The 57,671-nt window shown below is 71.6% G+C and carries 45 protein-coding genes and 1 tRNA gene (2 of these 46 cut by a window edge); 22 read left to right on the plus strand and 24 right to left on the minus strand.

The genetic code is table 11. The annotated features are described in order from the left end of the window. The 5 genes from ASF35_RS09475 to ASF35_RS09495 form a co-directional block, all read left to right on the plus strand. Positions 1–666, plus strand: the 3' portion of a protein-coding gene (locus tag ASF35_RS09475) for a VIT1/CCC1 transporter family protein (protein WP_055965853.1). Its footprint begins 57 nt before the window's first position; 666 of the gene's 723 nt are visible here — the last part of the coding sequence; its start codon lies beyond the left edge, outside the window; its stop codon occupies positions 664–666. 267 nt (positions 667–933) lie between these two features. Continuing rightward, positions 934–5,439 (plus strand): glutamate synthase large subunit, encoded by a 4,506-nt coding sequence (gene gltB, locus ASF35_RS09480; protein WP_055966503.1) that lies wholly within the window; start codon positions 934–936, stop codon positions 5,437–5,439. After that, positions 5,432–6,913 carry a glutamate synthase subunit beta gene (locus tag ASF35_RS09485; protein ID WP_055965855.1) on the plus strand — a complete coding sequence of 494 codons (1,482 nt, stop codon included), beginning with the start codon at positions 5,432–5,434 and terminating at the stop codon, positions 6,911–6,913. The genes gltB and ASF35_RS09485 overlap by 8 nt, the downstream gene beginning before the upstream one ends. Positions 6,914–7,064: 151 nt before the next feature. After that, positions 7,065–8,522, plus strand: coding sequence for a pyruvate kinase (pyk, locus tag ASF35_RS09490; RefSeq protein WP_055965857.1), 1,458 nt, complete (start codon positions 7,065–7,067; stop codon positions 8,520–8,522). A 58-nt stretch (positions 8,523–8,580) separates the two neighbouring features. After that, positions 8,581–8,847, plus strand: coding sequence for a DUF3072 domain-containing protein (locus ASF35_RS09495; protein ID WP_055965859.1), 267 nt, complete (start codon positions 8,581–8,583; stop codon positions 8,845–8,847). Between the two features lie 49 nt (positions 8,848–8,896). On the opposite strand, the gene ASF35_RS09500 is transcribed toward ASF35_RS09495, so the two are convergent. Further along, positions 8,897–8,979 (minus strand) — tRNA-Leu (locus tag ASF35_RS09500). Positions 8,980–9,008: 29 nt separating this feature from the next. Between ASF35_RS09500 and ASF35_RS09505 the strand changes: the two genes are divergently transcribed. Further along, positions 9,009–9,677 (plus strand): ANTAR domain-containing response regulator, encoded by a 669-nt coding sequence (locus ASF35_RS09505; RefSeq protein ID WP_055965862.1) that lies wholly within the window; start codon positions 9,009–9,011, stop codon positions 9,675–9,677. 130 nt (positions 9,678–9,807) lie between these two features. Next, entirely contained in the window at positions 9,808–11,073 is a 1,266-nt protein-coding gene (locus ASF35_RS09510; protein WP_055965865.1) for an ABC transporter substrate-binding protein, read from the plus strand. A 518-nt stretch (positions 11,074–11,591) separates the two neighbouring features. Here the strand turns inward: ASF35_RS09510 and ASF35_RS09515 are convergent. From ASF35_RS09515 to ASF35_RS09535, 5 genes are all read right to left on the minus strand, one after another. Next, a complete protein-coding gene (locus tag ASF35_RS09515; protein ID WP_055965867.1) occupies positions 11,592–12,416 on the minus strand; it encodes an ABC transporter ATP-binding protein in 825 nt (274 codons plus the stop codon). Position 12,417: 1 nt separating this feature from the next. After that, positions 12,418–13,320, minus strand: a complete 903-nt coding sequence (locus tag ASF35_RS09520) for an ABC transporter ATP-binding protein (protein ID WP_055965869.1) — start codon at positions 13,318–13,320, stop codon at positions 12,418–12,420. Beyond that, positions 13,310–14,305, minus strand: coding sequence for a branched-chain amino acid ABC transporter permease (locus tag ASF35_RS09525; RefSeq protein ID WP_055965870.1), 996 nt, complete (start codon positions 14,303–14,305; stop codon positions 13,310–13,312). Before ASF35_RS09525 ends, ASF35_RS09520 begins: the two co-directional genes overlap by 11 nt. 10 nt (positions 14,306–14,315) lie before the next feature. Beyond that, the gene (locus ASF35_RS09530) at positions 14,316–15,659 is read right to left on the minus strand and encodes a branched-chain amino acid ABC transporter permease (RefSeq protein WP_055965872.1); all 1,344 of its coding nucleotides are present in this window, start codon (positions 15,657–15,659) and stop codon (positions 14,316–14,318) included. Positions 15,660–15,780: 121 nt separating this feature from the next. Then, on the minus strand, positions 15,781–16,596 hold the full coding sequence (locus ASF35_RS09535; protein WP_055965874.1) for a DUF554 domain-containing protein: 816 nt from the start codon (positions 16,594–16,596) through the stop codon (positions 15,781–15,783). A gap of 102 nt (positions 16,597–16,698) precedes the next feature. On the opposite strand from ASF35_RS09535, the gene ASF35_RS09540 reads away from it, so the two are divergent. Both ASF35_RS09540 and polA read left to right on the plus strand, forming a co-directional pair. Next, a complete protein-coding gene (locus ASF35_RS09540; protein ID WP_082481990.1) occupies positions 16,699–17,310 on the plus strand; it encodes a GNAT family N-acetyltransferase in 612 nt (203 codons plus the stop codon). Positions 17,311–18,241: 931 nt separating this feature from the next. Beyond that, positions 18,242–20,905 carry a DNA polymerase I gene (polA, locus tag ASF35_RS09545; RefSeq protein WP_055965877.1) on the plus strand — a complete coding sequence of 888 codons (2,664 nt, stop codon included), beginning with the start codon at positions 18,242–18,244 and terminating at the stop codon, positions 20,903–20,905. 33 nt (positions 20,906–20,938) lie between these two features. Here polA and ASF35_RS09550 read toward each other — a convergent pair whose 3' ends face one another. Continuing rightward, complete coding sequence (locus tag ASF35_RS09550) at positions 20,939–22,141, minus strand: hypothetical protein (RefSeq protein WP_055965879.1); 1,203 nt, start codon at positions 22,139–22,141, stop codon at positions 20,939–20,941. Positions 22,142–22,236: 95 nt separating this feature from the next. Here ASF35_RS09550 and ASF35_RS09555 point away from each other — a divergent pair, with 95 nt between their 5' ends. After that, complete coding sequence (locus ASF35_RS09555; protein WP_055965881.1) at positions 22,237–23,964, plus strand: hypothetical protein; 1,728 nt, start codon at positions 22,237–22,239, stop codon at positions 23,962–23,964. Here the strand turns inward: ASF35_RS09555 and ASF35_RS09560 are convergent. Genes ASF35_RS09560 through ASF35_RS09570 form a run of 3 tightly spaced genes read right to left on the minus strand, consistent with a single transcriptional unit; the run spans position 23,914 to position 26,898 of the window. Continuing rightward, the gene (locus ASF35_RS09560; RefSeq protein WP_055965883.1) at positions 23,914–24,666 is read right to left on the minus strand and encodes a decaprenylphospho-beta-D-erythro-pentofuranosid-2-ulose 2-reductase; all 753 of its coding nucleotides are present in this window, start codon (positions 24,664–24,666) and stop codon (positions 23,914–23,916) included. The two genes, ASF35_RS09555 and ASF35_RS09560, sit on opposite strands and share 51 nt — an antisense overlap. A gap of 7 nt (positions 24,667–24,673) precedes the next feature. After that, positions 24,674–26,023, minus strand: a complete 1,350-nt coding sequence (locus ASF35_RS09565; protein WP_235493023.1) for an FAD-binding oxidoreductase — start codon at positions 26,021–26,023, stop codon at positions 24,674–24,676. Further along, positions 26,020–26,898: a decaprenyl-phosphate phosphoribosyltransferase gene (locus tag ASF35_RS09570; protein WP_055965885.1), complete on the minus strand. Its 879-nt coding sequence runs from the start codon at positions 26,896–26,898 to the stop codon at positions 26,020–26,022. The genes ASF35_RS09565 and ASF35_RS09570 overlap by 4 nt, the downstream gene beginning before the upstream one ends. 87 nt (positions 26,899–26,985) lie before the next feature. Here ASF35_RS09570 and ASF35_RS18025 point away from each other — a divergent pair, with 87 nt between their 5' ends. Then, positions 26,986–27,132: a hypothetical protein gene (locus ASF35_RS18025; RefSeq protein ID WP_156364839.1), complete on the plus strand. Its 147-nt coding sequence runs from the start codon at positions 26,986–26,988 to the stop codon at positions 27,130–27,132. A gap of 84 nt (positions 27,133–27,216) precedes the next feature. Here ASF35_RS18025 and ASF35_RS09575 read toward each other — a convergent pair whose 3' ends face one another. Further along, entirely contained in the window at positions 27,217–28,302 is a 1,086-nt protein-coding gene (locus ASF35_RS09575; protein ID WP_055965886.1) for a glycosyltransferase family 4 protein, read from the minus strand. A 141-nt stretch (positions 28,303–28,443) separates the two neighbouring features. Between ASF35_RS09575 and ASF35_RS09580 the strand changes: the two genes are divergently transcribed. Next, positions 28,444–29,175 carry a class I SAM-dependent methyltransferase gene (locus ASF35_RS09580; RefSeq protein WP_235493025.1) on the plus strand — a complete coding sequence of 244 codons (732 nt, stop codon included), beginning with the start codon at positions 28,444–28,446 and terminating at the stop codon, positions 29,173–29,175. Further along, a complete protein-coding gene (locus ASF35_RS09585; protein WP_162239304.1) occupies positions 29,172–33,182 on the plus strand; it encodes an alpha-(1->3)-arabinofuranosyltransferase family protein in 4,011 nt (1,336 codons plus the stop codon). The genes ASF35_RS09580 and ASF35_RS09585 overlap by 4 nt, the downstream gene beginning before the upstream one ends. Here the strand turns inward: ASF35_RS09585 and ASF35_RS17715 are convergent. From ASF35_RS17715 to ASF35_RS09610, 4 genes are read right to left on the minus strand one after another with little or no spacing between them, the layout of a single operon-like run. Continuing rightward, a complete protein-coding gene (locus tag ASF35_RS17715) occupies positions 33,083–34,252 on the minus strand; it encodes an acyltransferase (RefSeq protein ID WP_255353830.1) in 1,170 nt (389 codons plus the stop codon). The genes ASF35_RS09585 and ASF35_RS17715 overlap by 100 nt on opposite strands. Beyond that, positions 34,245–36,071, minus strand: coding sequence for a hypothetical protein (locus ASF35_RS09600; RefSeq protein WP_055965895.1), 1,827 nt, complete (start codon positions 36,069–36,071; stop codon positions 34,245–34,247). Before ASF35_RS09600 ends, ASF35_RS17715 begins: the two co-directional genes overlap by 8 nt. Continuing rightward, positions 36,068–38,050 (minus strand): hypothetical protein, encoded by a 1,983-nt coding sequence (locus tag ASF35_RS09605; protein WP_055965896.1) that lies wholly within the window; start codon positions 38,048–38,050, stop codon positions 36,068–36,070. The genes ASF35_RS09600 and ASF35_RS09605 overlap by 4 nt, the downstream gene beginning before the upstream one ends. Continuing rightward, complete coding sequence (locus ASF35_RS09610) at positions 38,047–39,813, minus strand: hypothetical protein (RefSeq protein WP_156367994.1); 1,767 nt, start codon at positions 39,811–39,813, stop codon at positions 38,047–38,049. The genes ASF35_RS09605 and ASF35_RS09610 overlap by 4 nt, the downstream gene beginning before the upstream one ends. A gap of 133 nt (positions 39,814–39,946) precedes the next feature. On the opposite strand from ASF35_RS09610, the gene ASF35_RS09615 reads away from it, so the two are divergent. The 3 genes from ASF35_RS09615 (at position 39,947) to rpsA (ending at position 43,973) form a co-directional block, all read left to right on the plus strand. Further along, complete coding sequence (locus tag ASF35_RS09615) at positions 39,947–40,939, plus strand: DUF3068 domain-containing protein (protein WP_055965900.1); 993 nt, start codon at positions 39,947–39,949, stop codon at positions 40,937–40,939. A 113-nt stretch (positions 40,940–41,052) separates the two neighbouring features. Beyond that, positions 41,053–42,318: a M18 family aminopeptidase gene (locus ASF35_RS09620; RefSeq protein ID WP_055965902.1), complete on the plus strand. Its 1,266-nt coding sequence runs from the start codon at positions 41,053–41,055 to the stop codon at positions 42,316–42,318. Positions 42,319–42,527: 209 nt separating this feature from the next. Further along, positions 42,528–43,973: a 30S ribosomal protein S1 gene (gene rpsA, locus ASF35_RS09625; protein WP_055965904.1), complete on the plus strand. Its 1,446-nt coding sequence runs from the start codon at positions 42,528–42,530 to the stop codon at positions 43,971–43,973. A 92-nt stretch (positions 43,974–44,065) separates the two neighbouring features. Here rpsA and ASF35_RS18030 read toward each other — a convergent pair whose 3' ends face one another. Next, positions 44,066–44,215: a hypothetical protein gene (locus ASF35_RS18030; protein ID WP_156364841.1), complete on the minus strand. Its 150-nt coding sequence runs from the start codon at positions 44,213–44,215 to the stop codon at positions 44,066–44,068. Between the two features lie 93 nt (positions 44,216–44,308). Between ASF35_RS18030 and ASF35_RS09630 the strand changes: the two genes are divergently transcribed. Continuing rightward, positions 44,309–45,262, plus strand: a complete 954-nt coding sequence (locus ASF35_RS09630) for a GlxA family transcriptional regulator (protein WP_055965906.1) — start codon at positions 44,309–44,311, stop codon at positions 45,260–45,262. Positions 45,263–45,284: 22 nt separating this feature from the next. On the opposite strand, the gene ASF35_RS09635 is transcribed toward ASF35_RS09630, so the two are convergent. Next, entirely contained in the window at positions 45,285–46,592 is a 1,308-nt protein-coding gene (locus ASF35_RS09635; RefSeq protein ID WP_082495463.1) for a class I adenylate-forming enzyme family protein, read from the minus strand. A 288-nt stretch (positions 46,593–46,880) separates the two neighbouring features. Between ASF35_RS09635 and ASF35_RS09640 the strand changes: the two genes are divergently transcribed. Both ASF35_RS09640 and coaE read left to right on the plus strand, forming a co-directional pair. After that, a complete protein-coding gene (locus ASF35_RS09640) occupies positions 46,881–47,642 on the plus strand; it encodes an SH3 domain-containing protein (protein ID WP_055965908.1) in 762 nt (253 codons plus the stop codon). Between the two features lie 17 nt (positions 47,643–47,659). After that, positions 47,660–48,250, plus strand: coding sequence for a dephospho-CoA kinase (gene coaE / locus ASF35_RS09645; RefSeq protein WP_055965909.1), 591 nt, complete (start codon positions 47,660–47,662; stop codon positions 48,248–48,250). A 117-nt stretch (positions 48,251–48,367) separates the two neighbouring features. Here the strand turns inward: coaE and ASF35_RS09650 are convergent, their stop codons facing one another. Continuing rightward, on the minus strand, positions 48,368–49,312 hold the full coding sequence (locus ASF35_RS09650; protein ID WP_055965911.1) for an RNA polymerase sigma factor RpoD/SigA: 945 nt from the start codon (positions 49,310–49,312) through the stop codon (positions 48,368–48,370). A gap of 198 nt (positions 49,313–49,510) precedes the next feature. Here ASF35_RS09650 and ASF35_RS09655 point away from each other — a divergent pair, with 198 nt between their 5' ends. Then, positions 49,511–50,014, plus strand: a complete 504-nt coding sequence (locus ASF35_RS09655) for a hypothetical protein (RefSeq protein WP_055965913.1) — start codon at positions 49,511–49,513, stop codon at positions 50,012–50,014. A gap of 12 nt (positions 50,015–50,026) precedes the next feature. Here ASF35_RS09655 and ASF35_RS09660 read toward each other — a convergent pair whose 3' ends face one another. Continuing rightward, complete coding sequence (locus ASF35_RS09660) at positions 50,027–51,325, minus strand: geranylgeranyl reductase family protein (RefSeq protein ID WP_304438622.1); 1,299 nt, start codon at positions 51,323–51,325, stop codon at positions 50,027–50,029. Here ASF35_RS09660 and ASF35_RS09665 point away from each other — a divergent pair. After that, entirely contained in the window at positions 51,324–52,046 is a 723-nt protein-coding gene (locus ASF35_RS09665; protein WP_055965915.1) for a queuosine precursor transporter, read from the plus strand. The genes ASF35_RS09660 and ASF35_RS09665 overlap by 2 nt on opposite strands. Positions 52,047–52,058: 12 nt before the next feature. Here the strand turns inward: ASF35_RS09665 and tgt are convergent, their stop codons facing one another. From tgt to ASF35_RS18035, 4 genes are all read right to left on the minus strand, one after another. Then, the gene (tgt, locus tag ASF35_RS09670; protein ID WP_055966521.1) at positions 52,059–53,315 is read right to left on the minus strand and encodes a tRNA guanosine(34) transglycosylase Tgt; all 1,257 of its coding nucleotides are present in this window, start codon (positions 53,313–53,315) and stop codon (positions 52,059–52,061) included. 49 nt (positions 53,316–53,364) lie between these two features. Next, positions 53,365–54,024 (minus strand): M50 family metallopeptidase, encoded by a 660-nt coding sequence (locus tag ASF35_RS09675; protein WP_235497683.1) that lies wholly within the window; start codon positions 54,022–54,024, stop codon positions 53,365–53,367. 38 nt (positions 54,025–54,062) lie between these two features. After that, the gene (locus tag ASF35_RS17720; protein WP_056576449.1) at positions 54,063–54,467 is read right to left on the minus strand and encodes a tetratricopeptide repeat protein; all 405 of its coding nucleotides are present in this window, start codon (positions 54,465–54,467) and stop codon (positions 54,063–54,065) included. A gap of 63 nt (positions 54,468–54,530) precedes the next feature. Then, positions 54,531–55,208: a hypothetical protein gene (locus ASF35_RS18035; RefSeq protein ID WP_055965917.1), complete on the minus strand. Its 678-nt coding sequence runs from the start codon at positions 55,206–55,208 to the stop codon at positions 54,531–54,533. Positions 55,209–55,341: 133 nt separating this feature from the next. Here ASF35_RS18035 and rmuC point away from each other — a divergent pair, with 133 nt between their 5' ends. Continuing rightward, on the plus strand, positions 55,342–56,856 hold the full coding sequence (gene rmuC, locus ASF35_RS09685; protein WP_055965918.1) for a DNA recombination protein RmuC: 1,515 nt from the start codon (positions 55,342–55,344) through the stop codon (positions 56,854–56,856). Between the two features lie 18 nt (positions 56,857–56,874). Here rmuC and ASF35_RS09690 read toward each other — a convergent pair whose 3' ends face one another. Continuing rightward, a protein-coding gene (locus ASF35_RS09690; protein WP_055965920.1) for a cystathionine gamma-synthase crosses the window boundary here: on the minus strand, positions 56,875–57,671 show its 3' portion. 373 nt of this gene lie beyond the right edge of the window; 797 of the gene's 1,170 nt are visible here — the last part of the coding sequence; its start codon lies beyond the right edge, outside the window — the gene reads right to left on this strand; its stop codon occupies positions 56,875–56,877.

Below are 57,671 nucleotides of genomic sequence, written 5' to 3' on the forward strand. Positions count from 1 at the left end.
GTCAACGGCGGGTGGCTGAGGCCCGCCGTCTTCGGGGCCATGGACGGCCTCGTGTCGAACTTCGCGCTCATCATGGGCGTCACCGGAGGCAGCACCGAGCGCGCCCCGGTGATCATCGCCGGCCTGGCGGGCCTGGCCGCCGGCGCGTTCTCGATGGCGGCCGGTGAGTACACGTCCGTCGCGAGCCAGCGCGAGCTGGCCCAGGCCCAGCTCGCGGTGGAGCGCGACGAGATCGTGCGCAACGGCCCGGCCGAGGAGGCCGAGCTGGCGGCCACCTTCATGGCCAAGGGTGTCGACGAGACCACCGCGCGAGAGGTGGCCCGGCAGGTGCACCTCGACCTGGACCACGCGGTCGCCGTGCACGCCGCGGAGGAGATGGGCATCGACGCCGACGTGCTGCCCTCGCCGATGGTCGCGGCCATGTCGTCGTTCGGGGCCTTCACCGTCGGGGCCCTGATCCCGCTCCTGCCGCTCGTGCTGGGGGCGAGCTCGTCGGTCCCGACCATCGTCGTGTCGCTGCTGGCGCTGTTCGGCTGCGGCGCGATCGTCACGAGGGTGACGAGCCGCGCCTGGTGGTACGGCGGGCTGCGGCAGCTCGTGCTCGGCGGAGCCGCGGCCGGCATCACCTACCTCATCGGCGAGGCGGTGGGGACCCAGCTCGGGTGACGCGGGACCGGTCGGCCCTGCTCGCTCCCGGGTCGTCGTGCCTGTACAGTGACGATGCTGTCCTGGGCCAACGTCGTCCCACGGTCGGGCCACCGCATCGGTGGTCCAGCACCCATCCATGATGACGCGAGAAGGGACCTCTCGGTGAGCGCATCCATTCCTCCTGAGCTCCAGCAGCCCGGCACGGTCGGCCCGACGTTCTCGGCCCCCACGTTCTCGGCCCCCAAGTTCTCGGCACTGCCTGCCGCACAGGGCCTCTACGACCCGATGCACGAGCGTGACGCCTGCGGCGTCGCCTTCGTCGCCACGCTCTCGGGGATCCCGAGCAACGAGATCGTCAAGCACGGCCTGACCGCGCTGCGCAACCTCGACCACCGCGGCGCGGTGGGCGCCGAGGAGAACACCGGCGACGGTGCCGGCATCCTCATGCAGGTGCCCGACCGGTTCGTCCGGGCGGTCGCGCAGGAGCAGGGGTTCACGCTGCCGGAGGCCGGCCACTACGCGGTGGGCCTGGCGTTCCTGCCGACCGAGCCCGAGGCCGCCGCCGAGGCGAAGCAGCGGGTCGAGGCGATCGCTGCCGAGGAGGCGCTGACCGTCCTCGGCTGGCGTCCCGTGCCCGTCAAGCCCGAGATCCTCGGGTCCATGGCGTTCGGCGCGATGCCGTCGTTCGAGCTGCTCTACGTGGAGTCCACCGATCGGTCGCGCGAGGGCATCGAGCTGGACCGGTTCGCGTACTGCCTGCGCAAGCGTGCCGAGCACGAGACCGGCGTCTACTTCCCGACGCTGTCGTCGCGCACCCTCGTCTACAAGGGCATGCTCACCACCGAGCAGCTCGACGAGTTCTTCCCCGACCTGCTCGACGAGCGCATGGAGTCGGCGCTCGCGATCGTGCACAGCCGGTTCTCCACCAACACGTTCCCCAGCTGGCCGCTCGCCCACCCGTTCCGGTTCGTCGCGCACAACGGCGAGATCAACACCGCACGTGGCAACCGCAACTGGATGCGGGCCCGTGAGGCGACGCTCGAGAGCGAGCTGATCCCCGGCGACCTCAGCCGGCTGTACCCGATCTGCGACCCCGAGGGCAGCGACACGGCCTCGCTCGACGAGGTGCTCGAGCTGCTGCACCTCGGTGGCCGCGAGCTCCCGCACGCCGTGATGATGATGATCCCCGAGGCCTGGGAGAACAACGACGTCATGGACCCGGCCCGGCGGGCCTTCTACGAGTTCCACTCCTCGATCATGGAGCCCTGGGACGGTCCGGCGTGCGTCTGCTTCACCGACGGCACGCAGATCGGTGCCGTGCTGGACCGCAACGGCCTGCGCCCCGGTCGGTTCTGGATCACCGACGACGGTCTCGTCGTGCTCGCGTCCGAGGCGGGCGTGCTCGACCTCGACCCCGCGACCATCACCCGCAAGGGCCGGCTCGAGCCCGGCAAGATGTTCCTGCTCGACCTCGACGAGCACCGCGTCGTCGAGGACGAGGAGATCAAGAACCGGCTCGCCGGCGAGCACCCCTACGACGAGTGGCTCTACTCCGGGCTGGTCCGGTTCGAGGACCTGCCCGACCTCGAGCACATCATCCACACGCACGCGTCGGTCACCCGTCGCCAGCAGGTCTTCGGCTACAGCGAGGAGGACCTGCGGATCCTGCTCGCGCCGCTGGCCCGGACCGGCGCCGAGGCGATCGGCTCGATGGGCACCGACACGCCCATCGCCGCGATCTCGGACCGCCCGCGGATGTTGTTCGACTACTTCAGCCAGCTGTTCGCGCAGGTGACCAACCCGCCGCTCGACGCCATCCGCGAGGAGGTCGTCACGTCGCTCGCCGGCACCATGGGACCGGAGGCGAACCTGCTCGAGCCGAGCCCGGCCTCCTGCCGCATGCTGCAGCTGCCGTTCCCGGTCATCGACAACGACGAGCTCGCCAAGATCCGGCACATGAACAAGGACGGCGACATGCCGGGGTTCAGCGTGCACGTGGTGCGCGGGCTGTACGACGTCAACGGCGGCGGCGAGGCGCTCGCGGCCAAGATCGACGAGATCTGCGCCGACGTGTCGCGGGCCGTCGCCGACGGTGCGCGCATCATCGTGCTCTCGGACCGGCACTCCGACTCCGAGCGCGCCCCCATCCCGTCGTTGCTGCTCACCGCGGCCGTGCACCACCACATGGTCCGCGAGAAGCTGCGGTCGCAGGCCGGCCTGCTGGTCGAGGCCGGCGACGTCCGCGAGGTCCACCACGTCGCCCTGCTCATCGGCTACGGCGCCACGGCGGTCAACCCGTACCTCGCGCTGGAGTCGGCCGAGGACCTGGCGCGCGAGGGCAACTTCGTGCGCGACGTCGAGCCCCAGCAGGCGCTGCGCAACGTGGCCTACGGCCTCGGCAAGGGCGTGCTGAAGGTCATGAGCAAGATCGGCGTCTCCACCGTCGCCTCCTACACCGGCGCGCAGATCTTCGAGTGCGTCGGCCTGTCCCACGAGGTCGTCGACGCCTACTTCACCGGCACGTCGAGCAAGCTCGGCGGCGTCGGGCTCGACGTCATCGCCGCCGAGGTCGCGTCGCGGCACGCCCGTGCCTACCCGTCCCAGGGCATCGTCGGCCGCCGGCGCTTCCTCGAGGTCGGCGGCGAGTACCAGTGGCGCCGCGAGGGCCCGGAGCACCTGTTCGACCCCGAGACGGTCTTCCGTCTCCAGCACTCCACCCGGTCGGGCCGCTACGACATCTTCAAGAAGTACACGCAGCGCGTCGACGACCAGTCCGAGCGGCTCATGACGCTGCGTGGCCTGTTCACCTTCAAGGAGGGCGAGCGTCCGCCGGTGCCGATCGACGAGGTCGAGCCGGTCAGCGAGATCGTCAAGCGGTTCTCGACCGGGGCCATGAGCTACGGCTCCATCAGCCAGGAGGCGCACGAGACGCTCGCCGTCGCCATGAACCGACTGGGCGGCAAGTCCAACACCGGTGAGGGCGGCGAGGACCCCGAGCGTCTCTACGACCCCGAGCGTCGGTCCTCGATCAAGCAGGTCGCGTCCGGCCGCTTCGGCGTCACGAGCGAGTACCTCTCCAACGCCGACGACATCCAGATCAAGATGGCCCAGGGTGCCAAGCCCGGCGAGGGTGGCCAGCTGCCCGGCCCGAAGGTGTACCCGTGGGTGGCCAAGACGCGGCACTCCACGCCCGGCGTCGGTCTCATCTCGCCGCCGCCGCACCACGACATCTACTCGATCGAGGACCTCAAGCAGCTCATCCACGACCTCAAGAACGCCAACCCGTCGGCCCGCGTGCACGTCAAGCTGGTCTCCGAGGTCGGTGTCGGCACGGTGGCGGCCGGCGTCTCGAAGGCGAAGGCCGACGTCGTGCTGATCTCCGGCCACGACGGCGGCACGGGCGCGTCCCCGCTGACGTCGCTCAAGCACGCCGGCGGTCCGTGGGAGCTCGGCCTGGCCGAGACGCAGCAGACGCTGCTGGTCAACGGGCTGCGGGACCGCATCGTCGTGCAGTGCGACGGCCAGCTCAAGACCGGGCGCGACGTCGTCGTCGCGGCGCTCCTCGGTGCCGAGGAGTTCGGCTTCGCCACGGCTCCGCTCGTGGTGAGCGGCTGCATCATGATGCGGGTCTGCCACCTGGACACCTGCCCGGTGGGCGTGGCCACGCAGAACCGTCAGCTGCGCGAGAAGTACTCGGGCAAGGCCGAGTACGTGGTGAACTTCTTCGAGTTCCTGGCGCAGGAGGTCCGCGAGTACCTCGCCGAGCTCGGCTTCCGCTCGATCGACGAGGCCGTCGGCCACGCCGAGGTGCTCGACGTCAAGAAGGCCGTCGACCACTGGAAGGCCGCCAGCCTCGACCTGTCGCCGATCCTCTACGTGCCTGCGCTGCCCGAGGGTGCCTCGCTGCGCAACACCACGGTCCAGGACCACGGTCTCGACGTCGCGCTCGACGCCGAGCTGATCAGGCTCTCGGCCGACGCGCTGGAGCGTGGGGAGCCGGTGCGGGCGCAGCTCGCGATCCGCAACGTCAACCGCACGGTCGGCACGATGCTCGGCCACGAGCTGACCAAGCGCTACCGCGGCGAGGGCCTGCCGGAGAACACCATCGACCTGACCTTCCTCGGGTCGGCCGGCCAGTCGTTCGGCGCCTTCGTGCCGCACGGCATCACGCTGCGCCTCGAGGGCGACGGCAACGACTACGTGGGCAAGGGTCTCTCCGGCGGTCGCATCATCGTGCGCCCGCCGCGGGACGCCCGGTTCGCGGCCGAGGCCCAGATCGTGGCCGGCAACGTGATCGGCTTCGGTGCCACCAGTGGTGAGATCTACCTGCGAGGCAAGGTCGGCGAGCGCTTCTGCGTGCGCAACTCCGGTGCGCGGGCCGTCGTCGAGGGCGTGGGGGACCACGCGCTCGAGTACATGACCGGCGGCACGGTGGTGATTCTCGGCCCCACGGGCCGCAACGTCGCTGCCGGCATGAGCGGGGGACAGGCCTACGTCCTGGACCTCGACCACTCGCTGGTCAACCCCGACATGGTCGAGCTCAACCCGGTCGAGACGGGGTCCGAGGCGGCCGAGTCGCTCAGGACCCTGGTCGCCAAGCACCACGAGGAGACCGGCTCGGCCGTGGCCGAGCAGCTGCTGGGCGCGTGGGAGCAGTCGCTCGCACGCTTCACCGAGGTCATGCCCGTCAACTACCGCAAGGTGCTCGACGCCAAGGCCGAGGCCGAGGCCGAGGGCCTGTCCGAGGACGACACGACCGCACGCATGATGGAGGTGGCCGCACGTGGCTGATCCCCGAGGTTTCATCACGACCGCCCGAGAGGTGGCACCCCGTCGTCCCGTGGACGAGCGGGTCAACGACTGGAACGAGGTCTACCCCGGTGGGCCCGGCAAGGCGTTGCTCCCGATCATCTCCGAGCAGGCCGGGCGCTGCATGGACTGTGGCATCCCGTTCTGCCACCAGGGCTGCCCGCTGGGCAACCTGATCCCGGAGTGGAACGACCTGGTGTGGCGCGACGACTGGATCGAGGCGATCGACCGGCTGCACGCGACCAACAACTTCCCCGAGTTCACCGGTCGGCTGTGCCCCGCGCCGTGCGAGACGGCCTGCGTCGTCGGCATCAACCGCGAGCCCGTCACCATCAAGAACGTCGAGGTCTCGATCATCGACCGGGCGTGGGAGTGGCGCAACGTGCGTCCCGAGCCCCCGGAGTACCTGACCGGCAAGACCGTCGCGGTCGTCGGGTCGGGCCCGGCTGGTCTCGCCGTGGCCCAGCAGCTCACGCGGGCCGGTCACACGGTGGCCGTGTACGAGCGCGACGACAAGCCCGGCGGACTGCTGCGGTACGGCATCCCCGAGTTCAAGATGGAGAAGGTCCACGTCGACCGACGCATCGAGCAGATGCAGCGCGAGGGCACCGTGTTCCGCAGCGGTGTCCAGGTGGGCGACACGCTCACGGGCAGCCAGCTGCGCGACCGCTACGACGCCGTCGTCCTCGCCATCGGCTCCACGGTCCGTCGCGACCTGCCCGCCCCGGGCCGTGAGCTCGGTGGCATCCACCAGGCCATGGACTTCCTGCCGCAGGCCAACCGGGCCGCGCTGGGTGCCGAGCCGACGACGGACGGGTCGGAGCAGATCCTCGCCACCGACAAGGACGTCGTCATCATCGGTGGCGGCGACACCGGCGCCGACTGCCTCGGGACCTCGATCCGTCAGGGTGCGCGATCCGTCACCAGCCTGGAGATCATGCCGCAGCCGGGGGAGGACCGCCCGGAGAACCAGCCGTGGCCCACCTACCCGATGACCTACCGGGTGGCGTCGGCGCACGAGGAGGGCGGCGACCGCGTGTACGCCGTCTCCACCAAGGAGTTCGTCGGCGACGACGACGGCAACGTCTCGGGCCTGCGCATCGTCGAGGTCGAGATGCAGGACGGTCGCTTCGAGGAGGTGCCGGGCTCGGAGAAGGTGCTGCCTGCCCAGCTGGTGCTCTTCGCGATGGGCTTCACCGGCCCGCAGCGCGAGGGTCTCGTCGAGCAGCTCGGTGTCGACCTCGACGAGCGCGGCAACGTCGTGCGCGACAAGGACTTCATGTCGTCGGTGCCGGGCGTGTTCGTCGCCGGCGACGCGGGCCGTGGCCAGTCGCTCATCGTGTGGGCCATCGCGGAGGGCCGCTCGGCCGCCGCGGGTGTCGATGCGTACCTGACCGGTGGGCACAGCCCGCTGCCGCGTCCGATCAAGCCGAACGACCGGCCGATGATGGTCTGAGGTCAGCACGTCACGAGGACTGCGTTCGACGAGGGCTGGGAGCGCTGCTCCCGGCCCTCGTCCGTGCGTGGGACTGGACGGTCGGGAGATTTGTTGCGCCGCACCACAAAGTGACTCGCGGGTACTGGTCCCACGTCGGTAGGGTCGGGGTGTGCGTAGAGCCAAGATCGTCTGCACGCTCGGACCGGCCGTCGGGACCGCCGAGCGCATCCTCCAGCTCGCCGAGGCGGGCATGGACGTCGCGCGACTCAACATGAGTCACGGCGACCATGCCGACCACGAGGAGAACTACGGCCACGTGCGCGCGGCCGCCGAGCGCACCGGCAAGGCGATCGCCATCCTCGCCGATCTCCAGGGCCCCAAGATCCGGCTCGGTCGGTTCGCCGACGGTCCGGTGGACCTCGCGCTGGGCGACAGGTTCACCATCACCGTCGACGACGTGCCCGGCGACGCCGAGCGCGCCTCCACGACCTACAAAGGCCTGCCGGGCGACGTCTCGCCCGGCGACGAGATCCTCGTCGACGACGGCCGGGTGCGGCTGCGCGCCGTGGAGGTCACGAGCACCGACGTCGTCACCATCTGCGAGACCGCCGGGCGCCTCAGCAACAACAAGGGCATCAACCTGCCCGGCGTCGCCGTGAGCGTCCCGGCCATGAGCGACAAGGACATCGCCGACCTGCGCTTTGCGCTGCAGCTGGGCGTCGACTTCGTGGCGCTCTCCTTCGTGCGCAACGCCCGGGACGCCGACGACGTGCGCAGCGTCATGCGCGACCTCGACATCCACCGTCCGGTCATCGCGAAGATCGAGAAGCCCCAGGCGGTCGAGAACCTCGACGAGATCATGGACGCCTTCGACGGCGTGATGGTCGCGCGCGGCGACCTCGGTGTCGAGCTGCCGCTCGAGGACGTGCCGATCGTGCAGAAGCTCATCGTCGAGAAGGCGCGGCGCAACGCCAAGCCCGTGATCGTGGCCACGCAGATGCTCGAGTCGATGATCTCGGCACCGCGCCCCACGCGCGCCGAGGCCTCCGACGTCGCCAACGCGGTGCTCGACGGGGCCGACGCGGTGATGCTCTCGGGCGAGACGAGCGTGGGGGAGTACCCGATCCAGACCGTGCGCACCATGGCCCGCATCATCGAGTCCACCGAGGACCACGGCCTGCCGCGCATGGCCGCCTACACCTGGCAGGCCAAGACCCGCGCCGGCATCATCTGCCGCGGCGCCGCCACGGTGGCCGAGTCCATCGACGCGCGCTACGTCGTCGCGTTCACGACGATCGGCGGCTCGGCCCGGCGCATGTCGCGGTACCGCTCGGCCATCCCGGTCATCGCGTTCACGCCCGACCCGCTCACCCGCAACCAGCTCGCCCTCACCTGGGGCGTGGAGACCTTCCTGGTGCCCGAGGTCAAGCACACCGACGAGATGGTGATGCAGGTCGACAAGCGCCTGCTCGAGGTCGCGCGCTGCACGCAGGGCGAGGAGGTCGTGATCGTCGCCGGTGCCCCTCCGGGCATCCCGGGATCCACGAACGCCCTGCGGATCCACCGCATGGGCGACGCGATCAACCGGGTCGTGCCGGCCTACGCGCACCCCTCCGACGAGGACTGAGTCGCCGCGCGCCGTCGCTCGACGAGCGCCTGTCCGGGTCCCGGCCTACGGTGGGACCATGACTGAATCGAACATGCATTCTGACGGTGACGACACCACTCGGCCCACGGGCGAGGTCCTCGGCGCCGACGCGGGCGGGACCACCGAGAAGGACCCGGAGGACTGGGTGACCGGCGACGAGCCCATGACCGGGGCGCAGCGCAGCTACCTGGACACGCTCGCCCGCGACGCGGGGGAGACGCTGTCGGCCGACCTCACCAAGGCCGAGGCCTCCGAGCACATCGAGCGGCTGCAGCAGGAGACCGGCCGCGGCACGTCGACGTGAGCCCCGGCGGTCCGCCGGCGCGGCGGCGCGGGGGTGGCGCCGGGTGATGTGCCGACTGCGGGACTCGAACCCGCACGCCCTCTCGGACAACGGTTTTTGAGACCGTCGCGTCTACCATTCCGCCAAGTCGGCGCGCCCAGAGCGCCCGATAACCTTCTCACGTGAGCCCCACCCCACCTGAGACGGCCCTCCCCGACGACGCGGCCCGCGACGCCTCCGCCGCGAGGCCTCGCGTCGTCATCGCCGAGGACGAGGCGTTGATCCGCCTCGACCTCGCCGAGATGCTCGAGGAGGAGGGGTACGACGTCGTCGGGCAGGCGGCCGACGGGCTCGAGGCCGTGGAGCTCGCCACGTCGCTCGAGCCCGACCTCGTGATGATGGACGTGAAGATGCCGCGGCTCGACGGCATCGCCGCGGCGACGCGGATCGCCGGCCAGCGGATCGCGCCGGTGGTGATGCTGACGGCGTTCAGCCAGCGCGAGCTGGTCGAGCGTGCGCGCCAGTCCGGCGCCATGGCCTACCTCGTGAAGCCGTTCACCGCCTCCGACCTGGTGCCGGCCATCGAGATGGCCCGCAGCCGGTTCGCGGAGCTGGCCGCCCTGGAGGCCGAGGTCGAGGACCTGAGCGACCAGCTCGCGACGCGCAAGGTGGTCGAGCGGGCCAAGGCCCAGCTGCAGGCTGCGCTGGGACTGAGCGAGCCCGAGGCCTTCGGCTGGATCCAGCGCACGGCCATGGACCTGCGGATGTCGATGCGGACCGTCGCCGAGCGCGTGGTCGAGCACGGCGTCGACGGATCCACTCGTGGGGACGCCGGAGAACTGCCGGAGTGAGCGCGCGGGTTACAACTTGGCTACGAAGCACGACATTCCTGCCAGGCTGACCCCGGTGACCCTGCTGGCGACTAGTTTCGACCTACGGCTCGGCCCGTCGGGGGCCGAACCACAGTTCCCCGGAGGATCAATGAAGCGCAGTACCAGGACCATGCGACTGGCCACGGTCGCAGCAGCGGGCGCCCTCGTGCTCGCCGCCTGCGGTGGTGGCGACGACGGCGGAGACGGCGGCGACGACAAGGCGGCCGCGTCGAAGTCCGACGGCGTCCTCACCGTCGGCTCGCTGCTGCCGCAGACCGGCAGCCTGGCGTTCCTCGGCCCGCCGGAGTTCGCCGGCGTCGACCTCGCCATCCAGGACGTCAACGCGGCCGGGGGAGTCCTCGGCAAGGACGTCAAGGGCGTCAAGGCCGACTCGGGCGACACCGACTCGGGCATCGCCCCCGCCGAGACCGACAAGCTGCTCGACGCCAAGTCCGACGTCATCGTCGGCGCGGCCTCCTCGGGCGTCTCCATGACGGTCATCGACAAGATCATGTCGGCCGGCTCGGTCATGTTCTCGCCCGCCAACACGTCAACCGACTTCGACAACGGCGACTACTCCAAGCCTGACCTGTACTTCCGCACGGCGCCCTCGGACATCCTCCAGGGTGCGGTCATGTCGAACCTGCTGATCGAGGACGGCAAGCAGAACGTCGCCATCCTCGCCCGTCAGGACGCCTACGGCGAGACCCTCGCCGAGGAGATCGGCAAGGGCCTGGAGAACGCGGGCAGCAAGGTCGCTGCCACGGTCTTCTACGGCGAGAACGCGCAGTCCTACGACTCGCAGGTCCAGGAGATCGCCGACGCCAAGCCCGACGCGGTCGTGCTGGTCGCCTTCGAGGAGACCACGACGATCGTGCCGCAGCTGGTCCAGGCCGGCGCCGGCCCGCAGGACGTCGACACGTACTTCGTCGACGGCAACACGGCCGACTACGCGGGCAAGCTGCCCGACGGCACGCTCGAGGGCACCAAGGGCACCATCCCCGGTGCCGAGACCTCGGGTGACTTCAAGGACCGTCTGCTCGAGGTCGACCCCGACCTCAAGGACTACTCCTACTCGGCGGAGTCCTACGACGCGGTCATCGTCTCGGCGCTCGCGGCCATCGCGGCCGACAGCGACGCCGGCGACAAGATCGCCAAGGAGATCCCGGGCATCACGACCGGCGGCGAGAAGTGCACCGAGTTCAAGGCGTGCGCCGACCTGCTCGCCGACGGCACGGACATCGACTACGACGGTGTCTCCGGTCCGATCGAGCTCGGCGAGACGGGCAGCCCCACGGCCGCCTCGATCGGCATCTACGAGTACGGCGCCGACAACACCTACAAGGCGGTCGACTACATCAGCGGCAACATCTGATCCGCTGACGTAGCGCACGTCCCGCACGAGGCCCCCGGGTTCCACCCGGGGGCCTCGTCATGTCCGCGCGTCGGACCTTCCGCCCCGTCCCCACCGTCAGGGAGATTCCCAGGTCGACCTGGGAATCCTCCGGACTGCACGGCTTCCCCTGCAGCTGCACGGGTTGCTCCCCGTGCTTCTGCAGGTTTCCCGGGCCGATCCAAGCGTCCCGACCGAGCCTCCGGACCGCGGTCTGAGCCGTTCCCGCCCGAGCGGGGACTCGGCGGAGAACGCACCGCGCGCCCTTCATCGGTGGCTCAGCAACCGCACCTGCGCTCCTGACGTGCCAGATCCACCGATGGGGTCGGAGTGCACGGCCTTCCCATGTCTGCAGGGTTGCTTCCCGTGCTTCTGCAGGATCCCCAGGTCGACCTGGGAATCTCCGGCACAGCCCTGAGGCGTCGGGGGAGCGGCGGGGACACGACGAAGCCCTCTGACCGTCGGACAGGGGGCTTCGTCGTGGGTGGTGCGGTGCGGCGTCAGCTGGCCTTCTTGCCCAGGGTGCCGAGGTAGAGCTCGATGACCTTGGGGTCGTTGCCGAGCGAGCGACCCGTGCCGGAGTAGGCCGAGCGGCCCTGGTCGAGCACGTAGCCGCGGTCGCAGATCTGCAGGCAGCGCTTGGCGTTCTGCTCGACCATGATGACCGAGACGCCGGCCTTGTTGATGTTGCGCGTCTGCACGAAGACCTCGTCCTGCAGGACGGGGGAGAGGCCGGCCGAGGGCTCGTCGAGCAGCAGCACCTTCGGGTCCATCATGAGCGCCCGGCCCATGGCGACCATCTGGCGCTCGCCGCCGGACAGCGAGCCGGCTCGCTGCTTGCGTCGTTCGCCCAGCCGCGGGAACAGGTCCGTCACGAACCCGAACCTCTCGGCGAACCGCTTGGGTGCCTGGTAGCACCCCATCTCGAGGTTCTCCTCGATCGTCAGGCTCGGGAACACGTTGTTGGACTGCGGCACGAAGCCGATGCCCTTGGTGACCAGCTGGTCGGCTCGCTGGTTGGTGATCTCGGCACCGTCGAGGGTCACGGTGCCCTCGTGGATGGTCACCAGGCCGAACAGGGCCTTGAGCAGCGTCGACTTGCCGGCACCGTTCGGACCGATGATGCCGACGAGCTCACCCGGCTGGCAGTAGAGGTCGGCGCTGTTGAGGATGTTCACGCCCGGCAGGTAGCCCGCGATCAGACCGTCGGCGCGCAGGATCGCACCTTCGGCCCCGGCCGAGTGCTTGGCCTGCTCCTCCGCGAAGTTCGCGTCGCGGGCCGCCTCGCGGCTGGTGCCGTGGCCGGGCTCGTGGATCTCTGACATGTCAGGCCTCCTCGTCGAGCTCGGCCTCGGTGGCCGCCTCGAGCTCGCTCTCGTCCAGCTCGGTGATGTCGGTGTCGTGGTGCGCACCCAGGTAGGCGTCGATCACGGCCTGGTCGGACATGACCTGCTCGGGCGTGCCCTCGGCGACGATCTTGCCCTGCGCCATGACGATGACCCAGTCGGAGATGTCACGGACCATGTCCATGTCGTGCTCCACGAACAGGACCGTGCGGCCCTCGTCGCGCAGCGACTTCACGTGACCGAGCAGCGACTGCTTCAGCGCCGGGTTCACGCCGGCCATGGGCTCGTCGAGCATGATCAGCTCGGGGTCGACCATGAGGGAGCGCGCCATCTCGAGGAGCTTGCGCTGACCACCGGACAGCGACCCGGCGAAGTCCTCGCGCTTGGCGTCGAGCTTGAACCGGGCGAGCAGCTCGTCCGCGCGGGCGGTGATCTCGGCCTCCTGGGAGGACCACAGCGCGCGGAAGGGCGCGGACCAGAAGCTCTCACCCCGCTGGCCCGTGGCACCGAGGCGCATGTTCTCGATGACGGTGAGGCGCGAGAGCACCTTCGTCAGCTGGAACGTGCGCACCATGCCGCGGCGCGCGACCTTGTAGGCCGGCACCTTCTGCAGCGACGAGCCGTTGAAGGACCACTCGCCGGTGTCGGGGGCGTCGAAGCCGGTCAGCAGGTTGAACAGCGTCGTCTTGCCCGCACCGTTCGGGCCGATGAGGGCCGTGATGACGCCCCGCTGGATCTCGACGTGGTCGACGTCGACGGCCTTGAGGCCACCGAACTGCCGGGTGATCGAGGTGCCCTTGAGGATCGGGTCGGGCTTGGCGACGCCCGGCGTGTTCGCGACCCCCGCGAGGGAGTCGACCTGGTTGGTGGTGTCAGCGGGCATCGATCGCCAGCTCCTTCCGGTCGCCGAAGATTCCCTGGGGTCGGTAGATCATCAGGAGCATCAGTCCCAGGCCCACGAGGATGAGTCGCACCAGGCTGGCCTGGATGTCGCTCATCGCCCAGTCGGGGATGAGCGGGTTGTCGCCGGCCGTGGCCTGGCTGAAGAAGGAGCCGATGCCGGCCATGAGGAACCAGAAGATCATCGCGCCGATGACCGGTCCGAGCACGCGGGCCGCACCGCCGATCAGCAGGGCCGTGTAGGCGAAGAACGTCACGTTCGTGGAGTAGTCGCTGGGCACGACCGACGCCTGCTTGAGGGCCAGGAAGAGACCGGCGAGGCCACCGAAGACGCCACCGAGCATGAGGGCCTGCATCTTGTAGGCGAAGACGTTCTTGCCGAGCGAGCGCACGGCGTCCTCGTCCTCGCGGATGGAGCGCAGGACACGACCCCACGGGCTGCGCATCAGCAGCCACACGAGCAGGCAGGCCAGCGCCACGAGCGCCCAGCCGACGGTGAGCGACCAGAGGTCACCGCGTCGGAAGGAGACGATCCCGAGGTCGATGCCGCCGCCGTACGGGTTGAGGTCCTGGAAGGTCGACGCGAAGCCCGTCAGACCGTTCGACCCGCCGAAGACGTCCTTCGTCTCGACCGCGCCGAAGACCAGGCGGAGGATCTCCGCCGTGGCGATGGTGGCGATCGCGAGGTAGTCGGCCCGGAGCCGCAGCGTCGGGACGCCCAGCACGAGGGCGAGCAGCATCGAGGCGACGATGGCCACCACGATGCCGAGCCAGAAGGACTGGTCGAACGTGACGACCGTGACGGCCAGGCCGTAGGCGCCCACGGCCATGAACCCGGCCTGGCCGAAGTTCAGCAGGCCGGTGTAGCCGAAGTGGATGTTGAGGCCGATCGCAGCGAGCGCGAACACGATCGCCTGCGGCCCGAGGGCGGAGGAGAGTGCCGAGTTGAGGATGCTTCCGAAGTCCATGAGAGCCCTTTCAGCCGATCCGCTCGGCGCGGCCGAGGATGCCCTGCGGCCGGATCAGCAGGATGAGGATCAGCACGACGAGCGCGCCGACCTCCTTGATGGACGAGGGGACACCGGGCCACCACCCGATCTCGAGCGTGCCGACCTCGACCATGATCCCGATGATCATGGAGCCGACGAGCGCGCCCCAGATGGTGCCAAGGCCGCCGAGGGTGACCGCGGCGAAGACGAGCAGCAGCAGCTTGAAGCCCATGAGGAAGTTGACCTGGCTGTTGACGGCGAGCAGGCCGCCGGCCAGCCCGGTCAGTGCGGTGCCGAGCACCCAGACCGACCGGATGACGCCGTCGACCCGCAGGCCCGACGAGGCCGAGAGGGCCGGGTTGTCGGCGACCGCTCGCATGGACTTGCCGAGGCGGGTCTTCATGAGGACGACGCAGGTGACGGTCAGGACGACGACCGCGACGCCGATGATCGCGAGCTCCTTGTCCGCCAGCGAGAACGGTCCGTAGGTCTCACGGCTCTGGTTGACGTACTGCGACAGCGAGCGTCGCGAGCCGCCGAACGTGTACTGGAAGATGTTGCGCAGGAAGAGTCCGAAGCCGATGGAGACGATCATCATCGCGATGATCCCGACGCCCTTGCTGCGCAGCGGCTTCCAGAGGAACTTGTCCTGGAGCCAGCCGAAGGCCGCGGACGCGACCACCGCCGCGATGATCGCGAGGATCACGGGGAGGCCGAAGGCGCGGTTGGCGACGTAGGTCGCGATGGCGCCGAAGGTGATCAGCTCGCCGTGGGAGAAGTTCGTCAGCTTCGTGGTGCCGAAGATCAGCGACAGGCCGAGCGCCGCGAGCGCGATGATGAGGCCGAACTTGACGCCGTTGACCATGGCGGCGGCGAACCGCTCGCCGAGCGGCGGGCCGGTCTGCTCGACCACGCCGATCTGGAACTGCACGAAGTTGCCGCCGTCGAGGAGGGCGTTCACGGTGCGCTCGGGGCTCCCGGCGAACTCGATGCCGGCCGGGAGCGAGTCGACGTCGAGGGTGACGACGTAGGTGCCGCGCTCGGGGATCGGGATGAAGGCGCGGCCCTCAGGCCCCGTGACCGCCTCGCCGACCTCCGTGCCGTCCGACGTGGAGGCCGTCAGCGTGGCTCCGGCGATGGGCCCGGCGTCGGCGCCGCTGTTCTGCAGCGTCACGCCCACGTACGGGCCGTCCGGCGGGGTGGCGGCCGCGGTGGGCGCCGAGGGGCTCGTGCTGGGCGATGGCGCGTCGGTCGCCGAGGCGCCGCCGAGCGGCACCAGGACGACCAGGCACGCCAGGATCGCCGACACGAGGACCTTGGATGTCAGTCGCACGCAGGTCTCCTGGAGGTTCGGGCAGCGCAGGTGGCGCCTTCGTCCCGGGGACTATATCCCCGGGAGGGTGGCAGGAGGTCCCATCCGGAGACTCGCCAGGTAACAGTTCTGTGAAGTCGACTCAGGAGAGGGCGACGGCGAGCTGCGTGAGAGCGGGGGCCACCAGCAGGGCGGGCAGCAGGTCGGCCACCGGGAGCTGCTTCAGGTCGAGCAGCCGCAGCGCGACCCCGACGAGGATGAGGCCGCCGGTCGCGCCCACGGCGTCGAGGTGCGCGGCGGGCAGGAGTCCGCCGACGAGGACGCCGAGCCCGGTGAGCGATCCCTGCACCACCAGCACCGAGATCGCGGACGCGAGCACACCGGCGCCGAACGCCGCCGCGAAGGCCAGGGCGGCGAAGCCGTCGAGGGTGGACTTGAGCAGCAGCTGCTCGGCGCCGCGGCCGAGTCCCTCGTTCAGCGAGCCCAGGATGGTGAGCGGCCCGACGCAGAACACGAGCGAGGCGATGACGAAGCCCTGCACGAAGCGTTCGCGGTCACCGTCGTCGGGGCCACGGTCGGTGGGGCCGCCGTCGGTGGTGGGGCCGGCGGGCTCGCCCAGGGGGACCTGACGGGCGGCCGAGCCGCCGAGGCGGCGCTGCAGGACCCCGCCCAGGTCCTCGAGCCGGTCCTCGAGCCGGGCGAAGGAGCCGATGATCCCGCCCACGGCGAGCGAGCCGAGCACGATCAGCGTCGGCGCGCCGCGACCGGTCGAGGAGGTCAGGGCGTCGCTGTTCACGGCTGCGGCGGCGTCGGCGGCGATGAGCAGCGTGACCAGGCCGAGTGCCGACGTGACGGTCGTGCGGACGCGTTCGGGCAGGCGGTGCCCGACGAGGAGCCCGAGCCCACCGCCGACGAGCACGGTGAGCACGTTGGTGAGCGTGCCTGCCCCGATGAACATGTACGCTCTCCTTCTCGCCGTTGCCGGCGCGACCCACCCCGACGTCGCCCATCGTGGCACTGGCGCCGACCCGGTCCAGACACCACTCCCGCCGAGGACACCATGGCCACTCGTTCACCGATCGTGATGCGCGACGCGGTGCCCGAGGACGCAGCCGCGCTCGTCGAGCTGTGGGCGGAGTCGGCCAAGGCGAGCGACGACGAGGGTGCCGAGGCGTTCTCCTACCAGTCGCTGTTCCGTGAGCCGAGCGTCGCCGAGGCCGCGTCGGCCATCGAGCAGAACCTGGCGAAGCCGGGCAAGCGGATCATCGTGGCCCTCGTCGACGGCGAGATCGTCGGCGCGACGGTGTGCGACCTCAGCACGCTGACGCCGATCACGCTCACGCCGATCCTGCTCGTGACCGACATCCAGGTGTCGCCGCGCCACCGCCGACGCAACGTCGCCGCCACGCTGCTGTCGGCCGCCGCCACCTACGGCGAGGAGCACGCCTGCGAGATCGTCGTGGCGGCCATCCCGCTCATGGCGCGCGAGCCGCACCGCTACCTCACCAAGATCGGCTTCACCCAGGTCGCGGCGGTGCGGGCGATCCAGGCCAGCCGGCTCCGCTCGCGCCTCAGCTCCAAGGCCACGCACTCCAGGGACACCGGCAAGCTCATCGCCGTCCGCCGGACGCTGCGTCGGCGCCAGGACGAGCGGCGCGCCGACAAGGTCTGAGGGTCGAGCCGGGCCGGGCCGGGGTTGGTCTCGGTCTCTCTGGAGCGCTGCCGGTGGGCGTCGTCGCCGCTGCTGCGCTGCCTGAGGTTCGTCTCGACGTGCTGGTGCGCTGCCTGCGGTGGTCGTGGGCTTGCTGCTGCGACGCCTCGGCCTTCGCTGGGGGTGATCTCCGAAAGGCCTCGACCGGGGGGCTGGGTGGGCGCCGCTCCGGGATCGCGGCGTCCGGTCTGGTGCTGCGGGTGACGCACGATTCTTCCTTTGCGCGTGATCGGCGCAGGATTCTTCGTTCGTGCGTGCCATCGGTGGATCCTCCACCGCAGACGGCCTGCAGAGGTTGAGGGTCCACCGATGTCGAGGGCGGAAGGGTCAGGGATTCTCCCTTCTCGTGGACCGGTCCACGGGAAGGGAGAATCCCTGCCAGCCCGCGCGGCCAGGCGGCCACGATGCTGCGTTCACGTGCGCAGGCCCGAACGATGCTGCGTTCACGACCGGATCCCGACACGAACGCAGAAGCGTTCGACTTCCAGCGCGCGAACGCAGCATCCTGCGTCCCCCACACGCGAACGCAGAATCGTGCGTCCCCCACGCGTGAACGCAGATTCCTGCGTCCGACCAGCACCCGCCACAGCCCGAGAACCCGGACCGCGTCCCGCGCCGGCCGCCCGGTCGAGGCCCTCTCGGAGACCGATCGGGGCGCGAGCCGCGGCAGCGCAGCAGCGAGCCGAAGCTCCGGCGGGCGACGCGGCAGCGAGCCGAGGCCCACCAGGCACCGCAGCAGCTCACCGAAGCCCCGCAGGTGCTGCACCGAGCAGCTGCCGCGATGACCGCGACCGGCGCCGCAGCAGGCCCGAGACGCGCGCACCACCGGTGGCCGCCATCGCCCGCCCCCGCACCCCGAGCCGTGTCGGTCCGAGCGTCTAGAGTCGAGCGCGTGGATCGACTGCTGCTGATCGACGGTCACTCCGTCGCCTACCGTGCCTTCTTCGCCCTCCCCGTGGAGAACTTCTCCACCACCACGGGCCAGCACACCAACGCGGTGTTCGGGTTCACCTCGATGCTCATCAACGTGCTGCGCGACGAGCAGCCCACGCACGTCGGCGTGGCGTTCGACGTCTCGCGCCGGACGTTCCGCACCGAGGAGTACGCCGAGTACAAGGGCAACCGCGCCAAGAGCCCCGACGAGTTCAAGGGGCAGGTCACGCTCATCAAGGACGTGGTCGCCGCCCTCGGGATCACGAGCTTCGAGAAGGACGGCTTCGAGGCCGACGACATCATCGGCACCCTCGCCACCCAGGCGCAGGCCGCCGGCATGGAGGTGCTGATCTGCACCGGCGACCGCGACGCCCTCCAGCTGGTCACCGACACCACCACGGTGCTGTACCCGCGCAAGGGTGTCTCCGACCTCGCCCGCATGACCCCGGCGGCTGTCGAGGAGAAGTACGGCGTCACGCCCGAGCACTACCCCGAGATCGCCGCCCTGGTGGGCGAGACGAGCGACAACCTCCCCGGCGTCCCCGGCGTGGGTCCCAAGACCGCCGCCAAGTGGATCAACCAGCACGGCTCCCTCGAGGCGCTCGTCGCCGACGTGGACGCGGTGCCCGGCAAGGCGGGGGAGTCGCTGCGCGAGCACCTCGACTCCGTCCTGCGCAACCGGCGCATCAACGCGCTCGTCCGCGACCTCGAACTCCCGGCCAAGCCGGCCGATTTGGCGTTCAGCACCGAGTGGAACCGCGACGCCATCCACCAGGTCTTCGACGCGCTCGAGTTCGCCGCGCTGCGCACGCGACTCTTCGAGTACCTCGGTGGCGGCGACGAGGCCACCACCGACGCGGCCTCGGTCGAGGTCGAGGTCGACCTGCCGGGCGAGGGCGGGCTCGCGGCCTGGATCGACGAGCACCTGGGCGAGGAGGCCGTCGGCGTCGAGGTGGCGGGAGTCCTGCGACCCGTCGGCCCCCGCGTCGACACCGTCACGATCGCCACGCCCGGCGGCCGCGCCGTCTCGTTGTCCCCGGAGTCCCTCGGACCCGACGACGACGCCGCCCTCCAGGGCTGGCTGGCCGACCCGGCCCGGCCCAAGGTCATGCACGACGCGAAGGGGCAGCTGCACGCGCTCGCCGCGCAGGGCTGGACGATGCAGGGCCTCGTCGCCGACACGGCGCTCGCGGCCTACCTGGTGCGTCCGGACCAGCGCTCCTACGACCTCGCCGACCTCGCCCTGCGCTCGCTCAAGCGCGACATCGCGGTGAGCGACGACTCCGGGCAGCTCGCGTTCGACGACGACACGGCCGGCGCCGAGGGTGCCGCGCAGCGGGCACGCGCCACCCTCGACCTCTGGACCGTGCTGCGCGAGGAGCTGGAGCAGCAGGAGTCCCTCGGCCTGCTCGACGACCTGGAGCTGCCGCTCGTCGACGTGCTCGCGCGGGCCGAGACCGCCGGCATCGCGGTCGACACCGACCACCTCGACGCGCTGCACGCCGAGTTCACCGAGCGCATGGTGGCCGCGGCCGACGAGGCCTACGCAGCGATCGGCCGTGAGGTGAACCTCGGCTCGCCGAAGCAGCTGCAGGAGGTGCTCTTCGACCAGCTCGACATGCCCAAGACCAAGCGCACCAAGACCGGCTACACCACCGACGCCGAGGCGCTGCAGCAGCTGTTCGTCAAGACCGAGCACCCGTTCCTCGAGCACCTGCTCGCGCACCGCGACGTCACCCGGCTGCGGCAGACCGTCGAGGGTCTGCAGAAGACCGTGCAGCCGGACGGGCGCATCCACACGACCTACTTCCAGACCATCGCGGCCACGGGCCGGCTCAGCTCGGCCGACCCGAACCTGCAGAACATCCCGATCCGCACCGAGTCGGGCCGACGCATCCGCGAGGCCTTCACCGTCGGCGAGGGCTACGAGACGCTCCTGACCGCCGACTACAGCCAGATCGAGATGCGGATCATGGCCGACCTGTCCGAGGACGCCGACCTCATCGAGGCGTTCCGGTCGGGCCACGACTTCCACACCGTCATGGCGGCCAAGGTCTTCGAGCGCGAGCCCACCGACATCGACGGTGGGCTGCGGGCCCGCATCAAGGCCATGAACTACGGCCTGGCCTACGGGCTCTCGGCCTACGGGCTGAGCCAGCAGCTGCAGATCTCCACCGGTGAGGCGCAGGGCCTCATGGACGACTACTTCGAGACCTTCGGCGGGGTGCGCGACTACCTGCACGGCGTCGTCGAGGAGGCCCGCCAGACCGGCTTCACCGCGACGATCCTCGGCCGACGCCGCTACCTGCCCGACCTGGTGAGCGACAACCGCCAACGGCGGGAGATGGCCGAGCGCATGGCCCTCAATGCTCCCATCCAGGGGTCCGCGGCCGACATCATCAAGGTCGCCATGCTCGGCGTCGACGCCGCCCTGCGCGAGCAGGGCCTGCGGTCGCGGCTGCTGCTGCAGGTCCACGACGAGCTCGTGCTCGAGGTCGCCGCCGGGGAGCGCGACACGCTCGAGGCGCTGGTCCGTGAGCAGATGGCCGCGGCGGCCGACCTGTCCGTCCCGCTCGACGTGTCGGTCGGCACCGGACGCACGTGGCACGAGGCCGCGCACTGAACCCTGCGTGGCCCCTCGCGGGGTGGAGGACCGTCAGTGGTCCTGGGTGGTCGTCCGCCCCGGGACGAACCAGACGATGACCGCCAGGACGGCCGAGACCGAGGCCACGGTGGTCACCAGCCCGGTCAGGTGCACGTCGAGCCCGTAGGCGACGCCCACCACCACGGCGGCGCCGGCCCACACGAGCACGACCACTCCGTGCGCGTGGCGGGCGAGAGCGTCGAAGACCAGCAGGTGCACGACGGCCAGGCAGGACCCGGCGAGGGCGAAGAGCCACAGGCGGCCGGCGATCTCCTCGTACTGCTCGCCGCCGACGAGCACGAGCGCGAGCCGTGGCAGCAGCGCCGTCGCAGCGACGGCCACGGCTCCGAGGCCCGCCACGGCCAGCACCGCCTGGGTCCGGGCCCGGCGGGTCTCGTCGCGCGCGAGGTCGGGGAACAGGACCACGCTGACGAACTGCGGGGCGAACAGGGCGGCCTTCGAGAGGATGAGCCCGGCCGCGTAGAGCCCGGCCTCGCCGGCCTCGAACCGGTTGCGGGCCACCAGGGCGTCCAGGCTGCTCAGCACGAAGTAGGCGAGCAGCGCGTGCGAGCCGAGGACGGCCTCGCGCACGAGCGGGCGGCGGCTGATCCCGCGCGGGTGCAGCACGTGGCCGCGCAGGAGCGGGGCGCCCACCAGGACGGGCACCCACGCACCGAGGGCGATGCCCACCATCGCCGACGTCGCCGAGGGCTCCACGAGGAGGGCCGCCGTCCCGAGGACGAGGCGGCCGAGCCCGTTCGCGAGGTAGATCGCCGTGAGCGACCCCCACCGCTCCGAGCCCTGCGCGACCCCGGCCTGCGCGCCCATCACGGTGAGGGGCACGAGGGTCAGCCCGGCGAGGACGATCGGCCACGGCGAGTCGAGGCGCAGCAACGGCACCAGCACCACCGAAAGCAGCGCCACGACGGCGCCCACCGCGAGCGCTGCGGCGGCCGTCACTCGCACCACGACGCCGACGACGTCGGCGCGATCGTCGGGGGCCACGGCGATGCGGCGCGCCGTGACGGCCTGGATGCCGAGCGACACCACGTTGCCCATGAGCAGGATGCCGAGGAGGGCCACCAGGGCGCCGAGCTCGGCAGGCACCAGGTTGCGGGCGGCCGCGACGGTGAACCCGTAGATCGCGACGTTCATCCCCATCATGCCGAGCGCCACCGTCGATCCGCTCGAGAGGCGGTGGCTGGTGCTCGTCACCGGGCAACCCTAGCGACGGCCTGGTTCCCGCGCCTCGCCGAATCGTCCGGCGGGGGGAGGTTGCTCACCTAGTCTGTCCTCGACAAGGGAGGCACATGGCCGCGTGGCGCCGCACGATCGTCCTGCAGTGGAGCCTGCTGCTGGCGGTGCTCGTGGGGCTGCCCTGGTTCCGGCCGGGCTTCGTGCTGTCCTACGACATGGTCTGGGTCCCGCGTCTGGACCTGGGGCGTCCGGACCTGTGGGGGCTCGGTTCGGCCCTGCCGCGCGCCGTGCCCTCCGACGCCGTGGTGGCCGTGCTCGGGGCGGTGGTGGACCCTCAGCTCGTCCAGAGACTGGTCCTGCTCGGTGCCCTGTTCCTCGCCGGGGTGGGCGGCGCCCGACTGGTCGCGACGGCGGGCCTCGCCGGCCGCACGGCCGCGGCGACGATCGCGATCTGGAACCCGTACGTGCTGGAGCGGCTGGCCATCGGCCAGTGGCCCATGCTGCTCGGCTACGCGGCGATCCTGTGGCTCGTGGCCGAGCTGCGTCGCGACGACCCACGGCTGCGCACGGTCGTGCTGGCGCTGGCCGGGACCGCGCTCACGCCCGCCGGCGGGCTCATGGGCCTCGCCGTCGCCGTCCTCGCCGGCGCGCGGTTCGGTCTGGTGCGGATCACCGTGCTGGCGGCGCTGCTCAACGCACCGTGGCTGGTCTCGTCGTTCCTGCGCGGATCGGTGCGGGCGGACCCCGGCGGCGTCGAGGCCTTCGCGCTGCGTTCGGAAGGACTGCTCGGCCACGTCGGCACGGCGTTCTCGCTCGGGGGCATCTGGAACGCCGACGTCGTGCCCGAGGGCCGCGGATCGACCCTCGTGGTGGTCCTGACGGTGACGGTGTGGGCCCTGGCCCTGCTCGGGCTGGGTGTGCTGGCTCGGACCGCTCGTCCCGACCTCGTCGCCGTGCTCCTGGTGGCGGTGGCCGGTCTCGCCGTCGCGTTCACCGGGTGGCTCGCGCCGACGGCCCTGGCGGACCTGGTGGCTGCGTTCGGGCCGGCGGCGGTGCTCCGCGACGGGGCCCGCTACCTCGCACTCGTGGCCCCCGCACTGGTGGTCGGCTTCGGCCTCGGCGCCGACCGGCTCGTGGCCCTGTCCCGGTCGCGCGGGCTCGCTGCGGCACCGGCCGTCGCAGGCCTGCTGCTGCCGCTGGCCGTCCTCCCCGCGCTGGCCGACGGGATCGGGGGCCGCCTGGAGCCCGTGCAGTACCCCAGGTCGTGGGAGACCGCGCGGCTGGTCGTCGAACGGTCGACGGTGCAGGGCGACCTCGTGGTGCTGCCCTTCACCGCCTACCGCGCGCCCTCGTGGAACGCGGGCCGCCCGGTGCTCGACCCGGCGGGTCGCTTCTTCGACCGGCCGACGGTGACCGACGACCGGCTCGTCGTGTCCGGCCGCACCGTCGCGGGGGAGGACCCGCGGGCCGCCGCCGTGCGACGCGCCCTGGCGTCCGACGACGTGCCCCGCGCGCTGGCGCGGCTCGGCATCGGGCTCGTCGTGCTCGACACCACGGCTCCCGAGGCCGATCGTGCCGCCCGGTCGGTGCGGGGCCTGGAGCTCCTGGGTGGCACCGACCTGCGGGTGTACGCGGTCGAGGGTGCGAAGGAGGTCGGGGTCGACGACACGGACCGGGCCGTGATGACCGGGGTCTGGGTGGTGTGGGCCGTGGTGGTGGGCGCAGCCCTCGCGGGCAGCGCCACCGGCGCGGCCCGTCGCCTGGGGGGCAGCCTGACGTCGAGCCGCGGCTCAGAGGGGCAGCCGGCGGAACAGCGGCCGCGGCACGTGCCGGAGCCCTGACATGACGCCTCGGAGCGGCTTGGGCACCCACACCTGCTCCCGACCGTCCCGGACCGCGTCGACGATCGCCGCAGCCACGGCCTCCGGCGTCGTGGCCAGGGGAGCCGGCTCGAGTCCGTGCGTCATCGTCGAGTGCACGAATCCCGGACGCACCACGACGACCCGCCCGCCGTGCTCGCGCACGGCCTCCCCGAGGCCCGTGTAGAACGTGTCCATCCCGGCCTTGCTCGAGCCGTAGACGAAGTTCGAGCGGCGTGCCCGTTCACCGGCGACGCTGGACAGCGCCACCACCACACCGTGTCCCTGACGCCGGATCCGTGCCCCGAGCGCCACCCCGACCGTCACGGCGGCGACGTAGTTCACGGTCGCGATCTCGTGCGCGAGACCGACGTCCGTCCAGGCGCGCTCCTGGTCACCGAGCACCCCGAAGGCCACCAGGGCGACGTCGACGTCGCCGGGGACCGCGTCGACCACGGCAGCGTGGCTCGAGGTGTCGGCCGCCTCGAAGTCGACCGGGGTCACCACACACCCGCGGGCGCGGAGCCGCTCGACCGCGTCGTCGCGCCGCTCACCTGGTCGGGCGGCGAGCGTCACCTCGAGACCGGGCGAGGTACGCGCCCACGCCTCGGCCGTGGCCATCGCGATGTCGGACGTGCCTCCGAGCAGCAGGACGGAGGTGGGGATGCCGAGGGCGTTGATCACGAGGGCCTCACAGGTCGAGTCGGCGGGACAGGTCCGAGCGCAGGACGCGTCGGGGGTCGACGGTGTCACGCACGGCGCGGAACTCGTCGAGCCGGGGGTACATCCGAGACAGCGTGGCCGCCGAGGTGCGCGAGTCCTTCGCCAGGTACAGGCGTCCTCCGGCGTCGACGACGATCCCGTCGAGCCGGTCCAGGAGGGGCTGGAGACCTCGTCGGACGGGCAGGTCCACCGCGACCGTCCATCCCGGGGTCGGGAACGACAGCGGGGCCGGGTCGGCAGCGCCGAACCGCTTCAGGACGTTGAGGAAGGAGGCGTGACCGGACGCCGCGAGCGTCGTGACCATGTCCCGCAGCGCCGACTCGGCGCCGAACGGCACGACGAACTGGTACTGGGCGAAGCCTCGGGGCCCGTAGACCCGGTTCCAGTCGGCGACCACGTCGAGCGGGTGGAAGAACTGGGTCACGTCCTGCAGCTCGTCGACCCGGTGCCGCGGCGCCTTGCGGAACCAGAGCTCGTTGAAGACGCGGACCGTCACCGGGTTCACCAGGCTCGTGGGGGGCACGAGCGGGAAACGGCCCAGCTGGGGAGCGGCCAGCTCGAGACGGCCCGCGGATCGGGCGGCGTCGAGGTCCTCTCGCCGTGCGGCGCGGCCACGGGTGATGACGGAACGGCCCGTCGCCGACCCCCGGGCAGCGGCGTCGAACCACGCGACGGAGTACGGGTACGCGGCGTCGCGCTCGGCCAGTGAGGCCAGCAGGGTCCGGAGGTCGTCGGTGCGCTCGGTGTCGACCACGAACCATGACGTCTCGGCGCGGTGCAGGGCGATCGTGGCCTGCGTGACGATGCCGGTGAGACCCATGCCGCCGACCGTCGCCCAGAACAGCCGGGGATCGGCGTCGTCGGGACGCACGGTCAGCACGTCGCCGGAGGGCAGCACCAGCTCGAGCTCGGTGACGTGCCTGCCGAAGCTGCCGTCGCGGTGGTGGTTCTTCCCGTGGACGTCCGCGGCGATGGCGCCACCCACGGTGACCTGTCGGGTCCCGGGGACGACCGGGAGCCACAGACCGAGCGGCAGGAGCAGTCTCATGAGGCGGTCGAGACTGCACCCGGCCTCCACCGTCACGGTCGCCGCGGCGACGTCGACGTCCAGGACGCGGTCCATGCCGGTGAGGTCCAGGACCGTGCCGCCGGCGTTCTGCGCCGGGTCGCCGTAGCTGCGTCCGAGCCCACGGGCGATCGCGCCGCGTGGACCGCCGGCCCCGAGGGCGGACCGGACGTCGGCGACCGACCGGCACGTCTCGACGGTCGAGACCGTCGGCATGGTCCGGCCCCAGCCGGTCAGGCTGCGCGGCGTCACGAGACGTAGACCCCGACGGCGAAGAGCACGATCCAGGCCGCGGCCAGGACGAGCAGCACGGGATCGCGCATCACCGCGTCCTCGGGCTCCCCGGCGAGGCCACGGTCGATGTCCACCGCGTAGCGCAGCATGCCCAGCACGAAGGGCGCGATGGAGAGGGCCTGCCAGTTCACCGTGGCGTCGGAGGGGATCTCGAAGGCCCACAACGAGTACGCCGTGACGGCGACGGCCGCGGCCGTGCTCCACACGAAGCGCAGGTAGGACTCCGAGTAGAGCGCGAGCGACGGCCGGGTGCCCCCCTCGGCGCCGACACCGAGCAGCTCGGAGTACCGCTTGCCCGCGACCATGAAGAGCGATCCGAACGAGGCGACGAGGAGGAACCACTGCGACAGGGGCACGTCGGCGGCGACGCCCCCTGCGATCGCCCGCAGCAGGAACCCCGAGGAGACGACGGCGAGGTCGAGGACCGGCTGGTCCTTGAGCCAGTAGGCGTACGCCACCTGGACGACGAGGTAGACGAGAAGGACCGCGGCCAGCATGGGTCGCACGGCGACGGCGAGTCCCACTCCTGCCACGGCGAGCACGGCCGCGAAGACGACGGCCGTCGACCTCGACAGCTCCCCGGACGCCACCGGACGGTGACGCTTGCGGGGGTGACGACGGTCGTCCTCGACGTCCACCACGTCGTTGAGCAGGTACACGGCCGCGGCGCACGCCGTGAAGGCCACCAGGGCCGTCGAGACCGATCGGAGCACGGTTCCGTCGGTCAGCACCCCGGCAGCGAGGGGTGCCGCGAGCACGAGGAGGTTCTTGGTCCACTGGCGCGGACGGGTCGCGCGCAGGAGGGGCGCTCGCCGGCGCGTGGAGGTCGTCATGGCACCGCCCAGGGTAGGCGCAGCGAGGTTCGCGCCCTGACCCCGACCGGCTGGTAACATGGTGACGTCTTGAGGGAGGACATCACTGTGGGAACTTCAGCCATCGGCGGCATCGTCGCCTTCTTCGTCGGGTGCGGTCTGGCAGCGGCCACCGCTGTCGGCGTCGTCCAGTCTCAGCAGAGTGCCGGCACCGAGCCGGTGGAGACGTCGAACGTCAACTACGGCAACAACTGACGAACTTGCGACGGGACGGCGTTCGCCGCTCGTCCGACAGGGTCCGGTCCGTGAGGATCGGGCCCTCTTCGTCGTGGTGGGTGCTCAGCCGTCCAGCACGTCGGCGAAGCGCTGTTGCGCCCCCGGCCAGGTGAAGGTCGCCGACTTCGCCCGCGCACCCTCGCCGAGGAAGGTCCGCCACTGGACGTCGCCCACGACCTCGCACGTCGCCGCGACCAGCTCGTCGTGGTCGTCGACGAGAAGTCCGGAGTCCTTGTGGTCGATCGACTCGGTCGTCCCGCCGGCCGACCGGTAGGCGATGGTGGGGGTGCCGTGGGCCCCGGCCTCGCCGACGACCAGGCCCCAGCCCTCCTTGAGCGAGGGGAGCAGCATCACCCAGGCCTCGGCGAGGAGCTCGTGCTTGCGGACGTCGTCGACGTGGCCGTGGAACGTGACGGCGTCGGTGAGCCCACGTCGTGCGACGTAGTCGTGCAGCTCCTCGGACCACCATCCGTCGCCGACGACGTCGAGCGTGGCGCCGGGATGACTCGTCCGCACGGCCTCGAGGGCGTCGACGGCGTGCTCGACCTGCTTGTGCGGGACCAGCCGTCCGAGGACGCAGAGCCGGGCGAGCTCGCTACGGCCGGCACGAACCTGTGGCGGCGCGGCGGTGCCGTTGTGGACGACCGTGATCCGGTCGTCGTCGACACCCAGCTCGACGAGCTCACGTCGGCTGGCCTCGGACACCGTGACGTACCGGCTGCGCCGGTACAGCCGCGGCGAGAGCCGGCTCTCGATCCACCAGCCCAGGCGGCCGACGACCCCCGGGTACACGACGGGCCACTGCTCGCGGTGCACGTGGTGCACGAGCACCACGACCGGTCGGCGGGTGGCCAGGCGGGTGAAGAACGGCAGGCCGTTCTGCACGTCGACCACGAGATCGACCCGACCGTAGCGACGCAGGAGCAGGCGCAGCACCGTGACGAGGTAGATGTCGAGCTTGGTGCCCCGACGGACGTAGCGCACACCGTCGACGACCTCGTCGTCCGCCGCCGCGGGGTGCTTGGCGCAGGCGATGGTGACGTGGTGCCCGCGCGCGACGAGGCCACGGGCCATCTGCTCGACATAGAGCTCCGACCCGCCGCCCTCGGGGTTGCGGGTGTCTCGCCAGTTGCAGATCAGGATGTGCACGTCATGCCCGGCCGGGGCCGGTCCTCCCTCGACGCCGACCGAGGTCGGCGCTTCGACGACGCCGAACGGCGCCCCGCGTCCCTCACGCGGTCTCCCGAGTGTACTCGGCCGCTGGTCCAGGGGCTGGGCTATCGTGCCCGGGTGCCTGCGCCGTTCCGACCGTCGACGAGACGATCCTGGAGGCTGTTCCAGGCGTTCCGCGTCGAGCAGACCGATCCCGACCGGTTCTACGGGGCACTCGCCGCCGACTCCGTCGCCCACGTGGCGCACCACACCGACCTCGACGGTGCGTGGGTGCTCGACGTGGGAGGAGGACCGGGCTACTTCGCCCGGGAGTTCCGGGCGGCCGGCGCCCGCTACACCCCCCTCGACGCAGACCTCGGAGAGCTCAGCGGACTCGGGGCGCCCGAGCCGGGGACCGTGCTGGGCAGCGGCATGCAGCTGCCGTTCGCCGACGGCAGCTTCGACGTCACCTACTCCTCCAACGTGCTCGAGCACGTGCCGCAGCCATGGCTCATGGCCGACGAGATGGTCCGTGTGACCCGGCCGGGCGGCCTCGTGTTCTGCTCCTACACGCTCTGGTGGGGGCCGTGGGGCGGTCACGAGACGGCGCCGTGGCACTACCTCGGCGGTCGTCGTGCCGCCCGGCGCTACACGAGGCGGCACGGACGGCCGCCGAAGAACGTCTTCGGCACCTCCCTGTTCGCCGTGACCGCCGCCGCCGGGCTGCGCTGGGCCCGGGGGCGTGACGACGTCGAGGTCGTGGCCCTCCAGCCTCGTTACCTCCCGCGATGGGCCTACGGGGTGCTGCGCGTCCCGCTGCTGCGCGAGGTCGTCACGTGGAACCTCGCGATCGTCCTGAGACGGCGATGACCACACCACTCACCGCGGTCCAGCGGTGGCGCATGGTGGCCGTCTCGGGAGCGCTCGTCGCGCTGGCGTTCGTGCAGGCCCCGGACCGGATCCTCAACGACACCAAGATCGACCTGGCCCTCGCGCCGGGGCGCTTCCTCGAGCGGGCGCTGAGCCTGTGGGACCCGGCCGGCTCGTTCGGGCAGGTGCAGAACCAGGCGTACGGCTACCTGTTCCCGATGGGACCGTTCTTCTGGCTCGGCGACCTGCTGGCGGCACCACCCTGGGTCGTCCAGCGAGCCTGGTGGGCCCTCCTGCTCGTCCTGGGGTTCTGGGGCGTCGTCATGCTGGCGCGGGTCCTCGGCATCGGGACGCACGGGACCCAGATGCTCGGTGCCCTGGCGTACGTGCTGTCGCCCCGCATCCTCACGGTCATCGGGCCCAGCTCGGTCGAGGTGTGGCCGATGGCCACCGCGCCCTGGGTCCTCGTGGCGCTCGCGATCGGGTTGACGCGCGGTGACCCACGTCGGTGGGCCGCGGCGGCGGCCCTCGCGGTCGCGGCGACCGGCGGGGTGAACGCCGCCGCCACGGCCGCGGTCCTGCCCCTGGGCGTCCTGCTCGTCCTGCTGGCCGATCCGGGCCCTCGGCGCCGAGCTCTCATGCTGTGGTGGCCGGCGCTGACGATCGTGGCCACGGCCTGGTGGTGGATCCCGCTGATCCTGCTCGGAAGGGTGAGTCCCCCCTTCCTGGACTTCATCGAGAGCGCGACGACCACGACGTTCGCGGCTCACCCCTTCGACGCGTTGCGGGGCACCACCAACTGGTTGCCTTACCTGGACGGGACGCAGGTCGCCGGCAACGCGCTGGTCACCGAGCCGCTGCTCATCCTCAACGGCACCCTGGTGCTCGCGCTCGGCGTGTGGGGCCTTGCCCGTCGCGACGTGCCGCATCGATCCTGGCTCGTCGGCGGCACCCTCCTCGGCCTGGTGCTGGTGACGGCAGGCCAGGGCGACGGCGGCTGGGGGAGCGGGACGGTGGCGGGGTGGCTCGACGGCGCCCTCGCACCCCTGAGGAACACGCACAAGTTCGACCTCGTCCTGAGGATCCCGCTGGTCCTGGGCCTCGTGCACCTGGTCGCCCGGGCCCAGCCGGTCACGGTGCGAGGTCTCCGTGTCTCGGGAGTCGCGGTCCTCGCAGTCGCCTCCCTGGCGTCGGCGACCACCCCTGCCTGGACGGCCGAGCTGCCGCGGACCGGTGGCTTCGTCTCCGTGCCGGGCTACTGGGACGACGCGACGCGGTGGATGACGGCCAACACGTCGGGGGAGAACACGCTGGTCCTGCCGGGTTCGGCGTTCGGCGACTACCTGTGGGGCAGGCCGCGGGACGAGCTGGTGCAGGCGCTCGGCACGACGCCCTGGAGCCTGCGCAACGCGGTGCCGCTCGTGCCGCCCGGAGCCATCCGCTCGCTCGACGCGCTCGAGGAGGCCTTCGCCTCCGGGCGCGGTTCCCCGGCCCTCGCCGACCTGCTGAGACGCTCCGGCATCCGGTTCCTCCTCGTCCGCAACGACCTCGCCGCGACCGGCGCCACCGATCCGGAGCTGGTCTACTCCACCTTGTCCTCCACACCGGGCGTGCAACGACGGGCCGGGTTCGGTCCCCGGGTCGGCAGTCCTGCCAGCCAGGAGACCGACGAGGGGGAGACGGTGTTCGTGAACGGTGGACGCCAGTCACGCCACCGTGCCGTCGAGGTCTTCGAGGTCGCCGAGACCTCGGCGTCGACGGCCCGCAGCCAGCAGGCGGACGCGACACCCGTCGTGGTCGGGAGTCCTGCGGCACAGCTGTTGGGCCTGCTGCCGACGGGTGTCGACGTGCTGATGGCCCGCGACGTCCCCGACACCCTCACCCCGCGGCAGGTGGTCCTGACCGACACGGACCGGCGGCAGGAGGTGGCGTTCGGCCGTGTCGTGGACAACCGCTCCGCCTCGCTGGCTCGAACCGATCCCTACCGGATCGAGCGGCCCGTGCACGACTACGTCACCGGCGACGACGAGGCCTGGCAGACCGTGCCCGAGCTCGAAGGTGCCCGGGACGTCGCGGTCTCCTCGTCGGCCTCGGACGTCACCCAGGGTCGGATCGACCAGACGGCTGCGCCGTGGGCGGCGCTCGACGGGGACCCGAGCACGGCCTGGACCGCCGGCGACCTCGACGGGTGGCTGGAGGTGCGTTACGGCCGCGCCGTCTCCACGGAGGGCGCGACGGTCACCCTGCCCAGAGGGGCTGAGCCGAGGACGGTCGAGGTCCGCACCGACCGTGGCGTCCAGACGCTCAGGCTGCGGCCCGGTCGTCCCGCCTCGATCGACGCGGGGACGACACGGACGCTGCGCATCGGGCTGCCCCGACCGGACCTCGATCCGTTGTCCCTCGCCGAGGTCGACGTGCCGCGTGCTCCGCTGTCGCGCCCCCTTCGGCTGCCCGACCTGCCCAAGGCATGGGGCACGCCCACCGACGTGGTGCTCACCGCCGACCCCGGTGACGCCTCGTGCTGGCGCGTCGAAGGTGTCACCCGGTGCGTCCCGGGCCGCGACGGCCGCGGCGAGGACGCATCGATGCTCGACCGCGTGGTGCCGATGGGGGCGGGAGCGGTGTTCGCCTCGGGCATGAGCGTGCTGCCCGTGAACGGCACGGACCTCCAGAGGCTCCTCGCCGGTCCGGTGGAGCCGACGACGAGCTCGTCGGCCTCGTCGGATCCCGCGGCCGGGCCGTTGGCGATGGTCGACGGTGATCCGCAGACCGGCTGGGTGGCCTCGCTCGGCGACAGCGACCCGACGATCACCCTGCGTCTGGACGAGGACGCCGAGGTCTCGCGGATCAGGTTGCGCACCGATCCGACGCTGGCGGCCTCTGCGCCGCGGCGAGGGGTGGTCGAGCTGGACGACGGCGCCCGACAGCGCGTGCGGTTCGACGTCGACGGGCTGGCCGAGCTCGAGCGCCCGGGCGACGCACGACTGGTGAAGGTGACGGTCACCGACGTGTACGTCCGGTCCACCCTCGGTTTCGACGGATCGGGCAGCGGTCTGCCCGTCGGCGTCAGCGAGGTGTCACTGCCCGGCAGCGGGATCGATCCCGCCGAGGGAGCCGCCACCACGGTCGACCTTCCGTGCGGCTCCGGTCCCGACCTCCGGGTGAACGGTGCCCGGTACCCCACCTCCGTCCGAGGGTCGCGCGCCGCCGTCGCGGCGCGAGCCGAGCTCCCCGCCACCGTGTGCGAGGACGGCGGTTCGATCGCGCTGCAGGAGGGTGACAACCGGATCGTGGTCCGGGGCGGCGAGGCCTTCCGACCCACCCTGCTGCGCCTGTCGCAGGGGCCGCGTGCCGACACTGCCGGCTCCGAGAGCGCCATCGGGCGCAACGGCAGCGGCACCCTGCGGGTCGACGACCTCGGGGAGGGGACGGAGCGCCTCGTCGCCGTCCCCCAGACGGCGAACCCGGGCTGGACGGCCGGCGACGCCACGGCCGTGACCGTCAACGGCTGGATGCAGGGGTGGATCACGGACCGGGGAAGCGTCCAGGCGTCGTTCGGCGCCGGCACGGTGTACCGCCTCGGCCTGGCCCTGGGCGCCGTCTCCGTGCTCGGCCTGGTCCTCTGGTGGTGGCGGTCGAGCCCTCGAGGCGCGCCGGGATCCGCGGCGCGACCGCGACCACGGCGGCGCCTGCGCGCGACGGTCCTGGGCCTCGCGACCGTCGTGTCGGTCGGACTCCTCGGGGGATGGACGGGGCTGGCCGCGGCCGGCGTCGGTGCCGTCGTGACCGGACTGCTGCGGGCGCGAGGGACCTGGGTCGCGCCGCTGGCGGTGACGGCGGCGGGGACGGGGTACGTGCTGGCGCCGTGGGGCTCGGCGGGCGGCTGGGCCGGGGCAGAGGCGTGGCCTCAGCTCCTGGTGCTGCTGGCGGTGGGCGCGCTCGTGGGGACGGTCGTGCCGCGTCCCCGGTCCTTGAGCCGCATCGCGGGCCTCTCCACCAGCCGGTAGGCGACCTCTGCCGCGACGACGCTGCCGAGGACCGTCAGGCCGAACAGGGTCCAGCCGTTGCCCTGGTAGAGGGGCAGGTCGAGGGCGGCGGCCACGCCGTGCACGACCAGTAGGTGCAGGCAGAAGATGCCGTACGAGATGTGTCCCAGGTGCCGCAGTGGCCTCCAGGCCATCGCGCGGGCGTACCGGGTGTCGGTCGGACCGAGGACCGACGGCAGGACGAGGAGCCCCGACGCGGTGGCGTACAGGACGCTCTTGACGACCGCCTGGCCCGCCGTCGGCTGCTCGAGCAGCGTCGGCCCCGCCAGCGGCGTCGCCGAGACGGCGAAGGCGGCGGCGGCGAGGGTCCAGCAGACTCCGGGCTGACCGGCGAGTCCTGCGAGGGTCGCGAACCGAGGAGCAGTGCGGCGCTCGAGGTCCACGACCGCGAGCGCGAGCCCCACGGCGAACCAGCCGAGGAACGCCGGGAGCCAGAGGTTCGAGCCGTCCACCCGCGGGGCGACCAGCCCGAGCCAGCACCAGGACGCGAGGCCCGCCCCCGCCAGCACCAGGAGCACGGCCCTCGGGTTCCAGCCACGACGGGCGGACCAGCGGTGCAGAGGCCACAGGAGCAGGGGGAGGGCGAGGTAGAACGCGACCTCGACGCAGAGGCTCCACATGTGCGTCAGGCCGGCCACGAGGTCGGCGGGTGGGTAGACCTGCGTGAGGGTGAGCTGGCGGATCCAGGTGCCCGGCCCGGCGGCGTCGTTCTCCGGCAGTGCGAGGAGCGCCACGACCACGGTGACGACATAGAGGGGGACGATCCGCAGGAAGCGTTTCCAGAGGTAGCGTCCCGCGCGCGGCGAGGAGGTGCCGTCGGCCATGGCGGCGAGGAACGGCTGGCCCAGGAGGAAGCCCGAGAGCACGAAGAAGATGGCGACGCCGATGTCGAGCCGTGCGGTCATCGCCCCGAGCAGACCCTGGGGGTAGAAGCCTGCCCAGAAGCTGGTGTGGGTGGCCAGGACCGCGAGAGCCGCCATGGCCCGGACGGTGTCGAGTCCCGGATAGGTTCGACGCGTGGTCTCAGGCACCGGGCACCACCAAGGGCTCGATGCCGCCGACCGCCACAGTGTCGATGCACAGGGCGGCGGTCCCGTCGTTGCGGACGACGAGCTCGTCGAACGCGCCGGCCGACGGCAGGAAGGCGGTGTGGGCTCCCCGGGCGAGATCGAGCTCGCGCGTCACCGTCCCTGCGCGGACCGTGACGTCCAGGTCGGCGCCGGCGAGGTAGCCGAAGGACAGCATGAACGGGAAGTCGAGCACGGGCTGCAGGGGCACCCGACCGGTGGAGCCGGGCTGGATCAGGTACCCGCATCCCTCCCGGGGTCCGGGCAGACTCCTGGGGCCGCCGCCCACGGCCGCGTCGACGACCCGTCCTGCGGGATCGATCATCTCCAGGTCCACGCCCTGGTCGACGAAGTCCAGTCGGTCACCCAGCGGCGCCAGCACGTGGGACGCGAGGTTCTTCGGGAACGCCGCCGACCACAGCACGACGTCCGGCACGCCGGTGTCCAGGACCTGACGCGGGGCCGTCGGCGACGTCTGGGACTCGACCGTGGCCAGGTACTCCCGCTGCGGCATGGTGGCCTCCTCGTGCCACGGTCGCACGTAGAGCACGGAGCTGACCAGACCGGAGACCAGCACCACTGCTGCCGTGGCGACGACCCAGCGTCGACGCAGCGGGACGACCAGCACCGCCGGCTCCCGCGGCTCGAGGGACTGGTGCGCTCCCCGGACCGGCATGGTCGCCAGGCCGACGCCGAGTGCGGCCACGGCAGCCAGGTCCGCGAAGTACCGGAGCTCCAGCGCCGCCGACTCCGGACCGAAGGCCGTCGCGCGACCGATCGCGATGATCACGGCGCCGAGGACGGCGTAGCCGAGGACGATCAGCACCGGCCACCAGGCGCGGCGATGCCGCAGACCCTGCCAGACGGTCAGGCCGCCCAGGACGAGCCAGGCCAGCACGGTGAGCAGCAGCGGCGTGTCGACGAAGAGCCTGGGGCCCACGCCACCGGGCTGGCCGAGAGTCGTCCACCACCAGGGACCTCCGAGGAGCGAGGGGACGGCTGATCGGACGAGTGACAGGTCGATGGTGTCCAGCACGACCGACGGTGAGGGAGCAGGCGAGCTCGGCGCGACCGTGAGGTAGATCCACAGGTAGGTCACGGTGAGTCCGCCGGTCACCAGCCAGGCGTGCCAGTAGCGTCCCACCGTCTCGCGGAGTCGCGGGACGAGTCGACGGCTCGAGGCGAAGTAGCAGAACGTGACGACGAGCAGCAGGACCGGGATGAGGACCGACTTGGTGTAGCTCGCGTAGCCGAGGGCGAGGAATGCGCCCGTGAGGACGGCCCGAGACGGCGTCCGGTGCCGCAGGTAGCCGACGTGTGCCGCCACCGCACCCATGAGGGCGACCTGGTGGGGGAGCTGGTTGATGGCCGCGGCCCACCACACCGTGGTGGGGACGGTGGCCGGCGAGAACAGGTAGAGGGCCAGGGGCAGGAGGATGCCGGGTCGGTCGCCGAAGAGCGTCCGGAGCATCCACCAGCAGGTCCCTGCGGCCGCGAGCTGCAGGGTCATGACCTGGACGACGACCGCCCACCACGGGAAGGTCCCGCTGTGACCGACGAGGGTCGTCAGCCATCGGCTGAACGGCATGAAGTGGACGTTGTGAGGCTCCAGGTACCAACCACCTCGATCGATCCCGGTCGCCGTGTCACCGAGGAAGATGAAGTCGTCGGAGTAGAACCAGCTCCCGGTGACGGCCCAGAGACGGAACAGCAGCGCGACGAGCACGAGGGCGAGCGAGGCGATGACCACCCATTCCTCGCGGTCGAACGGACGGCGCCTCATGCCGGGGGCTCCTGGCCGCGGGGGGTGACGAAGCCGACGCGGACGTTGTCGATGCAGACGCTGAGGTTCGCGGAGGCGACCAGCTCGACCTCGGAGAAGTCGCCGTCGCTCAGGAAGAGCATCGTGTGCAGCCCGGACTCGACCTCGACGCGTCGGAACATGTCGCCGACCGTGACGTCGACGAACCCGTCGGCGTTCGCGAGGTAGTCGAGTCGTACCCAGAAGCCACCGGGGACCACCTCCGCCACCTCGATCGTGCGCCGGGCCTGCTGGACCAGGTATCCGCAGTTCTCGACCTCGCCCGGGGCGGCTCGCGGGCCGGCCTCGACGGTGGCGGGGCGGAGCCGGCCCTGCTGGTCGAGGACCTCCAGGTCCGTGCCCTGCGTGACGGCACGCAGCTTCGGTGCCAGAGGAGCCAGCTTCCGCGAGGGAAGGTTGTAGGGCGCGATGACCGGGTTGGCGACCTTGGGCGGGAACGGGACGTCGGCCACCGTGACCGTGCCCTCACGTTGGGCGAGTGAACGCTCGACCTGTGCGACGAACGCACGCTCGGGGAACGCCGTCTCGTCGTCGCGAGCGTGCCACGGCAGCACGTAGGTGACGGTCGAGACGAGCGAGCCGGCGACGAAGAGCACGCCCAGCGTGCGCACGAGGCCCGTCGGGAGCGGAAGCGTGATGCGAGGCACCTCGCGCGGCTCGGGTCCGGTGCGGGCGCCACGGATCGTCAGGAACGCCGCAGCGATGCCGAACGCCCCCACGGCGGCGAGGTCGGCGAAGTAGCGGACCTCGCGGGCGCCCACCTGGCTGCCGAAGGTGGCGGCGCGGCCGGCGAAGACCAGGACGACCGAGGCGAGGCCGTAGGGAACCAGGATCCACAGCACGAGCAGCGCGTTGCGGTGTCGGGCCCACCGGTGCACGACGAGCAGGACGATCACGACCCACGACAGGGCCACGAGCGCGAGTGGCGCCGTCGCGAGGGACTGCGGCGCGCCTCCGACGACGAGGTCAGGGCTGCCACGGTAGGCCAGCGGCGCGCAGTCGGAGGCGGCGATGAACGGGTCGATGCCGCCGGTCCACAGGCGCCATGACCAGGGCCCTCCGGCCAGTCCGCTGCCGATGGTCTCGAGGACGGACGTCTCGACCAGTCGAGGTGCTTCGCAGGCTTGTCGAGGCGGAGCGTCGGTCTGCCGGGAGAGCCAGAGTGCGACATAGCCCGCGAGCAGGAGGCCGAGGCCGAGCCAGGCGGGCCACTGCCGCCCGAGATCGCGGAGCCGCTCGCGCCACGGACCCGCGGTGAACCACAGCAGCGAGATGCCGACCAGCACGGGAACCAGCAGAGGTGCCTTGATGTAGGAGCCCAGGGCGAGCGCCGTGAAGGCGAAGGTTCCGAGCAGTGCGGGCGGGCGTCGTCTGCGGAGCCACACCACGTGGCAGGTGACGGCGCCGAACAGCCCGATGTGGAAGGGGTACTGGTAGATGGCCACGGACCACCAGACCGAGCCGGGCACGGTGAAGGGACTGGCCAGGTAGAAGGTCAGCGGCACCAGCAGGAGTCGTCGGTCGCCGAACAGCACCCGCAGCATCACCCAGCACGCCACCGAGGCCGCGACCTGCATGAGGAGGATGTGGGTGGCGTAGGCCCACCACGCGAAGCCGGCCTTTCCGACGAGCAGAGCCATGGCGAAGCCGACGGGCTGCAGGAGGCTGAAGTGGCTGCGGAAGAGCCACCCCACGCCGGTCTCCCCGCGGACGACGTCGGCGATGAAGATGTAGTCGTCCCACATGAACCAGCTGCGTGAGGTCGCCCAGCCCCGCAGCAGCGCCTGAGCGCCGATGAGTGCGACCGCGAGCCACGTGGTGGTGCCCACGCGGGGGAGCCGCCGTGCCACGCGACTGCGAGCCGGACGGCTGGCTGCGACGCGCTCGCGTGCTCGTCCCAGCAGGCGGGCCACCGGGTCCGCGGGCAGTGGTTCGTTCATGACGGCGCCACCAGTCCGTACTCGACCCGGGTGACGCACAGAGACGTCCCGGCCGACGCGGTGACCACGACCCGGTCCAGCGGGCGCGGTGCGGCCGCCAGAATCCTGTGCCGCCCGGCGGGTGCCGCGATGCCCACCCTCGTGACCCCGATCCCACCCACGGAGACCGTTCCGGGTCGGGCCGAGACGTAGTCGACCGCCACCCACGGACCCAGGACCGTCGGCGGCGTCAGCCTGAAGTCTCGACCCGTCGTGCCCACGGGACGACATCCGCGGACGGCCGGCGCGGCGACGGCCCCCTCGACGGGGACCACGTCCGCGGGGCGGAGGCGACCCGCGTCGTCGAAGGTCTGGAGGTCGGCTCCGGCGAGGGAGGTCGTGTACCGGTCGTCGAGCAGGGCGAAGTAGTTCCTCAGGAGCGCCTTGTCGCCGAGCACCGGCGCCACCACGGTGGACGGGGCGAACACGTCGGCGAGTCGGGTCGCGGAGTGGGACCTCAGGTCCGCGATGGCCCGCTGGTTGACGGTGCGTTCGTCGAACGTCCGCCACCCGTCGGCGTACACCGCCGAGCTGGTCAGTCCCAGGAGCACGACGAGACCGACGAGCGTCGCGCGCACCGGGACGGCCGGGACGAGGTCGACCAGGGGGACCGGCCGTCGGCGCGGCGGGTCGGCGACGTCGACGGGGCTGCGCACCAGCGACACGCCGGCGAGCAGCAGCAGCGGCGCGGCGTCGGAGAGGTACTGGACGTGGATGCCGATGCCTTCGCCGCCAAGGAGGCCGATCGTGTAGGCACGTCCGGTGTAGACCAGCACGGCGGAGGCGAACAGGTAGAGGCCGACGGGCCAGAGCACCAGCAGCGAACGCTCGTAGGTGCCCCAGCTGTGCAGCAGGACCACGGCGACGAGCGTCGCGGCCACGACCACCATGACCACGGGGGGGTCCGCGAACTGCACGGGACCCGTCCCGAAGTCGACCCACCGCAAGGGACCGCCGACCAGGGTCGGCAGGAGCGCCTCGAAGAGCTGCGCCTGTGCGAGCTCGACGAACTGGCTCGCCCTCGCCGGCACCGCCGCCTGCGGCCGGGTGACGTAGACGACGAGCCAGGCGACGCTGAGGGCGCCGTAGACCACCCAGGCGACCCGGAAGTCCCGGACGGCCCTCCAGAAGCGGTCCCACGGCCGACCCTCGACCAGCCAGATCAGCGTGAGGGCCGCCACGGTGACGACCACCAGTCCCGTCTTGGCGTACGAGAGGTAGCCGACCGTCAGGAAGACGCCGGCGACGGCGACCCACCGCACTCGACGGGTGCGCGCGTACAGGACGTGCGCCGTCACGACGCCGAAGAAGGCGATCTGGTGCGGGTACTGGTTGATGGCGACCGCCCACCACATGAGGGCCGGCACGGTGAGAGCGGTCGTGCCGTAGACGGCCAGGCCCACCAGCGCGACGCGCCCCGGTCCGAACACCGTGCGCAGCATCCACCAGCAGGCCAGGCTCGCGAGTGCCTGGAGCACGACGATCTCGACGGCGACGGGCCACCACGCGTACGGCTCACTGACGGCGACGACGAGCTTCACCAGGAGGAAGGACAGCGGCATGAAGTGACCCTGGTGCAACCGGGTGTACCAGGCGAGGTCGTCCTCCCCACGCGCGATGTCGGCCATGAAGATGTGGTCGTCCACGAGGAACCAGCTGCGCGAGACGAACACACCCCGGACGACCAGCTGCGCGAGGATGATCAGGAGGGCCGCCGAGGTCACCGCGGAAGGCGGTCGGAGGCGCAGGGTCACAAGGGAGGATCCTGCCACGTGCCCGGGTCCGGCGCGGGCGGCGAGTCGTGACCCTACGGACTGGTAACGTGCCGCTGATCACAACGGCGGAGGGAGCCCCACTGTGGGAAAGAAGCTGGGACTGGTGGCGCTCGTGCTGGGCGCCTTCCTGGTGGTACTGGCAGGTCTGAGCAAGTTCTACATGTACGACCGCCTCGCGGTCGTGCCGGACAACAACCAGACCACGAGCATCTCGCAGACCGCGTCGGGCGAGGACGGTGAGTACCTCGACGTGGGGGCCGAGGGTGGGCCGGCCATCGTGACGGGTCCGCTCAAGTCCACGCGCATCGTCGAGGGCAACGTCGAGCTGAGCGAGGAGGCGTCCGACGAGCTGAACCGCGACGTCGCCGTGTGGGACACGTTCACGTGCACCGACACGCCCGACTTCGACTGCGGCAGCGGCGAGACGCCGCTGAGCAGCACGAAGGACACGGTCGCCTTCGACGCCCACACGGGCGAGACCGTCGACTGGGCCAAGTCGCGCACCGAGTCCGGTGGCACCAAGACGCGCGGTGCGTTCAAGGGCCTCTACTTCAAGTTCCCGTTCGGGACGGAGAAGAAGGACTACATGTTCTGGGACGGCACCCTGAAGGAGGCCACGCCCGCGACGTACCAGGGCGAGACCACCATCAAGGGCCTCGACGTCTACGAGTTCGAGCAGGTCATCGAGCCGACGAAGACCGGGACCATCGCGGTCCCGGGGTCGCTCATCGGCGAGGACCGGCCCACGGTCGTCGCCGACCGGATCTACTCCAACACCCGCACCTTCCTCGTGGAGCCCGTCACGGGCGTCATCATCCGCGGTGGGGAGTCGCAGGACGGCTACCTGGAGCTCGACGGCGAGCGCAAGGCCACGACGACGAAGGCCACGCTCGGCTACACCGACGCCTACATCCAGGAGACGGTCGACGAGTACAAGGGCAAGGCCACGCTGCTGAAGGCCGTCAACTCGACCTTCCCGATCGTGGGTGGGCTCGTGGGACTGCTGCTGCTCGTCCTCGGTGCGGTCGCCCTCGCCCGCGGGCGCAAGGAGAACGGCACGCACACGGCGGCGTAGTCACGCCACCACCGCCTCCGGCGCGCCACCCTCGCCGGTGGCGCGCCGGAGGCGTTCGTGCACGGCAGTGGTGGGGTCCCGAGCCCGGGCGACCGGCTCGATACGGTGAGGCCATGCCTGCCGCCGACGACCTCTGCCGCTTCGTGGACGCCTCGCCGTCGCCCTTCCATGCCGTGGCGACGGCGGCCGCGGCGCTCGACGCCGCAGGCTGGTCCCGCGCCGACGAGCGCGACGCGTGGCCCGCCTCGGGCGGACGCGGGTACGTGGTGCGTGGCGGCTCGCTCGTGGCCTGGGACGACACCGCGGCGACCGGGCCGGCCGACCCGTTCCGCATCGTCGGTGCCCACACCGACAGCCCGAACCTGCGCCTCAAGCAGCACCACGACCGCCGGTTCGAGGGCACCGACGTGCTCGCGCTCGAGCCGTACGGAGGACCGCTGCTCACGACGTGGCTCGACCGCGACCTCGGCGTCGCCGGCCGGGTCGTGCTGCGCGACGGATCCGAGCGGCTCGTCCACGTCGACGAGCCCGTCCTGCGCGTGCCCAACCTGGCGATCCACCTCGACCGCGACGCTGCCGGGGCGCCCGACCGCCAGCGTCACCTCGACGCGGTGTGGTCGCAGCGGGGCAGGCCGTTCCTGGCCTGGCTGGGGGAGCGGGAGGGCTTCGCGGCCGAGGACGTCCTCGGCCACGAGCTCATGACGACCGACGTGGTGCCGAGCGGGCGGGTCGGGGCCGACGGCTGGCTGGTCGCCGCCCCACGTCTGGACAACCAGGCGACCTGCTTCGCCGGGCTGGAGGCTTTCCTGACCTCGGGGGCGTCGGGGTCCGGCCCGGTGCCGGGTCAGCGCTCGGTGCTCGTGCTGTTCGACCACGAGGAGGTCGGCAGCTCATCGGAGCGGGGAGCGGCCTCCGACCTCCTGCTCACCGTGCTGGAGCGCATCGTGCTGGCTGCAGGCGGAGCGCGCGACGACCTGCACCGCACCGTGGCCGGGTCGATCTGCGCGTCCGGCGACATGGCGCACGCGACGCATCCCAACCACGCCGAGCGCCACGAGCCGCTGCACCACGTCGTGCTCGGGGGAGGGCCCGTGCTCAAGGTCAACCAGAACCTGCGCTACGCGACCGACGCCGCCGGCGCGGCGGTGTTCGCGCGAGCCTGCGAGAGCGTCGGCGTCCCGCTGCAGCGGTACGTCCACCGGGCCGACCTGCCGTGCGGGTCGACGATCGGGCCCATCAGCGCCGCCCGCACCGGCATCTCCACCGTGGACTTCGGAGCGCCGCAGCTGGCCATGCACTCGGCGCGGGAGACGATGGCCGCCGCCGACGTGGAGCACTACGTGAAGGCCCTCACGGCCTTCTTCGAGCTCGCCGACTGACGGTCCGGCCGGCTCGCGACCGGCCTGGACGTCACAGGGGCCCCGCCACCCCGGAGCCGAGGAAGATCGCGTACCCTGAGAGATGCGCTGGTGACCTGTGCGTTCCTCGGGACGAGCAGGAGCGTCCTCGGCATGTCCGTCCTGCGGGCTCCGCGGCGCCGTCCACCGGCCGTTCCCGACATCATCCATCCATCGGAGTCCATCTACCTATGAGCATCGCTCCCTCTGCGGCACCGCAGGTTGCGGTCAACGACATCGGCAGCGAGGCCGACTTCCTCGCCGCCATCGACTCGACCATCAAGTACTTCAACGACGGCGACATCGTCGACGGCACCATCGTCAAGGTGGACCGTGACGAGGTCCTCCTCGACATCGGCTACAAGACCGAGGGCGTCATCCCCTCGCGCGAGCTGAGCATCAAGCACGACGTCGACCCCAACGAGGTCGTCAGCGTCGGCGACAGCGTCGAGGCCCTCGTCCTCCAGAAGGAGGACAAGGAAGGCCGTCTGATCCTGTCCAAGAAGCGTGCTCAGTACGAGCGCGCCTGGGGCGACATCGAGAAGATCAAGGCCGAGGAAGGCGTCGTCGAGGGCACCGTCATCGAGGTCGTCAAGGGCGGCCTCATCATGGACATCGGACTCCGTGGCTTCCTGCCCGCCTCGCTCGTGGAGATGCGTCGCGTCCGCGACCTCGACCCGTACATCGGCCAGAAGCTCGAGGCGAAGATCATCGAGCTCGACAAGAACCGCAACAACGTGGTCCTGTCGCGCCGTGCCTGGCTCGAGCAGACCCAGTCGGCCGTGCGCCAGAAGTTCCTCGACGAGCTCAAGAAGGGGCAGGTCCGCAAGGGCGTCATCTCCTCCATCGTCAACTTCGGTGCGTTCGTCGACCTCGGCGGCGTCGACGGTCTCGTCCACGTCTCCGAGCTGTCCTGGAAGCACATCGACCACCCGAACGAGGTCGTCCAGGTCGGCGACGAGGTCACCGTCGAGGTCCTCGACGTCGACCTCGAGCGCGAGCGCGTGTCGCTGTCGCTCAAGGCGACGCAGGAGGATCCGTGGCAGCAGTTCGCCCGGACCCACCAGATCGGTCAGATCGTGCCCGGCAAGGCCACCAAGCTCGTCCCCTTCGGCGCGTTCGTGCGCGTCGAGGAGGGCATCGAGGGCCTCGTGCACATCTCCGAGCTGGCCGAGCGTCACGTCGAGATCCCCGAGCAGGTCGTGCAGATCGGCGACTCGGTCATGGTCAAGATCATCGACATCGACCTCGAGCGTCGTCGTATCTCGCTCTCGCTCAAGCAGGCGAACGAGACGCAGGCGGCCGAGGGCGACGACTTCGACCCGACGCTGTACGGCATGACCTCCTCGTACGACGAGCAGGGCAACTACATCTACCCCGACGGCTTCGATCCGGAGACCGGCGAGTGGCAGGAGGGCTTCGACGAGGCCCGCGCCGCGTGGGAGAAGCAGTACGCCGAGGCTCACGAGCGCTGGGAGGCGCACAAGAAGCAGATCGAGGAGGCCGAGAAGGCCAACGTCGAGGCCGGCGAGGTCAGCAACTACTCCGCCGGTGGCGAGGTCGAGACGACCGAGGGCTCCCTCGCGTCCGACGAGGCCCTGCAGGCCCTGCGCGAGAAGCTGACCGGCGGCGAGTGATCCACACTCCCACCGCACGACGCTGATCCAGCACACGAGACCCCCCGACCGTCAGGTCGGGGGGTCTCGTCGTGTCCGGGGGTGTGGCGGCATCACCGGACGGTCAGGTGCTGGTCGGGCTCGAACGCGTCCTGGTGGTGGCTGCGGGGCGGGGGACGCGTGCCGTAGCCGTCGAAGGACACGAGGACGGCGAGGGTGATGACGAGGGCGGACAGGGCGAGGAGGAGCAGGAGGATGATCATGGCAGCAATTCTCGCCACATCGGGAACCTGCCACCAGTGGCAGCATCGCCAGTATCAGTCGATTTACTGCCACACCTGTGGCACGCTGGTCCCATGAAGAAGGTCGCGGTCATCGTGCAGGACGGCGTGCAGGCGTTCGGGCTGGGCTCCATCTGCGAGGTGTGGAACGAGCCGTACCACCCGGACGACGACAACCCCGTGTTCGAGTTCTCCGTGTGCACGCCCGAGCCCGGACGGGTCCGCGGCTCGAGCTACGACCTCTTCGTCGAGGAGTCGCTCGACGCCGCAGCCGACGCCGACCTCGTCTGCATCGCCCCCAAGCGCGGCTACCGGGCCCACCACCCGGCGGCCATCGAGGCCGTCCGTGCCGCGGCCGGGCGCGGAGCCTACGTCTCGGCGCACTGCACCGGGGCGTGGCTGCTCGGCGAGGCCGGGCTCCTGGACGGGCGGGAGTGCACGACGCACTGGCGCTACGGCGCCGAGCTCCAGGAGGCGTTCCCGGAGGCGGTGGTCCGCCCCGAGGTCCTCTACGTGCTCGACGACGGCGTGCTGACCGGCGCCGGCTCCGCTGCCGGCATCGACGCCTCGCTGTACCTGATGCGTCGAGTGTTCGGGGCCCGCACGGCCGCGACGGCGGCACGACGCATCGTCATGCCGCCGCACCGCAGCGGGGGACAGGCGCAGTTCGTGCGCACCCCCGTCGGCCAGGTGGAGGCCGAGACGTTGTCGCCCGTGCTCGCCTGGGCGCTCGAGCACATCGACGAGCCGCTGCCCGTCGACCGCCTCGCGGCCCAGGCGCACATGTCGCCGCGCACCTTCGCGCGACGGTTCCGCGACGAGACGGGCACGACGCCGCTGCAGTGGCTCACGAGCCAGCGCATCGCCCTGGCCGAGGAGCTGCTCGAGAGCTCGCCGCTGTCGATCGAGCAGATCGCCGGCCGCGTGGGGTTCGGCAACGCCGCCACCCTGCGTCACCACTTCACCCAGGCGCTCGGCACCACGCCGCAGGAGTTCCGCCGGACCTTCACGTGCCTCGAGGCCGGCTGACCGAGCACCGCGGCGCCCAGGGTCACAGCTCCGTGCGCCGCACCTTGCCCGTGGCCGTGCGGGGGAGCGCGTCGAGCCGCTCGTACTCCTTCGGACGCTTCGGGGGCGCGAGCCGCTCCGTCGCGCGCCCGCGCAGGACGTCCTCGTCCACGTCGCCGACGTAGGCCGCCACCACACGCTGTCCCCACCGGTCGTCGGGTCGTCCGAACACGGCCACCTCGACCACGCCGGGGACGTCCTCCAGCGCGGCCTCGACCTCGGCCGGGTAGACGTTCACGCCACCGCTGATCACGAGGTCGCTGCGTCGGGCGTCGAGGTGCACGTAGCCGTCCTCCACCCGCCCGAGGTCGCCGACGGTGAACGCCGGCCCCGCGGCCGTCTCGCGCCACGCGTCGGCCGTCTTGTCGTCGTCGCGCCAGTAGGTGAAGCGTCCCCACGGCGGGACGACGCACCAGAGCAGGCCCTCGTCGTCGACCGTCACGACCCGTCCCGGCCGCGCACGACCGACCGTGCCGGGGTGCTCGCGCCACTCCTGCGCACGGCAGGCGGTCCACTGTCCCTCGGTCGATCCGTAGAACTCCCAGACCGCGTCGACGCCGAAGCGGTCGTGCGCCCACCGGCGGACCGGCTCGGGGCAGGGGGCCCCGGCGTGTGCGACGAGGCGGAACGAGGAGAGGTCGGGGTGGCAGCCAGTGTGGTCGACGTGCTGCCGCAACCGCTGCAGGTGCGCCGGGACGCAGAACATCGTCGTCGGGCGCACCGTCTCGACGGCGTCGAGGAACGCGGCGGGCTCGAAGCGCGGCAGCACCGCGATGCCGCCCCCGGCCAGCAGGGTCCCGGTGGCGAAGCGCAGGGGAGCGGAGTGGTAGATCGGCGACACCACGAGGTCGACGTCGGTGGCGCAGAACCCCCACAGCTCGCGCTCCTCGGCCACCAGCTGCGCCGCGTCGCCCGCGTCGAGCAGGCCCGACCACACGCCCTTGGGTCGGCCGGTCGTGCCCGACGTGAAGTGCATGGGCCGACAGCGCGGGGCGGCGTCGAGCTCCGTCGGTTCGCCGTCGAGCAGGGCGTGCAGCTCGTCGGCGCTCTCCACGACCAGCGCGGCATCGAGGTCGTCGAGGATGCGCGACCGCTCCCACGGGGTGAGTCGCGGGTCGAGCGGCACCGGCACGACGCCGCTCCGGCAGGCTCCGAGCACGACGCTCGCGTAGTCCGGCTCGCCAGGGCAGAGCAGCACCAGGCGGTCACCCTCGCGCAGCCCACGCGCCCGGAGCGCGCCGGCCACGCGGGCCTGGTCGTGCCGGCTCCGCTCGGCCGTCAGCACCTCCACGTCGCTCTCCCTTCGTGAGAGGTCGGTCACAGCCCCCGCGGGGCGACGGGTGTGGATCGTCACGAGTGCGTGAACTCAGGCACAAAGTATGCTTCAGTGGTTGATCGGTCTTGTCCCCCCTCCGTCTGAAGGTGATCGTCTGTGGCTTCTTCGCGCCACAAGCACGCCGTCCCGCGGCGTGCCGGACGCGGAACCACGTCCCCCGCTCCCCGCTCCACCGCCCCCGCTCGACACAGCAGCCGGCACTCGGCGCCGTCCCCCTGGCGCCGTCAGGTCATCAAGGTCGCCATGCCCACCGTCGGCGCCCTTGCGGTGCTCGGTGCCGCGGTCGCCGTGGTGTCCTCCGACGCCGAGGTCGCGCCGGCCTCGGCCAGCGTCGCCGCCCCGGCCGACGACATCATCACCGAGGCGCTCGCCGACACCCCCGAGGTCAACCGCAGCGCCGAGCGTCCCGAGCTGCCCGACGAGGACACGGTCGCGGTCGACGTGACCGGCCAGAAGGTCGCCCTCGAGGACGGCGTGACGATCCACGCCGACGCCGACTCCGACTCCCCGGTGCTCAAGAAGGTCGACCAGGGCGACGTCCTGGACGTCACCGGCGAGAAGAAGGACGGCTGGAGCGAGGTCGTCTACAAGGGGCTTCCGCGCTGGGTCAGCACGAAGAAGATCGCCGACGACCTCCCGCTCGGCACCGAGCCGTGCCCCAAGCTCTCCGAGAGCGGCATGCAGCCCGACACCGTCAAGGTGTTCCGGGCCGTGTGCGCCAAGTTCCCGGAGATCTCGTCGTACGGCGCGATCGCCGGCCGAGGTGAGCACGCCACCGGCCACGCTCTCGACATCATGGTCCGCGGTCCGCTGGGCGACCAGATCGCCGCGTTCCTGCAGGAGAACCGGGCCGAGCTCGGCATCGAGTACCTCATCTGGGAGCAGCGCATCTGGCGTCCGGCCACGTCGAACAGCTGGCGGGGCATGAGCAGCCGCGGTGGCGACACGGCCAACCACTTCGACCACGTGCACGTCACGACCTACGGCAACGCCGCCACCGGCTGAGCCCGGCTCGTGCACGCATGACGCTCCAGGTCGGTCTCACCGGCGGCATCGGCTCGGGCAAGAGCACCGTCAGCGCGCGGCTGTCCGAGCTGGGCGCCGTGGTGGTGGACTACGACCTGTTGGCGCGTGAGGCCGTCGAGCCCGGCTCCGCGGCTCTGGCGGCCATCGGCGCGCGCTTCGGTGACGACGTGATCGCCCCGGACGGGACGCTGGACCGGCCGGCCCTGGGGTCGGTCGTCTTCGCCGACGAGCAGGCCCGGCGCGACCTCGAGGCCATCACCCACCCCGCCATCCGCGAGCTCGCCGCCGCGCGGATCGCCCAGGCTCCCGCAGAGTCGGTCGTGGTGCACGACCACCCCCTCCTCGTGGAGATGGGGATGGCCGGGCAGTGCGACACGGTGGTCGTGGTCGACGTCCCGACCGACGTCCAGGTCGAGCGGCTCGTCGAGCAGCGCGGGATGACCGAGGCCGACGCCCGGGCCCGTCTGGCTGCCCAGACGTCGCGGGAGGAACGCCTCGCCGTCGCGGACGAGGTGCTCGACAACAGCGGGACCCGCGAGCAGCTCCTCGACGCCGTCGACGCCCTCTGGGAACGCCTCGCCGGCTGACCCGCGTCCGGCACGGTGCGAGGCTCACGCCCGTCTCCGCGACCGTCCGCACATGACGAAGCCGCCCTGTCGGGGGAGGCAGGGCGGCTTCGCGTGGGGTGGCGGTCCTTGAGCGTGTCAGGCCGCCAGGTCGGGGTCGGCGATCTTGCGCAGCGTCACGAGCGCCTGGCGCTCGAGCTGGCGGACCCGCTCGGCGGAGATGCCGTGGCGCTTGCCGATGTCGGCGAGCTTCTGCTGACGGCCGTCGAGCAGGCCGTAGCGGGCTCGCACGATGTCGGCCTCGCGCGGACCGAGGTGGTCGATCAGCGTGCTGATCAGGTGCTTGGTCTCGTCGTCGAGCACCGCCAGGTCGGGACCGGGCGACGTGTCGCGGGCGATGAGGTCACCCAGCGAGGTGTCGCCGTCGTCGTCGACCGGGGTGTCGAGGCTCACGTGGTCGCGACCCCAGGACAGCAGGTCGATCACGCGGTCGACGTCCATGCCGAGCTCCTCGGCGATCTCCTGCGGCTCCGGGTCGTAGCCGAGGGTCCGCTCCAGCGTGCGGCGAGCGGCCGTCACCTGGTTCAGCTCCTCGACCACGTGCACGGGCAGCCGCACGACGCGTGCCTGCTGCGCGATGCCTCGGGTGATCGCCTGACGCACCCACCACGTGGCGTAGGTGGAGAACTTGAAGCCCTTGGCGTAGTCGAACTTCTCGACCGCGCGGATCAGGCCGGTGTTGCCCTCCTGCACCAGGTCGAGCATCGGCATGGCCGAGCGCCCGTACTTGCGGGCGATGGAGACGACCAGACGCAGGTTGGCCTGCACGAACTCCTGCTGCGCACGCTCGCCCTCGGCGGCGATGAACTCCAGCTCCTCGCGGGTAGCGCGCTTGGGCGCACCGCCCTTGGCGCGGCCGACGCGTCCCTCGTCGAGCAGGTGCTGGGCGTACAGCCCGGCCTCGATGCTCCGGCTGAGCTCGACCTCGCGGGCGGCGTCCAGCAGCGGCGTCCGGGCGATCTCGGCCAGGTACATGCCGACGCTGTCCTTGCCCTCGGCGCTCTCGTGCCTCGTTGACGTCATCTGAATACGCCTCCCATCGTGTCTGTACCAGTGCAACGCACCGGATCGCCCTCTGATTCCGCTCTCAGGGTCTTCTTGGCAGGTGTTGGCCGGGGTCTCAGTCCCAGCACGGCGGTCGGTCCGGCACGGGGCGGTGCGCGGGAGGCGCGCGGACGGCTAGGTTGTCCTTACCCAATTCTCAGCATGAAAGGTCTACCCATGGCAGCCGACTTCAAGGCGCTCTCCCGCAACGATCAAGGTGCACTCGTCGCCGGGGTGCTCGCGCTCCTCTTCTCCTTCTTCGGGGCGTACGTCGTGGCTTCCGTGGACGGTGGCGACGACCTGCCGATCTCCGTCGACACGTCGAGCGGGGTGAACGCCTGGAACAGCTGGGCGACCCTCGGCATGCTGCTCATCCTCGTCGCGGTCGCGGTCGTGGCGATCAAGGCCTTCGCCGCGCAGAGCCTGCCGGACACCGTGCCGTGGCGACTCGTGGCCCTCGCAGCCGCTGGTCTCGGCACCTTGCTCGTGATCCTGCGTGCCCTGACCGCCGACGGCGGCGGCAGCTTCGGCAGCGTCAGCGTCAGCGTCGGTCCCGGCTGGTCCGGCTGGCTGCTCTTCATCGCCGCCATCGCGCTCACCGTGTTCACGGCGCTCGCGTTCAAGGACTCCGGCGAGAAGCTTCCCGAGGTCAACAAGAAGAACGACCCGCCGGCGGCCTGAGCCGACCGGTGGTCAGGCGGTGAACGGTGGTCGGTCGTCCAGGGCGACCGACCGCCGTCCCGCCCAGCGCCACACCCGCGCAGTGAGGTCACGGTCCTCGTCGGTGACGAGGTTGCCCATGACCCGCAGAGCGATCGTCATGAGCGTGTGGGACCGCATGCCCAGCGGGCCGAGCGTGGGCAGCAGTCGCGGGACCGTGATGAGCCCCGCGAGGCGCCGTGCGATGGAGAACGCCTCGCCGTAGTGGCCGACGAGGAGCTCGGGCCAGGCCGTCGAGAGGTCGGCCCCCGAGGTCATCAGCTCCGCCCCCACCCGGCCGGTCTCGAGGCCGTAGTCGATGCCCTCGCCGTTGAGCGGGTTGACGCACCCGGCGGCGTCGCCGACCAGGATCCAGTTGGGTCCGGCCACGCCGGAGACCGCGCCGCCCATGGGCAGCAGCGCCGACGTCGGCATCCGCAGCTCGGGGCCGAGCTCCCACTCGTCACGTCGCAGCTCGGCGTAGTACTGCATGAGCGGTCGGATCTGCAGCGCCGCGGGTCGCTTGGCCGTGGCCAGGGCGCCGACGCCGAGGTTCACCTCGCCGCCCTCGCCGGCGGTGCCGAGCGGGAAGATCCACCCGTACCCGGGCAGGAGTGAGGAGTCCTCGTCACGCAGCTCGAGGTGCGAGGAGATCCAGGGGTCGTCGGCGCGGCCGGACTTCACGTACGACCGGCCGGCGACACCGTAGGCGGTGTCGCGGTGCCACTCACGGCCCAGCACCTTGCCCAGGGGGGAGCGGACGCCGTCGGCCACGACGAGCCGGTCGCACCGGACCACGTGGCGCTGCTTGTCCGGTCCCACGGCGAACACGACGCCCGTGACCCGACCCGAGCTGTCGCGCTCGGCGTCGACCGCGCGCGCGTGGTCGAGGGGGCGGGCGCCGTCGGCCAGCGCGACGTCGCGGATCCGCGCGTCGAGCTGGGTCCGGGGGACCGCCGAGCCGTGGTCGGGCAGCGAGCCACCGGGCCAGGGCAGCAGCAGCTCCTGGCCGAAGCCGGCGGCCCGCAGGCCGCGGTTGGTGCCGAAGGAGCGCGTCCACGTGCCCAGGCCCAGCCGGTCGAGCTCGGCGATCGCCCGGGGGGTGAGTCCGTCACCGCACGTCTTGTCGCGCGGGAAGGTGGCGGCGTCGGCCAGCACGACGTCGGCGCCGGCCCGTGCGGACCAGGCGGCGGCAGCGGCTCCGGCCGGCCCCGCGCCGACCACGAGGACGTCGGTGCGCTCGGGCAGGGTCATGCCCCCGATCATCCCACCCCGTGCCAGGATGGCGCGCATGGCCTCACCGTCGTCCGCTCCGTCCGCGGGCCCCGGCACAGTCCGCTTCGCGTCGTCGGGCTCGTCGTACTACGCCGTGGTGCTCGCGCTGTTCTGCACGATCATCGTGGTCTCGAACATCGTGGCCGCCAAGCCCATCGAGATCGGCACGGGCTCGTTCAGCCTCGGCCCGGTCCAGGTCTGGCCCCTGCTCGTGGACGGTGGAGCCGTGCTGTTCCCCCTCGCCTACGTCCTGGGCGACGTCGTGGCCGAGGTGTACGGCTTCCGGGCAGCCCGCCGGGCCGTGCTGGTGGGCTTCGCGTGCGCGGTCCTGGCCGTCCTGACGTTCGCGGTCGTCCAGCGGATCCCGGGCGCATCGTTCTACGCCAACCAGGACGCGTACGAGGCGGTGCTGGGCCCGGTCGGCCAGATCGTCCTGGCCAGCGTGGTCGGCTACGTCTGCGGGCAGCTCACGAACGCCTGGGTGCTCACCCGCATGAAGGCCCGCACCGCAGAACGCGCGCTCGTCGTGCGGCTGGCGTCGTCGACCGGCGTCGGCGAGCTGGTCGACACGTTCCTGTTCTGCGCCATCGCCGCGTCGGCCATCGGCATCACCGGGTTCGGCGGCTTCCTGAACTACTTCGTCGTGGGCGTGCTGTTCAAGTGCGCGGTCGAGCTGCTCGTCATGCCGGTCACCGTGACGGTCATCGCGCGGCTGAAGGCGGCCGAGCCGACGTACTGACGGCCGGTCGGTTCAGCGCGACGCCGCGATGCGGCCGAGCGTCTCGTCGCGCAGGTCGTCGAACGTGCCGTCCTCGATGGCGCCGCGCATCCGGTCGACCAGCCGCACGACGTAGCGCTCGTTGTGGATCGTGGTGAGCGTGGCCGCCACGTACTCCTTGGCCTTGAACAGGTGATGCAGGTAGGCGCGGGTGTAGTGCGCGCAGGTGTAGCAGTCGCAGCCGTCCTCGATGGGCTCGAAGCGACGCCGTGACGCGGCGACCAGCAGGTTCTCGCGTCCGTCGGCGGTGTACACGCGCGACGACCGCGCCACCCTGGACGGGCCCACGCAGTCGAAGGTGTCCGCCCCTGCCTCGACCGCCGCGAACAGGTCGTCCGGCTCGCCGATGCCCAGCAGGTGTCGGGGCCGGTCCTCGGGCAGCTCGTCGGTGACCCATCCGACGATGGTCGCGAGGTTCTCCTTCTCGATGGCGCCGCCGATGCCGAAGCCGTCGAAGCGGGTGCCGTCGACCTCCAGGGCGGCGAGGTCGCGGGCCGCACGGCGGCGCAGGTCCTCGTGCTGGGCGCCCTGGACGACGCCGAACAGGGCCGGGGCGGGGGTGCCGGGCCCGGGGCCGCCGGAGGGGCCGGGCCGAGACGCGCGTTCGGCCGCGAGTCGGCCGTGCTCGGCCAGGCACCGGGCCGCCCAGGCCTGCGTGCGGGCGAGGGCCTCCTCCTGGTAGGTCCGGGAGTCGAGCAGGGTCGTGAGCTCGTCGAAGGCGAAGATGATGTCGGCGCCCAGGCGGTGCTGGATGCCCATCGACACCTCGGGCGTGAAGCGGTGCGTGGATCCGTCGAGGTGACTGCGGAACGTGACGCCCTCCTCGTCGACGTGCGCCAGGCGGTCCTTGTCCGTGGCGATCACGTCGGCGGCGTCCGTGGACGCGTCCATCGACAGGGTCTTGCGATAGCCGGAGCCGAGGCTCATCACCTGGAACCCGCCGGAGTCGGTGAAGGTGGGGCCGTCCCAGCCCATGAAGCGGCCGAGTCCGCCGGCGGCCTCCACGACGTCGTCGCCGGGCTGGAGGTAGAGGTGGTAGGCGTTCGCGAGCAGCGCCTGCGCGCCCAGCTCGGCCATCGCCTCCGGCAGGACCGCCTTGACCGTGGCCTTGGTGCCCACGGGGACGAAGGCCGGTGTCCGGATGGCGCCGTGGGCGGTCGTGATGGTGCCGGTGCGTCCGGCCCGCCCGTCGAGTCGGGCCTCGACCTCGAAGAAGGATGGGGTCGTCATGGGTCCGTCGGTCACCGCCTCATCCAAGCACCCCGACGACGGCGTGGTCTCAGCCCAGCCCGTCGAGGCCGCGCAGCAGGTGCCATGCGGGCAGGAGGGCCGCCGTGGTGACGACCACGAACACGGCGTTCCAGAGCGCCGCGGGAAGGTGCGTGAGGCGGGCCAGCACGTCGGCGTCCGACGTGGCGGAGCGGGAGCGACGGCGGCTCGACCACAGCTCGACCGTCGTGCGCGGCCCGCCCACGAGCAGGAAGGAGGCGAGGGCCACGACGGCGAGCTGCTGGACCCCCTCGTCGGTGCGCCAGACGAGGTAGCCCACGACCAGGGCGGCGAGGCCCACGACGAGCAGGCCGAACCAGTTGCGGATGAAGACCAGCATGCCGGTCACGACGGCCAGGGCGATCCACAGCGCCCAGGCGGTGCTGCCGAGCGCGGCCGTGGCGAGCATCCCGAGGCCCAGGGCGGTGGGGGACAGGTACCCGGCCGCCGCCGTCGCGACCATGCCCGGCCCGCGCGGACGTCCGACCGACGTGGTGAGCCCTGAGGTGTCACGGTGCAGACGCACGCCGTTGAGCCGGCGTCCGGTCAGCACCGCGACGAGGGCGTGCCCGGCCTCGTGCACGAGGGTGACGACGTGTCGGCCGGGCCCCCAGCCCCACGGCAGCAGCGCCGCCGCGGCACCGACCGCGACGGGCACCCACGGACTCACGGGTGCCCGCCGGACGGAGGGTTCGGGGCGGCCACGACTCAGGTGGCCGGCCGGTCGACCAGCTCGACGCGGGTGGCGTCGCGCGCCGACTCGCCCAGGGCCGCGGCGAGGCGATGCATCGCCGCCCCCTCGCGGTGGCGGCTCTGCCGGTCCAGCGTCAGACCGAGGGCCGTGTGCGCCCAGCCGCTCGTCGGCTCGAGCGCGATGAGCCGACGGAAGGCGGCCTCCGCGGGTGCCAGCTGCGCCGCGGCGAAGTGCGAGCGCGCGAGCAGCTCCCACGCCGACGCGTTGTCGGGCACCTCGTCGACCACACGCCGCAGGACCCGTACGGCGTCGCGGGGGTAGCGCGAGTCGAACAGCTCCTCACCCAGGCGGAAGGCCTCGAAGGCGTCCATCGCGGCGATCTTCTCGTCGGACAGGTTCGGGGTCAGGTAGATGGTCATGGGGTCCTCCTCCCAGAGGTCACGGGGTCGTGATCGCGCTGGTCAACGTCGGGTCGGGTCCGTTCATTCCTGGTCGACGGGTGGCTCGGTGGTGGCCGTGGCGGTCGGTGCGGGCGTGGGCGTGGGGGTGGCCGTCGGGGTGGGCGTCGCGGTGGCCGTGGGGCGGCGGGTCGGCGTCGGCGTGGCGGCCGGGTCGGGCGACGAGGACTCCCGCGGCTCGGCGTCCTCGGTGGGCTCGGCCTTGCTCCCACCGCCGAACGGGTTGCCGATCCGAGCGTTGTCGGGATCGGAGCCGTAGGCCTTGTCGGTGACGATCTCGTAGGCGCCCATCGCGAGGCCGGACACCGCCAGGATGATCGCCGTGGTGAGAGCGACCGTCCTCCAGCGGATGGACCGACGAGGGTCCTCGACCACCTCGGCGCCCTTGACCTGCTCGTGGGTGGCCTCGCTCACGGCGGCGAGCGCCTCGGCGGTGTGACCGGGCTCGACGTCGGTCTCGACGAACGTGCCGCTGTCGGTCTGGACGATGAGGGTGCGGCCACGGTCGAGCGTGCTGGCGTAGAAGGTCGACGTGATCGTCACGACGAGGCTGCCGAGCGCCGCGCCGATGATCGTGCCGCCCACGCCCAGCGCCGAGGCGACCCAGGCCGACGTCATCGCGGCGAGAGCGCCGGCCAGGACCTGGAACCACGACAGTCCGCTCAGGAACGAGCGCTCGCGGGTGTCGGGGGAGTCGGGCATGGCGTCCAGGGTAGAGGGGCCGACCCACCCGTCCGAGCCCCGCGAGGACGTTCGGGTCGCGTCGGGCGGGTCCACGCGCCGGGCCACGGCACGCCTCCACGCTTCTGTCGGTCCTGGTTGGGAGACTCGGGCCATGGCTTCCTCGACGGCACTTCTGCTCGGTCTGCTGGTGGGCATCGCGCTCGGTGCGGTGGTCGGTGCCCTGGTGGATCGTGCGCGTCGGCAGGACGTGGTCTGCGGTCACGAGGACCCCGCCGTGGTCGAGGCGCGGCACACCGCCGAGATCAGCGAGCTCCGGCACGACGCCCAGGTGCAGCTGGCCGAGGTCCGGCACGCGGCCGCCGTCGAGCAGGCGCAGCTCGAGAGCTCGCTCGCCTCGGCACGTGCCGCGGTGGAGGCGCGTCTGGCCGCGGTCGCAGCGGAGGCCAAGGAGCTGCGTGAGCAGGTCGGCGTCGCGCAGCAGCAGTACCGCGACGCGGTGGAGCGTCACCGGCGCGAGGAGCAGAAGCGTGAGGCCTCCGGTGCCGCCGAGAGCAAGGTGCTGCAGCAGCTGGCTCCCGTGGCCGCCCAGCTCAAGGGCATGCAGGCCAAGGTCGACGAGCTGGAGCAGCAGCGCGCCGAGCAGCACGGCCAGCTGGCCGAGCAGCTCCGGGTCACCCGCGAGACGGCGGCGCAGTCCAAGCAGGCGGCCGAGGCGCTGTCCGCCGCCCTGAGCAACAACGCCGTCCGCGGCACCTATGGCGAGACCCAGCTGCGCACGCTGGTGGAGTCGGCCGGGCTGCTCAACCGCATCGACTACTCGGTGCAGGAGTCGATCACGGCCGACAGCGGTGCGCGCCGCCCCGACATGGTCATCAACCTGCCCGGGGGCAAGCGCCTGGCGATCGACGCCAAGGTGCCGTACCGCGCGTTCATCGAGGCCTACCGCGACGAGCTCGACGACGACCGGCGCAAGCAGGTCCGCCTCCAGCACGCCCGGGCCGTCAAGTCGCACGTCGACACCCTCGCCTCCAAGCAGTACTGGACCGGGCTGGAGGAGAGCCCCGAGTTCACGATCGCGTTCATCCCCAACGAGGCGATCCTCAACGACGCGCTCGACGCCGATCCCGGTCTCATGGAGCACGCCTACAGCCAGGGCATCGCGCTGGCGACCCCGGTCAACCTCTGGGCCGTGCTCAAGACCGTCGCGCTCACCTGGAAGCAGGAGCAGATGGCCGAGAACGCGCTCGAGCTCGTCGCGCTCGGCCGCGAGCTCTACAAGCGCCTCGGCACGCTCTCGGGCCACGTGTCCAAGCTCGGCCGCACGATCGAGCGCTCCGTCGACGACTACAACAAGCTCGTCGGCTCGCTCGATCGCCAGGTCATCTCCACCGCCCGCAAGCTCGACGCCGTCGACGAGGCCGCCCAGCTCGGCAGCATCGCCACCATCGAGGACACGCACGTGCGGAAGCTGAACGCCCCCGAGCTCGCCGCCGACACGGCGCCGCAGGTCGGGCCTGTCGCGGCGGCGCCCGAGCCGGAGCCGGCCGTGCCCGCACCGCCGGCGGCGGTCGACGAGCAGGACCTCTTCGCCGACCTCGAGCGCGAGGAGCTCGAGGTCGACATGGTCACGCCCTCCGACGCCGAGCGGGGCCGCGACGTCGGCTGACCCGACGTCACGGCGCGATCAGGCGAGTGCCTGCTCGAGGTCGGCCAGCAGGTCTGCGGTGTCCTCGATGCCCACGCTGAGACGCACCAGGTCGTCGGGGACCTCGAGCACGGAACCGGCCGTGGAGGCGTGGGTCATCGCGCCGGGGTGCTCGATGAGGGACTCGATGCCGCCGAGGCTCTCGGCCAGGGTGAAGATGCTCGTGCGGGCGCACAGGTCGAGCGCGGCCTGACGTCCTCCGGCCAGGCGCAGCGACACCATGCCGCCGAACCGGCGCATCTGGCGCGCGGCTGCCTCGTGGCCCGGGTGGTCCGGCAGACCCGGGTACAGGACCGAGGCCACGGCGGGATGGCCGACGAGCAGGTCGACGACCGCCTCGGCGTTGGTGCAGTGCTGCTCCATGCGGACCGCGAGCGTCTTGGCGCCACGCAACGTGAGGTAGGCGTCGAACGGCCCGGGGACCCCGCCTGCACCGTTCTGCAGGAAGCCGAACCCGGCGTCGAGCTCGGCGTCGTCGGTCACGAGCGCGCCACCCACGACGTCGGAGTGGCCGCCCAGGTACTTGGTGGTCGAGTGCAGCACCACGTCGGCACCGAGCCTCAACGGCTGCTGCAGGTAGGGCGAGGCGAACGTGTTGTCGACCACGAAGCGTGCGCCTGCGTCGTGGGCGACCTCGGCCACGCGCTCGATGTCGGCGATGTTGAGCAGCGGGTTGGTGGGCGTCTCGACCCACACGACCTTGGTGGCGGACGTGATCGCGGCGCGCACCGCGTCGACGTCGTTGACGGCCACCGGGGTGTAGGAGATGCCCCACT

Source organism: Aeromicrobium sp. Leaf291 (assembly GCF_001423365.1).
Taxonomy (GTDB): domain Bacteria; phylum Actinomycetota; class Actinomycetes; order Propionibacteriales; family Nocardioidaceae; genus Aeromicrobium.

Excerpts from the sequence above, each read along its gene's own strand:
- ASF35_RS09640 (WP_055965908.1), top strand. The coding sequence starts at position 46,881 with ATGCCCACCGTCGGCGCCCTTGCGGTGCTCGGTGCCGCGGTCGCCGTG.
- ASF35_RS09650 (WP_055965911.1), bottom strand. The coding sequence starts at position 49,312 with ATGACGTCAACGAGGCACGAGAGCGCCGAGGGCAAGGACAGCGTCGGC.
- ASF35_RS09600 (WP_055965895.1), bottom strand. The coding sequence starts at position 36,071 with ATGAGGCGCCGTCCGTTCGACCGCGAGGAATGGGTGGTCATCGCCTCG.
- ASF35_RS09570 (WP_055965885.1), bottom strand. The coding sequence starts at position 26,898 with ATGACGACCTCCACGCGCCGGCGAGCGCCCCTCCTGCGCGCGACCCGT.
- ASF35_RS09630 (WP_055965906.1), top strand. The coding sequence starts at position 44,309 with ATGAAGAAGGTCGCGGTCATCGTGCAGGACGGCGTGCAGGCGTTCGGG.
- ASF35_RS09660 (WP_304438622.1), bottom strand. The coding sequence starts at position 51,325 with ATGCGCGCCATCCTGGCACGGGGTGGGATGATCGGGGGCATGACCCTG.
- ASF35_RS09655 (WP_055965913.1), top strand. The coding sequence starts at position 49,511 with ATGGCAGCCGACTTCAAGGCGCTCTCCCGCAACGATCAAGGTGCACTC.
- ASF35_RS09605 (WP_055965896.1), bottom strand. The coding sequence starts at position 38,050 with ATGAACGAACCACTGCCCGCGGACCCGGTGGCCCGCCTGCTGGGACGA.
- ASF35_RS09585 (WP_162239304.1), top strand. The coding sequence starts at position 29,172 with ATGACCACACCACTCACCGCGGTCCAGCGGTGGCGCATGGTGGCCGTC.
- ASF35_RS09555 (WP_055965881.1), top strand. The coding sequence starts at position 22,237 with ATGGCCGCGTGGCGCCGCACGATCGTCCTGCAGTGGAGCCTGCTGCTG.
- ASF35_RS18035 (WP_055965917.1), bottom strand. The coding sequence starts at position 55,208 with ATGCCCGACTCCCCCGACACCCGCGAGCGCTCGTTCCTGAGCGGACTG.
- ASF35_RS09520 (WP_055965869.1), bottom strand. The coding sequence starts at position 13,320 with ATGCCCGCTGACACCACCAACCAGGTCGACTCCCTCGCGGGGGTCGCG.
- ASF35_RS09510 (WP_055965865.1), top strand. The coding sequence starts at position 9,808 with ATGAAGCGCAGTACCAGGACCATGCGACTGGCCACGGTCGCAGCAGCG.
- ASF35_RS09515 (WP_055965867.1), bottom strand. The coding sequence starts at position 12,416 with ATGTCAGAGATCCACGAGCCCGGCCACGGCACCAGCCGCGAGGCGGCC.
- tgt (WP_055966521.1), bottom strand. The coding sequence starts at position 53,315 with ATGACGACCCCATCCTTCTTCGAGGTCGAGGCCCGACTCGACGGGCGG.
- ASF35_RS09620 (WP_055965902.1), top strand. The coding sequence starts at position 41,053 with ATGCCTGCCGCCGACGACCTCTGCCGCTTCGTGGACGCCTCGCCGTCG.
- ASF35_RS17720 (WP_056576449.1), bottom strand. The coding sequence starts at position 54,467 with ATGACCATCTACCTGACCCCGAACCTGTCCGACGAGAAGATCGCCGCG.
- ASF35_RS09495 (WP_055965859.1), top strand. The coding sequence starts at position 8,581 with ATGACTGAATCGAACATGCATTCTGACGGTGACGACACCACTCGGCCC.
- rpsA (WP_055965904.1), top strand. The coding sequence starts at position 42,528 with ATGAGCATCGCTCCCTCTGCGGCACCGCAGGTTGCGGTCAACGACATC.
- ASF35_RS09665 (WP_055965915.1), top strand. The coding sequence starts at position 51,324 with ATGGCCTCACCGTCGTCCGCTCCGTCCGCGGGCCCCGGCACAGTCCGC.
- ASF35_RS18030 (WP_156364841.1), bottom strand. The coding sequence starts at position 44,215 with ATGATCATCCTCCTGCTCCTCCTCGCCCTGTCCGCCCTCGTCATCACC.
- coaE (WP_055965909.1), top strand. The coding sequence starts at position 47,660 with ATGACGCTCCAGGTCGGTCTCACCGGCGGCATCGGCTCGGGCAAGAGC.
- gltB (WP_055966503.1), top strand. The coding sequence starts at position 934 with ATGCACGAGCGTGACGCCTGCGGCGTCGCCTTCGTCGCCACGCTCTCG.
- rmuC (WP_055965918.1), top strand. The coding sequence starts at position 55,342 with ATGGCTTCCTCGACGGCACTTCTGCTCGGTCTGCTGGTGGGCATCGCG.
- ASF35_RS09540 (WP_082481990.1), top strand. The coding sequence starts at position 16,699 with ATGGCCACTCGTTCACCGATCGTGATGCGCGACGCGGTGCCCGAGGAC.
- ASF35_RS09525 (WP_055965870.1), bottom strand. The coding sequence starts at position 14,305 with ATGGACTTCGGAAGCATCCTCAACTCGGCACTCTCCTCCGCCCTCGGG.
- ASF35_RS09535 (WP_055965874.1), bottom strand. The coding sequence starts at position 16,596 with ATGTTCATCGGGGCAGGCACGCTCACCAACGTGCTCACCGTGCTCGTC.